Source organism: Vibrio sp. 14N.309.X.WAT.E.F5 (assembly GCF_030397615.1).
In the GTDB taxonomy this organism is placed as follows: domain Bacteria; phylum Pseudomonadota; class Gammaproteobacteria; order Enterobacterales; family Vibrionaceae; genus Vibrio; species Vibrio lentus.
On the sequence record NZ_JAPNXR010000005.1, the window covers coordinates 230,686 to 283,419 of the forward strand.

Annotated in this window: 52 protein-coding genes (1 of these 52 only partly in view); 15 read left to right on the forward strand and 37 right to left on the reverse strand. The window is 45.7% G+C overall.

The features are described from left to right. From OW495_RS08510 to OW495_RS08525, 4 genes are all read left to right on the forward strand, one after another. Nucleotides 1-117 carry the 3' portion of a DUF3833 domain-containing protein gene (locus OW495_RS08510; RefSeq protein ID WP_017100703.1) on the forward strand. 426 nt of this gene lie to the left of the window's left edge, so 117 of the gene's 543 nt are visible here — the last part of the coding sequence; its start codon lies off the left edge, out of view; it ends in the stop codon at nucleotides 115-117. A gap of 329 nt (nucleotides 118-446) precedes the next feature. After that, the gene (locus tag OW495_RS08515; protein WP_017098840.1) at nucleotides 447-710 is read left to right on the forward strand and encodes a hypothetical protein; all 264 of its coding nucleotides are present in this window, start codon (nucleotides 447-449) and stop codon (nucleotides 708-710) included. 206 nt (nucleotides 711-916) lie between these two features. Then, nucleotides 917-1,591 (forward strand): SDR family NAD(P)-dependent oxidoreductase, encoded by a 675-nt coding sequence (locus OW495_RS08520; RefSeq protein WP_017098839.1) that lies wholly within the window; start codon nucleotides 917-919, stop codon nucleotides 1,589-1,591. A gap of 113 nt (nucleotides 1,592-1,704) precedes the next feature. Beyond that, entirely contained in the window at nucleotides 1,705-1,944 is a 240-nt protein-coding gene (locus tag OW495_RS08525) for an RNA-binding protein (protein ID WP_017106751.1), read from the forward strand. Between the two features lie 164 nt (nucleotides 1,945-2,108). Here OW495_RS08525 and OW495_RS08530 read toward each other — a convergent pair whose 3' ends face one another. The 3 genes from OW495_RS08530 to OW495_RS08540 form a co-directional block, all read right to left on the reverse strand. Further along, complete coding sequence (locus OW495_RS08530; RefSeq protein ID WP_099165963.1) at nucleotides 2,109-2,453, reverse strand: ribosome recycling factor family protein; 345 nt, start codon at nucleotides 2,451-2,453, stop codon at nucleotides 2,109-2,111. Between the two features lie 208 nt (nucleotides 2,454-2,661). Next, on the reverse strand, nucleotides 2,662-3,894 hold the full coding sequence (locus tag OW495_RS08535) for a PatB family C-S lyase (RefSeq protein WP_102513749.1): 1,233 nt from the start codon (nucleotides 3,892-3,894) through the stop codon (nucleotides 2,662-2,664). 123 nt (nucleotides 3,895-4,017) lie between these two features. Further along, nucleotides 4,018-4,899, reverse strand: a complete 882-nt coding sequence (locus tag OW495_RS08540; RefSeq protein WP_102513748.1) for a LysR family transcriptional regulator — start codon at nucleotides 4,897-4,899, stop codon at nucleotides 4,018-4,020. A 180-nt stretch (nucleotides 4,900-5,079) separates the two neighbouring features. On the opposite strand from OW495_RS08540, the gene OW495_RS08545 reads away from it, so the two are divergent. Further along, a complete protein-coding gene (locus tag OW495_RS08545) occupies nucleotides 5,080-6,141 on the forward strand; it encodes an FAD-dependent oxidoreductase (RefSeq protein ID WP_157939942.1) in 1,062 nt (353 codons plus the stop codon). 72 nt (nucleotides 6,142-6,213) lie between these two features. On the opposite strand, the gene OW495_RS08550 is transcribed toward OW495_RS08545, so the two are convergent. From OW495_RS08550 to OW495_RS08575, 6 genes are all read right to left on the reverse strand, one after another. Further along, nucleotides 6,214-6,681, reverse strand: a complete 468-nt coding sequence (locus tag OW495_RS08550) for an OsmC family protein (protein WP_076667397.1) — start codon at nucleotides 6,679-6,681, stop codon at nucleotides 6,214-6,216. A gap of 56 nt (nucleotides 6,682-6,737) precedes the next feature. Beyond that, on the reverse strand, nucleotides 6,738-7,130 hold the full coding sequence (locus OW495_RS08555; RefSeq protein WP_102513746.1) for a GFA family protein: 393 nt from the start codon (nucleotides 7,128-7,130) through the stop codon (nucleotides 6,738-6,740). 181 nt (nucleotides 7,131-7,311) lie between these two features. Further along, nucleotides 7,312-8,103 carry a hypothetical protein gene (locus OW495_RS08560; RefSeq protein ID WP_102513745.1) on the reverse strand — a complete coding sequence of 264 codons (792 nt, stop codon included), beginning with the start codon at nucleotides 8,101-8,103 and terminating at the stop codon, nucleotides 7,312-7,314. Then, entirely contained in the window at nucleotides 8,100-9,662 is a 1,563-nt protein-coding gene (locus OW495_RS08565; protein WP_102513744.1) for an NAD(P)-binding protein, read from the reverse strand. The genes OW495_RS08560 and OW495_RS08565 overlap by 4 nt, the downstream gene beginning before the upstream one ends. A 14-nt stretch (nucleotides 9,663-9,676) precedes the next feature. Continuing rightward, nucleotides 9,677-10,081: a hypothetical protein gene (locus OW495_RS08570; RefSeq protein ID WP_017107995.1), complete on the reverse strand. Its 405-nt coding sequence runs from the start codon at nucleotides 10,079-10,081 to the stop codon at nucleotides 9,677-9,679. A gap of 626 nt (nucleotides 10,082-10,707) precedes the next feature. Then, a complete protein-coding gene (locus tag OW495_RS08575) occupies nucleotides 10,708-11,637 on the reverse strand; it encodes a LysR family transcriptional regulator (protein ID WP_065105070.1) in 930 nt (309 codons plus the stop codon). Nucleotides 11,638-11,753: 116 nt separating this feature from the next. Between OW495_RS08575 and OW495_RS08580 the strand changes: the two genes are divergently transcribed. From OW495_RS08580 to OW495_RS08590, 3 genes are all read left to right on the forward strand, one after another. After that, nucleotides 11,754-12,437: an SDR family oxidoreductase gene (locus OW495_RS08580; RefSeq protein ID WP_102314790.1), complete on the forward strand. Its 684-nt coding sequence runs from the start codon at nucleotides 11,754-11,756 to the stop codon at nucleotides 12,435-12,437. 83 nt (nucleotides 12,438-12,520) lie between these two features. Continuing rightward, nucleotides 12,521-13,729, forward strand: coding sequence for an MFS transporter (locus tag OW495_RS08585; RefSeq protein ID WP_289886020.1), 1,209 nt, complete (start codon nucleotides 12,521-12,523; stop codon nucleotides 13,727-13,729). A gap of 52 nt (nucleotides 13,730-13,781) precedes the next feature. After that, the gene (locus OW495_RS08590; protein ID WP_289886022.1) at nucleotides 13,782-14,870 is read left to right on the forward strand and encodes an alkene reductase; all 1,089 of its coding nucleotides are present in this window, start codon (nucleotides 13,782-13,784) and stop codon (nucleotides 14,868-14,870) included. A 297-nt stretch (nucleotides 14,871-15,167) separates the two neighbouring features. On the opposite strand, the gene rlmJ is transcribed toward OW495_RS08590, so the two are convergent. From rlmJ to OW495_RS08655, 13 genes are all read right to left on the reverse strand, one after another. Continuing rightward, nucleotides 15,168-16,034 (reverse strand): 23S rRNA (adenine(2030)-N(6))-methyltransferase RlmJ, encoded by an 867-nt coding sequence (rlmJ, locus tag OW495_RS08595; RefSeq protein WP_289886024.1) that lies wholly within the window; start codon nucleotides 16,032-16,034, stop codon nucleotides 15,168-15,170. Between the two features lie 201 nt (nucleotides 16,035-16,235). After that, nucleotides 16,236-17,174 carry a protein translocase subunit SecF gene (secF, locus tag OW495_RS08600; protein WP_017111302.1) on the reverse strand — a complete coding sequence of 313 codons (939 nt, stop codon included), beginning with the start codon at nucleotides 17,172-17,174 and terminating at the stop codon, nucleotides 16,236-16,238. Nucleotides 17,175-17,176: 2 nt separating this feature from the next. Next, entirely contained in the window at nucleotides 17,177-18,976 is a 1,800-nt protein-coding gene (gene secD, locus OW495_RS08605; RefSeq protein ID WP_289886026.1) for a protein translocase subunit SecD, read from the reverse strand. Nucleotides 18,977-19,249: 273 nt separating this feature from the next. Next, nucleotides 19,250-19,714: a hypothetical protein gene (locus OW495_RS08610; RefSeq protein WP_029235766.1), complete on the reverse strand. Its 465-nt coding sequence runs from the start codon at nucleotides 19,712-19,714 to the stop codon at nucleotides 19,250-19,252. Nucleotides 19,715-19,994: 280 nt separating this feature from the next. Next, nucleotides 19,995-22,763, reverse strand: a complete 2,769-nt coding sequence (locus tag OW495_RS08615) for a M16 family metallopeptidase (protein ID WP_289886027.1) — start codon at nucleotides 22,761-22,763, stop codon at nucleotides 19,995-19,997. Between the two features lie 192 nt (nucleotides 22,764-22,955). Beyond that, a complete protein-coding gene (locus OW495_RS08620; RefSeq protein WP_289886029.1) occupies nucleotides 22,956-23,786 on the reverse strand; it encodes a LytTR family DNA-binding domain-containing protein in 831 nt (276 codons plus the stop codon). Nucleotides 23,787-23,858: 72 nt separating this feature from the next. Then, on the reverse strand, nucleotides 23,859-24,893 hold the full coding sequence (locus OW495_RS08625; protein ID WP_289886031.1) for a sensor histidine kinase: 1,035 nt from the start codon (nucleotides 24,891-24,893) through the stop codon (nucleotides 23,859-23,861). After that, nucleotides 24,893-26,185 (reverse strand): hypothetical protein, encoded by a 1,293-nt coding sequence (locus OW495_RS08630; RefSeq protein WP_289886032.1) that lies wholly within the window; start codon nucleotides 26,183-26,185, stop codon nucleotides 24,893-24,895. The genes OW495_RS08625 and OW495_RS08630 overlap by 1 nt, the downstream gene beginning before the upstream one ends. Nucleotides 26,186-26,194: 9 nt before the next feature. Continuing rightward, nucleotides 26,195-26,983: an outer membrane lipoprotein-sorting protein gene (locus OW495_RS08635; RefSeq protein ID WP_289886034.1), complete on the reverse strand. Its 789-nt coding sequence runs from the start codon at nucleotides 26,981-26,983 to the stop codon at nucleotides 26,195-26,197. Beyond that, nucleotides 26,976-28,274, reverse strand: coding sequence for an FtsX-like permease family protein (locus tag OW495_RS08640; RefSeq protein WP_289886035.1), 1,299 nt, complete (start codon nucleotides 28,272-28,274; stop codon nucleotides 26,976-26,978). Before OW495_RS08640 ends, OW495_RS08635 begins: the two co-directional genes overlap by 8 nt. Beyond that, a complete protein-coding gene (locus OW495_RS08645) occupies nucleotides 28,262-28,960 on the reverse strand; it encodes an ABC transporter ATP-binding protein (protein WP_289886038.1) in 699 nt (232 codons plus the stop codon). Before OW495_RS08645 ends, OW495_RS08640 begins: the two co-directional genes overlap by 13 nt. Before the next feature lie 86 nt (nucleotides 28,961-29,046). Beyond that, nucleotides 29,047-29,727, reverse strand: coding sequence for a hypothetical protein (locus OW495_RS08650; protein WP_289886040.1), 681 nt, complete (start codon nucleotides 29,725-29,727; stop codon nucleotides 29,047-29,049). A 195-nt stretch (nucleotides 29,728-29,922) separates the two neighbouring features. Next, a complete protein-coding gene (locus OW495_RS08655; protein ID WP_289886041.1) occupies nucleotides 29,923-30,816 on the reverse strand; it encodes a LysR family transcriptional regulator in 894 nt (297 codons plus the stop codon). 103 nt (nucleotides 30,817-30,919) lie between these two features. Between OW495_RS08655 and OW495_RS08660 the strand changes: the two genes are divergently transcribed. Then, on the forward strand, nucleotides 30,920-31,831 hold the full coding sequence (locus tag OW495_RS08660; protein ID WP_102513436.1) for a DMT family transporter: 912 nt from the start codon (nucleotides 30,920-30,922) through the stop codon (nucleotides 31,829-31,831). 45 nt (nucleotides 31,832-31,876) lie between these two features. Next, on the forward strand, nucleotides 31,877-32,233 hold the full coding sequence (locus OW495_RS08665) for a nuclear transport factor 2 family protein (RefSeq protein ID WP_102513435.1): 357 nt from the start codon (nucleotides 31,877-31,879) through the stop codon (nucleotides 32,231-32,233). Between the two features lie 260 nt (nucleotides 32,234-32,493). Here OW495_RS08665 and sodC read toward each other — a convergent pair whose 3' ends face one another. The 5 genes from sodC to OW495_RS08690 form a co-directional block, all read right to left on the reverse strand. After that, a complete protein-coding gene (gene sodC, locus OW495_RS08670; protein WP_102513434.1) occupies nucleotides 32,494-33,006 on the reverse strand; it encodes a superoxide dismutase family protein in 513 nt (170 codons plus the stop codon). A 33-nt stretch (nucleotides 33,007-33,039) separates the two neighbouring features. Next, nucleotides 33,040-33,507 carry an ankyrin repeat domain-containing protein gene (locus OW495_RS08675; protein ID WP_102513433.1) on the reverse strand — a complete coding sequence of 156 codons (468 nt, stop codon included), beginning with the start codon at nucleotides 33,505-33,507 and terminating at the stop codon, nucleotides 33,040-33,042. Nucleotides 33,508-33,620: 113 nt separating this feature from the next. Beyond that, entirely contained in the window at nucleotides 33,621-35,141 is a 1,521-nt protein-coding gene (locus OW495_RS08680) for a catalase (RefSeq protein ID WP_289886043.1), read from the reverse strand. A 300-nt stretch (nucleotides 35,142-35,441) separates the two neighbouring features. After that, nucleotides 35,442-36,317, reverse strand: coding sequence for an NAD(P)-dependent oxidoreductase (locus OW495_RS08685; protein ID WP_004732622.1), 876 nt, complete (start codon nucleotides 36,315-36,317; stop codon nucleotides 35,442-35,444). A gap of 12 nt (nucleotides 36,318-36,329) precedes the next feature. Then, a complete protein-coding gene (locus OW495_RS08690) occupies nucleotides 36,330-37,232 on the reverse strand; it encodes a LysR family transcriptional regulator (RefSeq protein ID WP_102513431.1) in 903 nt (300 codons plus the stop codon). An 85-nt stretch (nucleotides 37,233-37,317) separates the two neighbouring features. Between OW495_RS08690 and OW495_RS08695 the strand changes: the two genes are divergently transcribed. Continuing rightward, a complete protein-coding gene (locus tag OW495_RS08695) occupies nucleotides 37,318-37,569 on the forward strand; it encodes a DUF2798 domain-containing protein (protein ID WP_102513430.1) in 252 nt (83 codons plus the stop codon). Nucleotides 37,570-37,747: 178 nt separating this feature from the next. On the opposite strand, the gene OW495_RS08700 is transcribed toward OW495_RS08695, so the two are convergent. The 4 genes from OW495_RS08700 to phhA form a co-directional block, all read right to left on the reverse strand. Then, the gene (locus OW495_RS08700) at nucleotides 37,748-38,464 is read right to left on the reverse strand and encodes a YebC/PmpR family DNA-binding transcriptional regulator (RefSeq protein ID WP_004732617.1); all 717 of its coding nucleotides are present in this window, start codon (nucleotides 38,462-38,464) and stop codon (nucleotides 37,748-37,750) included. Between the two features lie 96 nt (nucleotides 38,465-38,560). Further along, nucleotides 38,561-38,770 (reverse strand): DUF3283 family protein, encoded by a 210-nt coding sequence (locus tag OW495_RS08705; RefSeq protein WP_004732615.1) that lies wholly within the window; start codon nucleotides 38,768-38,770, stop codon nucleotides 38,561-38,563. Between the two features lie 251 nt (nucleotides 38,771-39,021). Beyond that, complete coding sequence (locus OW495_RS08710; protein WP_065105050.1) at nucleotides 39,022-39,360, reverse strand: 4a-hydroxytetrahydrobiopterin dehydratase; 339 nt, start codon at nucleotides 39,358-39,360, stop codon at nucleotides 39,022-39,024. Continuing rightward, nucleotides 39,350-40,144: a phenylalanine 4-monooxygenase gene (gene phhA / locus OW495_RS08715; RefSeq protein WP_102513429.1), complete on the reverse strand. Its 795-nt coding sequence runs from the start codon at nucleotides 40,142-40,144 to the stop codon at nucleotides 39,350-39,352. The genes OW495_RS08710 and phhA overlap by 11 nt, the downstream gene beginning before the upstream one ends. A 199-nt stretch (nucleotides 40,145-40,343) precedes the next feature. Here phhA and OW495_RS08720 point away from each other — a divergent pair, with 199 nt between their 5' ends. The 3 genes from OW495_RS08720 to OW495_RS08730 all read left to right on the forward strand — a co-directional run bounded on the left by OW495_RS08720 (nucleotide 40,344) and on the right by OW495_RS08730 (nucleotide 47,147). After that, on the forward strand, nucleotides 40,344-42,374 hold the full coding sequence (locus OW495_RS08720; RefSeq protein ID WP_102513428.1) for an acetoacetate--CoA ligase: 2,031 nt from the start codon (nucleotides 40,344-40,346) through the stop codon (nucleotides 42,372-42,374). A gap of 302 nt (nucleotides 42,375-42,676) precedes the next feature. Next, a complete protein-coding gene (locus tag OW495_RS08725; RefSeq protein WP_102513427.1) occupies nucleotides 42,677-46,183 on the forward strand; it encodes a T6SS effector BTH_I2691 family protein in 3,507 nt (1,168 codons plus the stop codon). A gap of 4 nt (nucleotides 46,184-46,187) precedes the next feature. Then, on the forward strand, nucleotides 46,188-47,147 hold the full coding sequence (locus OW495_RS08730) for a hypothetical protein (protein ID WP_102513426.1): 960 nt from the start codon (nucleotides 46,188-46,190) through the stop codon (nucleotides 47,145-47,147). 233 nt (nucleotides 47,148-47,380) lie between these two features. Here OW495_RS08730 and maiA read toward each other — a convergent pair whose 3' ends face one another. Genes maiA through hppD form a run of 4 tightly spaced genes read right to left on the reverse strand, consistent with a single transcriptional unit; the run spans nucleotide 47,381 to nucleotide 51,350 of the window. Further along, nucleotides 47,381-48,085 carry a maleylacetoacetate isomerase gene (maiA, locus tag OW495_RS08735; RefSeq protein ID WP_102513425.1) on the reverse strand — a complete coding sequence of 235 codons (705 nt, stop codon included), beginning with the start codon at nucleotides 48,083-48,085 and terminating at the stop codon, nucleotides 47,381-47,383. A gap of 21 nt (nucleotides 48,086-48,106) precedes the next feature. After that, on the reverse strand, nucleotides 48,107-49,144 hold the full coding sequence (locus tag OW495_RS08740) for a fumarylacetoacetate hydrolase family protein (RefSeq protein ID WP_102513424.1): 1,038 nt from the start codon (nucleotides 49,142-49,144) through the stop codon (nucleotides 48,107-48,109). Nucleotides 49,145-49,153: 9 nt separating this feature from the next. Beyond that, nucleotides 49,154-50,284 (reverse strand): homogentisate 1,2-dioxygenase, encoded by a 1,131-nt coding sequence (locus OW495_RS08745; protein WP_102513423.1) that lies wholly within the window; start codon nucleotides 50,282-50,284, stop codon nucleotides 49,154-49,156. Further along, nucleotides 50,277-51,350, reverse strand: a complete 1,074-nt coding sequence (gene hppD / locus OW495_RS08750; protein WP_102513422.1) for a 4-hydroxyphenylpyruvate dioxygenase — start codon at nucleotides 51,348-51,350, stop codon at nucleotides 50,277-50,279. The genes OW495_RS08745 and hppD overlap by 8 nt, the downstream gene beginning before the upstream one ends. 83 nt (nucleotides 51,351-51,433) lie before the next feature. On the opposite strand from hppD, the gene OW495_RS08755 reads away from it, so the two are divergent. Further along, the gene (locus OW495_RS08755; protein ID WP_102513421.1) at nucleotides 51,434-51,616 is read left to right on the forward strand and encodes a hypothetical protein; all 183 of its coding nucleotides are present in this window, start codon (nucleotides 51,434-51,436) and stop codon (nucleotides 51,614-51,616) included. Nucleotides 51,617-51,710: 94 nt separating this feature from the next. Here OW495_RS08755 and OW495_RS08760 read toward each other — a convergent pair whose 3' ends face one another. Then, the gene (locus OW495_RS08760; protein ID WP_102513420.1) at nucleotides 51,711-52,370 is read right to left on the reverse strand and encodes an HAD family hydrolase; all 660 of its coding nucleotides are present in this window, start codon (nucleotides 52,368-52,370) and stop codon (nucleotides 51,711-51,713) included. Between the two features lies 1 nt (nucleotide 52,371). Continuing rightward, the coding region (locus tag OW495_RS08765) for a TOBE domain-containing protein (RefSeq protein ID WP_289886048.1) at nucleotides 52,372-52,734 on the reverse strand (363 nt) is incomplete at its 5' end.

The following is a 52,734-nucleotide window of genomic DNA, read 5'->3' on the forward strand; positions in this document are numbered from 1 at the left end:
GTAGTGCTTGATGATTGGATGTTCTTGATGGACGACAAACGCCTGTTCAACAAAACCGAGATGTCTAAGTTCGGCTTTAAAGTCGGTGAAGTGATTTTGTATATCGAGAAACTTTAATTAACTGTCGTCTCTGATTCTCAGCTCCATCAGCGATAACCTTTACCCCAAAAGACAATCTCAGCCCGCCTTTTAATATCAGCCCGTAAACAATCTCTACCCACAATGCAATCTCAACCCACAACAGAAAATTGTGGGTTGTTCTGTTTAATCCCTCGAATAGCATACCTGTATGCTCAAGCCTTTGTGCTAAGATGCGCCACCAGCATACAAATGGGCTAAACTCAGTTGAGCGAACGTGACACACAGTTCCACCAATTATGAGCACTTCCCCATTGTTTCGCTAAGCGTAGATCCCCTACCATGAATAATTGAAAAGGCTTTAAAGCATGAGCAAGTTGACCTCAGCGGAGCGTAAAGCTCGCGACAATGAACGTTTCTCACAACGTGTAAACGACCGCAGAGAAAAAGGCGAAGACGTAGTTGCTTACGCACTGACTAACAAGAAAGCTGTAAAATTCCTGACTAAGTCGGAAAAGAAACGCTTCAATGAAGCAAAAGTCATTCGCCAAGAAGAACAGCGAGTGAAAGATCAAGAAGAGCTCAACAGAATCGAAGACTCATTCACGACCAAACAGTTCGACGACGAGTAATCTGATTTTCAAAAGCGCTGGCCCTATGCCGGCGTTTTTACTTTTTAGTACTCCTTCTTTTTTCCTTCCTGGCTTACATCACTTTCTCAAACCTCAATTCTATCGAGCAATCTTAGTCATGAGCCTCAGCATCTTGGTCTTAGATCTCAGAAAACAAGCTTTCAAAGCCTTACTATCTCGATTCAATTCAACAATCCCGAGTCCCCATGATTTTAATCACCGGATCAAGCAGCGGTTTAGGCGCAGCTTTAGCTAAGCAATATGCGAACGCATCAAACAGCCGTCAGCGCTTAATGATCACTGGCCGCAGCTCACAGCGTTTAGCTGAATTAGCGAAAAACCTGCCAGCAGATACCGTTAGCCAAACCTGTGATCTATGTGACCCGCACTCCGTGAGCGAACTGCTTGATGCCTTGCCAGAAACACCAAAACTGGTGGTTCACAGCGCTGGCAGTGGATACTTCGGTAAGATAGAACAGCAAGATCCAGCGGCGATCAGTGACATGCTAAAAAACAATATCGAGTCCTCGATATTTCTGATTCGCGAGCTTGTTCAGCGTTACAAAGATCAACCCGTCACCATTGCGGTCGTGATGTCGACCGCAGCTCAAGGCGCTAAAGCAGAAGAGTCCACCTACTGCGCAGCAAAATGGGCAGTAAAAGGCTTTATCGAATCGGTAAGGTTGGAGCTCAAAGGTCACCCGATGAAAATTGTTGCGGTTTATCCCGGCGGAATGGCGACAGAGTTTTGGGGAACCAGCGGCAAAGCAATGGATACTTCAAGCTTTATGACAGCTCAAGAAGCCGCTCAAATGCTGCAACAGGCGTTAACCAGCACTGAGCATGGATTTGTATCAGATATCACGATAAACCGCGGTTAACGGTCAAAGAGAGCGTCGAACAGGTAAACAGAGCTATTCGAGCTAATTATTTGTGAGGGTGAGCATGAAAGTGTGCGACAATGCTCGGCGTAAATTCATATTCAAGGTTTATTATGAAACTTCTAGTTCGTAACCTATCGCGCTCTACTGCTGAGCAAGACATCCGTGTTCTATTTTCTGAGTTCGGCTCAGTAAAAGAGTGCAGCCTAGTTTTAGACCAAGAAACTGGCGAATCTAAAGGCTTTGCATTTGTTGAAATGCCAGAGCACGAAGAAGCGAAAGCGGCACTAAACAAGCTGAACATGTCAAAGCTTGGCAGCAACACGATTCGTGTAAAAGTCGCTAACTCTTAATCGAGTAAACGCTTTATAAGCCACATGGCTTAGCTTAACAGCAGCACAAGCACAGATGATAAAGCCCGTAACGATATTGCGCTGAAAAAGCATAATATCGTTACGGGCTTTTTGCTGCTCGCGATTCTCTTTTCACAACCAACCTATTCACTTATAGTTTGCGCTTACAACCCTTCATGCTCATCAATCGCACGCCTTGCTTCTGCCATTGAACATCCTGATTCCATCACTAACTGCGCAACCGTCATCGAGGGCGTAGCGGCTAACAACGATGCCAAACACACCACAGGCTTAGGCAGTACTTTGTCTATTGCAGTTGCTATCCAATCGTCTTTTTCATGAGTTAACATGGTTTTAAATTCAATGAGTTGATGATCTTGAGCCACCAACAGCCAGTTGCGTGAACGTCGAACTCGCTTCAACTGGCATCCACACTCAGTCGCATTCGCCATCACTTGGCTTTTATCACTCACACGATGTACAAAACTATTCAGTGGGACACTAAACATAACTCTCTGCCAACCAATCTCTACCAATCATTCAAGTGCTCTCGAACTACCACTCAACACTTCAATTCCATCTCAATAAAATCATGCTTAGAATTACACAGACACAAAAAAACCGCCAGTGATGCGCGAAGCAGCCTCGCGGTTTTTCGTACTTTACAGCCTAATGATCAGCATCAGCGGCTAAGCATTTTCAATTCAACATGGATAATCAGCAGCAGCTTTTTGAATCGCCTTTATCGCAGCAGTTTGAACTATCCTGACTTCCTCGCTCAAAACCCTCAATCGCATCAGCCAACGCAGTAAATGATTGCTCAATATTGTCACGCGAGGTGGCGATGTTCATTCGCATAAAATGATAACTCTCAGCGCCAAACCAACCGCCCGGCGTTAACCCCATTTTAGCTTGTTCAAACACCACACTTTTCAATTCATCTTCCGAAAAGCCTAAGCCTGAAAAATCAAACCACACTTGGTAAGTGCCTTGCGGTTGGAAGACTTTTAACTGAGGAATTCGCTGCTCTGCAAATTCGGTAATCCACTTAACTGTGCCTTGCAGATACGCCAACATACCATCTAACCACTCTTCACCCTTTTCGAAGGCAGCAATCGTCGCAAACGTCGTCAAGGCATTACCATGGTCAAGATACATCGCCGCGACATTGGTTTTGAACGCTTCAAATAGCTCATTGTTGTTGGTGTACACATAGCCGTTTGAGATGCTGTGCATGCCGAAGGTTTTCGCCGGAGAGCCAATCAAGGTGATGACCTTGTCGTAATCAAAGCTGGTCAAGCTCGTGAAAGCGTGACCTTCAAAGATAATGTCTGAGTGGATTTCATCGCTGATGATCAGCACATCATGGCGCTTGGCAATCTCGATGACGTGTTCAATTTCTTGCTGCGTCCACACACGACCCGTTGGGTTGTGCGGGTTGCAGAAAATCATCGTTTTTACTTTGTGTTCGATTATCTGCTGTTCCATACCATCGAAATCAATGCGGTAACCTTGCTCATCATTAATCAGTGGGCTGTTCACCATCTGACGATTAGCCTTGTTCACCAAGTTAGAAAACTGGTGATACGCTGGCGTATGGATTAGCACACCATCACCTTCATTGGTGAACTGGCGCAGTAACAACGCAATACCAGAAAGCACACCCGGCACCTGAACGAACTTATCAGCAGATAGGTTCAAACCATGACGCTTTGAATACCATTGCGACAGCGCTTCAAACACCGCTTGCTCATGAAATTCATAAGAGTACACACCACGTTCAACCAAACGATTCAGCTCTTGAGTGATCGGCTCTGCCACCTGAAAATCCATATCAGCCACCCAATATGGGAAGACATCAGTGGTGTTGTAGATACCTTGTAGCATCTGCGGTTTACTTTTAATAAACGCATTTTCGCCGTAGTTAGATGCACTGTTAAAGCTGGTCATATAGATTTCCCAAAGTTTACATTCGATAATTTGTAATCAAACCGATCACACTCATATTAGTAAGACGTTTTCTTTTTTGAAAAAGACGAAAAATGCACAAAAAAACGTCATTAAAAACACGATTTATATCTTAAAGTGAGTGGGCGTTTGCTGATCGCCCCTAAGAATCTCTATAAAGGCTCTGATTTTCTTCAAGTTATACATATCGCGGTGCACCAAAGCCCAAACAGGCATCGGCCAAACCAAACTGGAAGAAACTGAGATCAAATCCTCATCTCTCTCCACAAACTCCCTAGGCATAACCGCAATACCACACCCCGACTCCAAAGCTCGTGCGGCTACCTGAACACTCGAACACAGAAATACAACCTGCGTTTCTGGAACCGTGTCGTAGATCCATTCATTCCACAGCAGATGTTGCGGCCTCTCTTTCATGGCAATAAAACGATGCTGCTGCCAGTTATTGTCTTGCGGTAATCCATACTGATCGATATAGCTTTTGTGCGCGCACAACACCATCTCCACACTGGCGATTGGGAACACGATATTGTCTGGCGTCGTAGGTTTATCGCCACTACGAATCGCAATATCCGCCTCACCATATTCAAGATTAAACTTCCTCAAATCACCAATAAAATCAACACGCATATTGGGATAACAACGCTGATATTGTTGGATAACAGGCATCAGCATACTTGCCATATCGTTTATTGCAGTAACAGTTAACGTGCCAGAAAGTGCCTGTTCTTTACTTTTGATTTGTGCGCCCAGTTGCGAAAAGTGATTCTCTGTCACCTCACCTAAGCGCATGATCTCTAGCCCGGCTTCGGTCGGTAAATAACCTTTGTCATTTCGTTGGAACAACAACACACCAAGCTCAGCTTCGAGAGTGTCGATATGCCTCATCACGGTTGAACGGTGCACGCCCATTTCTTGAGCGGTCGCACTCAGTGTTTGGTGTTGAGCTAGCTTATAGGCTGTTCTTATCTCATTCCACTTATCCATTTTCTCGCCTTTTCAATTATCTGCCTCTCGAAGTTGTACGTTGCAAAAATGCACACCTCCGTTTTATTTTCGCTCATTTATTACAAATATGAAACGCACTAAGCTATTTCCCCTAAGTGGCTTCTGTGGTCGACAAACGACCTGCTGCAAAAAAGACAAAGTATGAATAAAGGGCAAAATATGAAAAAGGTAGACGTACTCATTATTGGTGGTGGTTTCGCAGGCGTAGCAGCCGCGCAAGAGCTTGAGAAAAAAGGCGTGAGCACGTTATTGGTTGATAAAAAAGACTACTTTGAAGTGACCTACGCGACTCTTCGTAATGCTGCTGCACCAACGGTGACCAAAGACGATGCTAGAAAGCCCTACCAATCTTTCTTGAAAGGCGCTTTTCTTCAAAGTGGTGTCAGCGAATTAACACGTAACCAAGCCACATTGGATAATGGAACTACCATTGACTTTAAGATGGCGATCATTGCTTCAGGTACTCGCTACCCGAGCATGCCAATCGCGAAATCGAGCTCGGCGTTCAACCTAACCGATCGCAGCAACGAACTATTACAGCACAATCAAAACATCCAAAATGCAGAGAACATATTAATCATTGGTGGCGGGGTCGTGGGAGTGGAACTGGCAGGAGAAATCGCACACGCCTTCCCTAGAAAAAAATTGGTTCTCGCACATAGAGGTGAAGCATTGCTTGATGGCTTCAAGAGCAAAACTAGAAGAGTCGCATTTCAGCAATTAACAGCACTAGGCGTCGAAGTAGAGTTTAACACGGGTTACCAAAACATCTCGGGAAGCTATATCGACCAACGAAGCGGTAAAACGGCAACCGCAGACATCGTATTCGAGGCGGTTGGCACCTTACCCAATAGTGAGTTCCTGCAAGCTCAGTTACCACACGTGTTAAATAACAAAGGCTTCGTCAAAGTGAATAGCCAGCTAGAGGTGTCAGGAGAAGACAACCTATACGCACTCGGTGATGTCGCCGATGTGGGCGAAGCAAAGCTGGGGTATCTTGCTCAGCAACAAGGGGAGTACCTCGCTCGCCTGATCAGCAACAAGCTAAAGAGCAAATCGACAAAAGGTTACAAGCGAAATCCATTAATGGCACTGATTCCAACAGGGCCAAAAAGCGGCGTTGCCGAGATGCCTTTTGCTGTTACAACCTTTAAACCTTTGCTCAATATGAAGCAAAAGGATTTGTTCATTAATAAGGTTTACAGTGCCTTTGAAAGCTAAGCGCGTACTGCCAATTGGTTTTGATAACGTTACGCATGCTTAATGACGCTACTTATGATGGGGTAGCGTTGCTTAGGCTTTAGCCTCTACCACAATTTCTGTTTTTACCGAGTTGGCGATAAAGCAGTTTTTGTGCGCCAAATGATGCAGTTTGTCGAGTTGTTTGGCGGTTGGTATCTTAGATCCTGAGAACACAATGTCAGGTCGCAGAGTCACCTTAGTGACCGATGAGCGGCCTGATTCATCTTCCTCAAGCACACCAACTGCATCATCCACATAAGAGTCGATTACATACTTCTGCTTTGCAGCAATGCCCAAAAACGTCAGCATATGGCAGCTAGACAGTGCCGCAATAAAGGCTTCTTCTGGATCAACGTTGGCCTCAACTGAAAACGGCAGTGGCACAACATGAGGTGACGATGAGGCAGGCACAGTGACACCACCATCGAACTCCCACGTATGACCACGACTGTATTGGTTGTCACTAAAGGCTTCATCGTCACCACGAGCCCAACGAATCACCGCACTATATTCAGACATAATCCCTTCCTCTATCCATTAGTTATCAAATAATTGGTTCTCAAACGACGAGTTATTTAGCGATCAGCAGGGTGATTGACACCATCGTTAGTCACCACATCGCCGATATCAAAAGGGTTGACCCCTTCCAAACAACCGATGTTAAAACCGTATTCATTGGGGCTTGAACGGCGTTGATGATGCGTATAGATACCGCAGTTTGAGCAGAAATAATGCTTCGCGGTATTGGTATTAAATTGATAAAGCTTGAGATGCTCTGCACCTTTGAGGATCTTGATACCATCCAAAGCCACAGAGCCCACAATCGCCCCTCTACGACGGCAGATAGAACAGTCACAACGGCGCGGCTTTTCTATTCCGTTAGGTAGGCAGAGCTCCAATTCGACAGCACCACAGTGGCAGGTTGCCTTGTGAAAAAGTTGGATAACCGTGTTACCGACGACTTTCATTTCTCTCTCCAATCACGTCCTTGTACTGCGCGCATCATAACCAGTTCAATGAACTCTGTCCTTAAGCTGACGTTGAGTTCGAGAGATCCATCATGGGTTAAGAGAGGAGCCTCGGAATGGCGTGGAGAGTTTGAGGCAAGTTAAACACCCACGTCATTCCATATTGAAAAACGGAACCAAGTTACATAAAGAAAATTCCGAGATAAGTGATAACAACGACACCCAGAATCAGTCCAGAGAGCGTCTTACTAATTATTGGCAATTGAATAAAGCGGCTTAATCGATTTGATACAGCAAAGTCCTTCCCTCCCCAATCTAAACGCTTAAAATCGAAACATAAGCTGAGAAACAGAAGGTGGCAGGCTGTCACGATACGAGCATGGAAAAAATCCTCCGCACCCATCGCTATCATAAAGGATGCAATATGGCAGATAGCGAGAGTAAGTTTCGGCAAAACTGAGCGATACTCCACCAACAGCAATTGAATTAACCAAAAGCCATAAATCACTTTTAATTGCCAAGGAACCACTTCACCAAATAAGAGAATCTTGCCCTCTCCTAACAGCAAGGTTTGTTCACCCGTATATACCCAATACGCAATTGTAGCCGCGAGCACCATTGAGATAAACATCGACTGGTAGGCCTGTTTGTTGAGTTGCACCAATACAAAACCAACAGACTGGAGGACAAAAAACACGACCAAACCTTTATCGACATACTCGACACTCACCCACTGACTCACCGCCATAAAACACAGTAGGTTAAACCCCATTTCGAGACCAAGGATTCGCTTTATCTCACTGGAGTTTTCGACTGGTTTTGTCAACGGCCAGAACAACACAGGCAAAACTAAAGTCAGAGCTAGTGCAAGCCAAATCGAGCTTTGCACAAGTAGATAGAAGCCAGTGCCGTACACTAGGCAAATAAGTAAAAATAGCCCGGATGATAAAGGAGAATAGACACTTGATTTCATCGACGCTCCTCGCGCTCAGAAGAGACACGCTCAACCAAATCTGCAGCACATAGATTGGCAGTTTCAATGCATCGTTCCAGCGTAACGGGGACTCGCCAAGTTTGTCTTGGATCAGACAGATACTCACCGCTAAAAAAGACGTTAGAAAAGTTATTCATCGTTGTTGATAGCGAATTCTGAGCTGTTGGCTGAGTTAATGCGTGTTGCAGAACCCAATAACGGGATTGCCCACGCTCATTGGTCACCACATCACCACAAAAGTAATCGGAATATAAGGTTTCCAATTCTTGAGGTGTCACCATTTTCGCACCAAGGCCAACTCTGAAACCTTGATAAGCAGAATGGTCAAGTAAATCTAATTGCCCAAAAAGCTGGAACAGTAATTCATCTTTTATCTGCTTCTCTGTACAAGACAACATCGGCTTTTGGTAAAGGAGACCGAGCGCCTTATCGAGATCAGTCGCTGTTACCGATAGACATGTCATCTCTCCTTCAGACGTACTTCGAGTCGTCACGTGATAACTCAATCCCCAAGGAGAATCGAGAACTAATCCCACCGTCCTATTCTTCAATATCGAAGGGACTTGAGAGAAATAGAACTGAAACCCGTGGCTCAGTACATATTCATAATTTAATACTGAACTGATCTCTGAGAATAAAGATTTGATAACGTGAGCGGGAAGCGCGAAGACGTAATAATCAGCTAAGACACGACAATCATTATGTAGCAGCACACTATCAATCCGAGTTCGTTTTTTATTGGGATAAATGGCTTTGGCTTTGTAGCCTAAGTGAAATTGAACGCCTTGCATTTTAAGATGGTGAGTCAACGGATTAATAAGCGCATCACTAATCGGTTCTTTCATTCCCAAACTGTACGCGTCGGGAGCAGAGGCATGCAGTTCTCCATCTTTATTGTTGAGCAAATCCAAAATTGCCAACGCTGGCGTATCATCCGTTGCTCCAATCCAACCTAATAAGACCGAACGAAGGAAGCCAGCAAGTCCAGGCCTAGACTCATAAGAAAAAAACTCACTAACAGGAACCCCAAGCAGTTCCTCCATCGAATACGGTTTCTGTAACCTTTGCTTAAACCAAAGCGTGTCCTTTATGGGAACTTGAGCATAAAGCATTGAATACGCAGACTTTGCGTCGTCCCATAGCTTTTCAAAGCGGGAAAAATACCCGCGTTGAAACTGTATCGTCTTATTTTTTTGCGCCCAAGAAAACTGAACCATATTCTGGGGATACAGTGAATCTAAACAATTACCAGACTCACGAGGAACCTCTTTAAGGAAATTTATCAAGTTGTAGTTTTTGGCGAAAAACTGTCGATGAGTAAGCTCATGAACCAAGCCTCCCTCATCCACCGTTCCAACACATTTTCCTCCGGTGTAGAGCTCCTTATCGTAAACAGCCACATCGAAGCCTTGTTTTACACAATTATGAGCCACTGCTAAGCCAGAAATCCCAGCACCGAAAATGGCAACTTGGGGCCGCGTAGGGCCGGTGCTAACACCGACCTCACTTTCACTCTCATTGACATAATGACAGGTCATGTTTTCTCCTTAAACTATCGGTTCAAGATGACATGATTCGCGAGCTCTAAACGATATAGGTCGTGATTCGGAAGCTGATTTAATACCGGGTTGATGTCTAATTCAAACGGACTATTAGCCAGTGAACGACACATAATTAGGTCATCCCCAACAATCATCACTTTCGGTGTCGCACCCTCCCAGACAAGTTGTGCCGATAGGTTTAGATCACTGATATTAATTCCACAATCGTAAGTGCGAGAATGCAAAATACCATTTTCTATTTCGTACCCACCCACTAACGCGATTGGATGCTGAACGGTAGGAAAGACTATCGACTCATTCACCTCAGTAGCTTGTTGAGTTGGGAAAGTTATAGCGTCTTCGGCGTGAACAAAAGAAGCAGCAAGAAGGGTCACGAAGCCAAGAACGTTTTTCATTATATTTCTCCATTATTATATTTATTAGCGGGAATGTTCCCAAATGAGAATCTATCTCAAATTCAATGTCACAACTATTGGCTTATGTATTTTAATTCTGTGAGAGATACACCATTGATAGGAAAGGCGCCGATAAAGAAAAAACTGATAAATATTAGATGGTTAAATAGATAAAAAAGACAACAAATGACCCATTAGGTAGAAAAAGAGCTCTACGAGAGTTTCTTTGACGTCGTGATTTATTCAGGCTCTGGACGAGGAAATTAATAAACCTGAATAATTACATGAGCTTTAAATCATAAAAAACTCAAATGACAACTCAAAGGCTTCCTTACTAACACATTGATTATTAAGATTTTATAAAACAGGACAATCTCTCACCTAAACTTGCGAGAAGACAGCTTGATCTTTCCTTCCGACCTCTATTTTTAACGACAAAAGGGGATTACATAGGAGGATATATTTCAATATGGATGAAGTACGAACGTGTGACGAACAGAGAGGAATGGTGTCATCTTGGATGAAGAGGTCTTTTCACTGACAGACCTCTCATCATAAACATTTGCCGCCAGACAAAGCTGGCCAGCATTGGGGCTTCACTATCGATAAATTAACAATAATTGTTCTCAGCCTGACCTCTCGACCAAACCAGTGAAGTTCTCAAGAAGATAATCTAAGAAGAGTCGAATACGTTTCGGCTGATATTTCTTGCTGATATACACCACATTCAAGTCGGCGCTCGATACTGAAGTCGAGGTGTTGAAGTTCTTCATGTAACCATTAAGTAGCGTCACAAGGCGTTGGTTATTGATGTCATCTTGCACATCGAGTACCGACTTCAACGCAATCCCTTCTCCTTGCAATGCCCAGTATCGAATCACTTCGCCATCATCTGAAAATCGCTTCGGCACAACCGTCACAGCCTTCTTCATGTCATGATCTTGAAAGTGCCATGTCTTGAGCTCTTCATTGCTACGCAGCATAGCCAAACAGTCATGTTCAACCAAATCTTGTGGCTTGATCGGCGTACCGTGTTTGGCAAGATATTCTGGTGAAGCGCACAGCACTCGTCGGCTTGGTGATAAACGTCTAGAGATCAAACTACTATCAACCAATTCGCCGTAGCGAATCACGATGTCCATGCCTGATTCGGCGATATTCGATAGGTTGTCATTCAAATACAAGTAGGGAATAACGTCTGGATACTGCTGACAAAATTCCGACAGAATAGGAAGGATGTACTGCTTTCCGATGTCTTTAGGTGCTGCAATCTTTAGTGGGCCTTTAACCTCTTTGACGCCATTTTGAATCAGGTTTTCAGCCTCGCTAACGTTATCCAATATCTCCAGACACGCCTTGTGATACAGCTCCCCAGAGTCAGTTAAAGACACATGTCTTGTGCTTCGGTTCAGCAGCTTCACACCATAACGCTCTTCCAGTGCCTGAAGCCTTGCTGTCATGGTCGCAGGAGAAAGCCCTAACTCTCGCCCCGCCGCTGCTAACCCGTGATGCTTAACAATGCTCACGAACATCGCCATATCTGAAAACTTGTCCATCAACCTCTCCTACTATTCAGCTAATCCGAATAATGATTTTATATTTTAACCAATTATCAAATTTAGTCGAATAAATATAATGGCAACCATCAGCAGAACACGCAGGAATTCAGAACATGAACAACGAACTTACAAACCAAGAAAAGCACACATTCGTCATCATTGGTGGAACATCAGGTATCGGCAAAGCATTAGCAATGCAATTAAGAAACGAAGACAACACAGTACACATTGCCAGCCGACACACCGGCGTTGATATCAGCAATGAGAAATCGGTTTGTGAATACTTCGAATCGATCGGTGCATTTGATCACTTGGTGATAACCGCGGGTTCATACGCTCCCGCAGGAAAAGTGACAGACGTTGCTATCGCAGACGCAAAAGCAGCATTTGATACCAAGTTTTGGGGAAGCTTAAACGTAGCCAAGCACGCCGCACGTTACATGACTCCAAACGGCTCAATCACTCTAACCACGGGCATGCTGTCACGCAAAGTGGTTGCTGGTACTTACGTAAAAACCGCGATTAATGCCGCGCTAGAGAGCGTAACTAAAGTGCTTGCCAAAGAGCTATCACCGATTCGAGTCAACGCCGTCAGCCCCGGCCTTACCATGACTGAAGCCTACAAAAATATGGATGACTCAGCTCGTTCAACCATGTACGACAACGCGAAAAACAACCTACCAGCAGGCAAAGTCGGAGAGGCTAAAGATATCGCAATGGGTTATCTATTCGCGATTAATAACCCATACGTAACGGGGTCAATCATCGACATCGATGGCGGTGCTCTACTCGGCTAACACTTCGCAAAGAAGCAAAGAACAATCGTTAGGGCGTGTATCTAAACGTCCTAACAAACAAGAATTAACACAGGTACTTCACTATGAAACCAGAAGCGATCCATAAAGAAAAGATCCCATTCCAAGTTTGGATACTGACACTCGCAGCTTTTGCCATCGGCACCGCTGAGTTTGTTATTGCAGGCATCCTTCCACAAATTGCCACATCCCTTTCGATCACCGAAGGTCAAGCCGGATACCTAATCAGTGCTTACGCATTAGCTATCGTTATTGGTGGCCCGATCTTAACCATCTACCTCGCACGTTTTAACAAGAAGATGGTACTGATTGGCTTAATGGCTTTGTTCATCATCGGCAATATCTTGTCAGCCTTAGCTCCTAGCTACCCACTTCTACTTGCAAGCCGCGTTATCGCAGGCTTAGTGCAAGGTCCTTTCTATGGCATAGGTGCCGTTGTCGCGACCAATTTAGTGTCTGAGAAAATGGCAGGTCGTGCTGTTGGTCAGATGTTCGCTGGCTTAACGCTCGCTAACGTTCTTGGGGTTCCTGCAGGAACTTGGGTGAGCTTACAATTCGGTTGGCACACCACTTTCTTTACCGTGGCAGCACTTGGCACCATCGCCATGATTTCAATCTTAACGTCAATAAAATCTTCAGGCCACAGCGAAGCAAAAGACATCAAAACTCAGCTGTTGGCTTTCAAAAATCCAATGCTTCTCATCAGCTTGGCGATCACCGCTTTTGCTTGGTCTGGCTTCATGACGCTTTACGGCTACCTTGCGCCTATCGCTATGCACATCACGGGTTACGGTCAAGAATCAGTAACTTGGATCTTAGTGATTGTTGGTGTCGGCTTAATCATCGGTAACACCTTGGGCGGACGCTCTTCTGACAAAGATTTAGGCAAAGCATCGATGTTTTGGGCTATCGCGATGATCGTTTCATTGGTAGTGGTTGGCCTTGTTGTCGACAACAAAATCCTATTCGTTGCAGCTGCATTTGTCTTTGGTATTGCATCATTTGCGAACGTTCCTGCTATGCAGCTTCGAGTAATGAACCACGGTGGCGAAGGCCAAGAGCTAGCAGCAACCGCGAATATCTCAGCGTTTAACTTGGCCAATGCCTTCGGTGGCTTCCTAGGCGGCATGGTACTCGACAGCCAACTAGGCGCAGGAATGATTCCATTCACAGCCGTTGTTGTCCCAGTGATTGGTTTGTTGCTTATTGCAAAAGCCAACCGAGCTGAAAAGCCACAAAACGACTCTATCTTCAGCCCTGCGGAATCGAAATAGTGACCACCGCACGCTAAATCAATCAATACATGACCGACACAAGGTAAATACCATGAGCAAATTATTCAAAACAGCAGAACTCAAAGATCTAGAACTACAAAACCGTGTGGTTATGGCGCCCATGACACGCGCTCGTACAAGCCAACCTGGAAACGTGCCAAATGAAATGATGGCAACTTACTACCAACAACGTGCCAGTGCAGGACTAATCATCACTGAAGCGACACAAATCTCAGATGACTCTCAAGGGTACTCATTCACACCCGGCGTTTACACAAGCGAACAAGTGAAAGGCTGGCAAGGTGTTACCTCTGCTGCTAAAGAACAAGGCGCAGCGATATTCTGCCAACTATGGCATGTGGGTCGCGTATCACACCCTACCTTTCAAAAAGGTGAACTGCCAATCGCGCCTTCGGCACTGGCTCCGGTAGAAACTCAAGTTTGGATCTCTGATGAGAATGGAAACGGAAACATGGTGGATTGCATTCAACCAAGAGAAATGACCCAAACCGATATCGATCGTGTGGTTCAAGATTTTGCTGAATCAGCAAAAAAAGCGGTCGAGGCAGGGTTCAATGGCGTGGAAATCCATGGCGGCAATGGTTACCTGATTGACCAGTTCCTAAGAACCAACTCAAACAAGCGCACCGACAACTACGGCGGTAGCCGCGAGAACCGACTTCGCTTTCTAATCGAAGTGGTGGATGCAGTCATTGATGCGATTGGTGCCGATAAAGTGGGTGTACGTTTAGCCCCGTTCATCACCTTCAAAGACATGAACTGCCCAGACATTGTGCCAACGATTCTAGAGGCATCAAAGGCGCTGCAAGCACGTGATATCGCTTACTTGCATCTATCAGAAGCCGATTGGGATGATGCGCCTGTGATACCTGAAAGCTTCCGTGTAGAGCTAAGAGAACTATTCTCTAACACAATCATCGTCGCTGGCAGCTACACACCAGAACGCGCCGAAGAAGTGTTAAGCAAAGGCTACGCTGACCTTGTCGCATTTGGTCGCCCATTTGTAGCTAACCCAGATCTCGTATCACGCCTACAAAACGGCAGTGAACTATCCGATCTTGATGGCGCCACTCTGTTCGGCGGCAACGAAAAAGGCTACATCGATTATCCAGCGTTGTAGTGGATTTTGAAGTACTAACAATGCCTTAAGTTTTCCTTCAGGCAAAAGAAAGGCTCGCGTGACTAGTGCGAGCCTTATGCAGTTTAGGGGGTAAACCACAATCTGATATTAATTAGGGGTAATTATTTAACTTATGAGCCAGTATGCACCTGTGCGCATTGATATTCTATTTTTAAATGATTCACAGCCATTAATCAATCGATAAAAGTTAGCGTTTGGTCAATTTAAACCACATTAGTTACAGTGATTTAGTGAACAGCGTCTAGAAAAACACCACAAACCCCAGATAAATCAGGTTTATAGACTTCTCATTTGCCAATAACCCTCACCATTGGTTGCGAGCTGACTGTGTAAATAATCAAGCGTATCAGCAACCTGTCCGGCAATGCCTTGGGGTGGATTGAACAACAGTAAACCACTGCCGATCAGGCGATCATCACCCTTGGGATCTCTTAGTCGCAATTCAGATTTAATTGGACTTGGCAGCAAACCATCTTTCACCGCTGTCACGCAGTGGTTCAGAATCAGTGCGCTCTTGTCATCCGTGTAAAGCGGGTACCAAATCAAGGCAGATACCTTCTCAGATTGTTGATACGCCTTAACCAAGGCATCAATCACCGCAAGATATTCAGAATCGGTTTCATAGGGTGGGTCGATAACGATCAGGTGATGATTATCGTGCTTAGCTACATCATCAGGCAGCGCTTTAAGCCCATCGCCTGCGGTGATTGTTAGCTTGCTTGAAACATCAAGATCGCGTTGCAGCTTCTCAATGTTGGTTTGTAATAGGTCGGCTTCGTCTTGCTGAATGTCTGAAAAATAGAAGCTGTCTTGGCTGCGGCCTTGTTGATATGCGATGGCAGCAGAACCGGGATACAAAGAGATAAGCCGATTCGGGTTGTAGTATTCCAGTACCGACATAAAAGAAGCGAATGACTCTGGAAGGTAAGCCTTATTTTGCCAAAGATACCCGACCCCTTCAGCAAACTCGCCCGCGTGATTGCTTGGTGCTGTGGTGAGGTCGTAACATCCGGTACCTGAGTGCGTGTCGATAACATTGAGGCGTGAGTGTTGCTGCATTAATGATTTAACCAGTGCACTTAAAACTGGATGCTTGAGTGCATCCCCATGGTCGCCTACATGACATTGATGTCGATATTCCATTCCTTTGCCTCATTTTTACTGACGTCATCTAAACATACTTCATATCACACGCTGTTGCCTATTCAATCCATCGTTTTTTGAAATAGCTTCTCTTTTCGCTAACTGTCTGACTCTTATAAAAAATAAAGCCCCTCGTTTTGTTATAAACGAAAGGCTTTATTGACGTTATTTACTAAGTCGTCCTGTGAACGAATAGATAACCTAAGGGTACTCACCCTCAACTTCTACTGGCGCTTTCACTTGGTAGTGACAAGGCTGTAGGCCAAGTAACTTAGGCAGTGTGATGCCGACAGAAACTGAAGACCACGTACCGCTGACAATGCCGACAACCAGTGCAATAGCAAAACCTTGCAGCGCAGCGCCACCAAGTAGCCAAAGCGCAGAGACGGTAATTAGAGTTGTTCCTGAAGTCACCATGGTGCGTGAGAAGGTCGCTTTAACCGATTCGTTAAGCAGGTTATCCGTATCGCCGTTTGGATTACCACGCAGCATTTCACGCACACGGTCAGCAATGATGATCGAGTCATTCAATGAATAACCGAGAATCGCTAGCACGGCCGCTAATACAGTCAGGTTGAACTCAAACTGAGTAAAAGCGAACAAACCTAAGATAAGCGTCACGTCATAGATGATCGCGGCAAGAGCACCCAACGCCAAACGCCATTCAAATCGTACACTCAGGTAAAGCATGATCATTAGGAAACACACCAATACCGCCAAGCCACCTTGGTCTACCATGTCTTGACCCACTTGAGGGCCAACTACACTGCTGTTAAGCACTTTTACTTGATCACTCACCGATGACAAAGCATCCACTAGGTTTGGCTGTGGCGCGTCTGTCAGTTGGCTGTAACGAATCGTCCAGCGATCTTGCTCTGCCATACCAACCACTTGAACGTCTTGTTGGAAAGCCGTATCAAGTTTTGTTTTTAATGCATCTTTGGTGACTTGATCAGAGAGCTGAACCTCGGCAACCACACCGCCAGTAAAGTCCAAGCCCCAGTTAAAACCTTTCACCGCCACCAGCATCACAGAGCTCATGAACAGCACAATAGAAATCACAGACATCACCTTACGAAGGCGAGTCATATTGCTATTTGAAAAATAGCGGTCTGAAATAGTCATATTCGAAATACTCATGCTTAAATTCTTACATCGTGGCGTTGGTCACGCCCCCAAACCAAATTGATGATCGCTCGTGAAGCAAAAATGCCCGTGAACATACTGGTTAGAAGGCCTAAGCCCAGTGTCAGAGCGAAGCCCTGAATCGGTCCATTACCAATGGTATATAGAGCCACAGCAACGATCATGGTGGTGACGTTAGCATCGAAAATAGAAGAGAACGCACTGTCAAAACCACGGTCGATGGAGCTAGCAAAGCTGCGGCCTTCTTTCATCTTGTCTCGAATACGTTCGAAGATAAGCACGTTAGTATCCACCGCCATACCGACGGTCAGTACCAAGCCTGCAATACCTGGCAGAGTTAAGACTGCACCCGGTAGCAAGGCAATCAAACCAAACAATGTGGTCATGTTGACGATCAACGCGCCGTTCGCAACCCAACCAAGGCGGCGATACCATAGCGCCATAAACGTTAAAGTCAGACCAAGGCCAAGCGCCAGAGCAGCAAAGCCGTTAGTTACGTTTTCCGCACCCAAAGACGGACCAATGGTACGTTCTTCAATGATGGTCACTGGCGCAGTCAGTGAACCCGCACGCAGTAGTAACGCAAGCTCTTGCGCTTCAGCCAAGCTGCCAGCACCCGTAATTCTGAAGCGGCTACCCAGTTGAGACTGGATGTTTGCCACACTGATCACTTCACTGTCTTGCTTGCTGTTGCCCGCTCTATCGCGACTGTACTCGCTGTACACAGTTGCCATTGGCTTACCGATGTTATGACGTGAGAACTCAGACATTTTCTTACCACCAGAAGAATCTAGGGTAATGTTTACTTCTGCGCTGCCCATCTCACCAATGCCACTACGAGCATCGATAATATGTTCACCGCTCAGAACTGCTTTGCGAGCGACAACGACACGGTTGCCATCTGTATCTTTTAGCGTTTGAGTATTGCGCGTTGCATTGTCGTACACCGAATAGAACGCTAATGAAGCCGTAGCACCAATCACGTCTTTCGCAGCTGCAGGGTCTTGAACACCCGGCAATTCGATGCGGATACGGCTTTCACCTTGACGTTGAATCGATGCTTCAGTGATGCCTAATTCTTCAATACGGCTGCGCATGATTTGCAGGTTTTGTTGAACGGTTAGGTTGCGTAGCGTTCTTTGCTCTTCTTCAGATTGAGTTAACGTCAGTGACTTATCTGAACGATCACGTAGCCAATGTGGGAACTCTTCACGAATCAGCTTTTGTGCTTTTTCGAAATCGGCGTCGGTACGGAAATCAAACTGAACCTGGTCGTTGACCACTTTACCGCGTGCATAACGCACCTGACTGGTCACCTCGTCGACCATCGCTTGAGCTTGTGCGTGGTAAACCGGTTCCATGTCCACTTCTAATAAGAACTGCACACCACCACGTAAATCAAGACCTAACTGAATCGGTGCAAAGCCCATGTCAGTCAGCCATTTAGGTGCTGCTGGCTCCATAGCAAGCGCAACCGTCGCGTTGTCGAGGAAGCGCTCATTAAGTACTTCTTTGGCTTTCGCTTGTTGCTCTGCGTCTTCTAAGATCACCACTAAACGTTTGTCTTTTTGAAAGGCTGATTTGGCTTGAATGCCTTCGCTAGCAAGATATTGCGTGACTTGAGTGGCGTCGATCGTCTGCTCAGAGCGGTTACTGATTTGAACCGAGGCGTCCTCACCAAACCAAGAAGGTAGAGCACTTAGAATCATGATGATGATGGTGGCAATAAGCACCACGTATTTCCACTTTGAGTAGTGGTTTATTTGTTTTCTTGGAATGCGTTTTTTCACAGTCAAGATCTCTTCTTTTTACCAATCACCGTAAACACGTGCTCAAAAATAGCGCCGGGAAAAAGCAGTGTTCGAGCGTTTTAACCAGCTAGGATGGCCAGTTATTTACTGCTATTGGTATAACTAATGTTTTGCGAACACGAACGACAGCTAGTCACAACCAAAACAAGCTGATTGAGTCATAGTGAGGCTAATAATTGTGTGTCGCTATATTGGGTTAATTGGCGAGTTCAACGGGCACGAGGCGACCATCGATACGACCAATTTAGGGTCAAACGATTAGCTAAGAAGTTCTCGGAAATGCGAGTATTGAATGTTGCCCTCTTTCCACCCAGAAAGCCGGGAGGACGGAGAACTCACAATGCTGGTCCAGTGCTGCTTGGAATCCAACAACGGCGTGTTGAAGAGCAGAGAAGCCAGTATTGAAGGGGGGGAGAAGTCGATCAGTAGATGATAAGCAGGCTCAAGGTCGGCCACGCTTTCTTGCTCATTGCTGAGCATACGTCGAAAGGCTGTCGCTTGAAGGCTCGATTCAGTGTCGTGATAGTTGGAACTGTCATCTAATGACGTGGTGCCAAACTGAACCTTATCGCACTCTAAATAGGCCGACGGATTATCCGCAGTTGCCTGTTTACAAAGATTAGTCTGCGAAGATTGCTCTTGAGCCGAATGAATTTGAAATGGCTTAGAAGGAAACGAATAGCCGTTAGAATTCACTAAGCCAAAGCTCAGTAAAAACAACATTAAGACTAATCGGGTACCCAGTTTAAGCAATCTAATATCCAAACAACATTCTCGTAGATCGTCAATCTACAATACAAATGAAACGCTGTCTTGATTTAAAACATTTTTTTAGAAAATGATTCGATGCAACCGATTAAGCACCCTCGCAATTTAGATTTACATAGATCTAAAACGACTTCACAACAGGTGATGGATAGATGTTATGAATGGTGGAGAAACAAGAAAGCCAAGCGGTGCTCGCTTGGCTTTGGGTTAAGTGTTTTTTTTTTAGCTTTAGGCTTTAGGCTTTAGGACGCATGATGTTCTTAACCTTACGGCTATTTTCACCAAAGATACTTTGCACTAGCGCATTCATCTCTTCTACAGAGACCGATCTCGCCACTCGTTCTACTTGAGACAAAGCTTCGATACCGTAGCCATGGAGCAGATAACGAGACACATACCACGCTTGGTCGATAGAGCTCTTCTCTAGAGGTGTGAAATCAGCTTCGAACTGTTTCACGACCGCTCGCATTTCCTCTTCAGAGACACCTTGCAGAAGGTCAGTAATCACCTTATCGATCGCCACTTCGACTTGATCAACGTTCTCCGGCGCTACCATCGCCCCGATAACCCACTCATAGCTCGGTTCGCTATCTAATAACTTTGCATACGTGTATGGCGAGTAATCTAAGCTCAACTCTTCACGAATATAAGTATCTAAACGAGCCGCCAGCAAGCGTTGCAGTAAGTCTTCCATGAAAACATCTTTTGCCGACATTTTAACTTCAATATTAGGCACAGAGATAACTCTTAGGATGTACTCTGCGCTATTCACATTGTTGATGGCCAAATCAATGCGTGATTCAGTTGGCTGCTTGTAAGCCACCTTAAAGTCAGGAACCTCGGCTTTTTCTAATGGAATCGAAGCTAAGTATTGCTGAACCAAAGGCTTTAATTCACTTGGGTCGATATCACCCACAATCACCAATTGGTTATGTCTCAATTGACCAAACAATTGCTGATGAAGATGACTAAGATCTTCTACAGAAACCGCTTCAACACGCTCTTTGTCAACAAGATGATGACCACTTTCCTGACGATAAATATTGTGATTTACCGCTCGTTCAAACTGGCCAACAGGGCTGCTCAAGAAAGATTCTTGACCTTGTACAAACTCCTGCTTAACGGCCTCTAACTGCTCGGGAACAATTTTAGGCGCAGTGATGAAGGTATAAAGCGCAGCAAACGTATCTTTAAGCCCATCTTTATTAATACTAAATTCAATACCATGGCGGGTGTTGCCAATAAAGGAATCGGCTCGAATATCTTCACGATCAAAATACGCTAAAAGCTCAGAACCTGTAAATTCACCAACACCACTTCGAGCGAAGGTAGGTAACGCAACTTCAACGGCTGGGTATAAGCTCGGATCCAAAGCGGCTTTTCCGCCGAGGCTCATGTACATCACACCAACATCATCACCTGCAAGATAATCGCGCAAGTACCACATGTCGATACCATTGCTTAGCGTCCACTTTTGGATGTATGGGTCTACGGACATTTGTTCAGCAAGCACAACCTCGCCTTGCGAACTAGGTACAGCAAAGGCACTTGCTGTTCCAATCGTAAGCGGTGGAATTCCCGCCTCGCTATACGTGGCTTTTAAACTATCTAGAGAATTGATGATCGCTGTTCTGTCTTCGGAGTCATCCATACCAATAACAAGGAAGTAATCATCAGAAAGTAGGTTTTTGATGTTGTCGTTAATCACTTCAAGGCTCAAGTTAGCAATAAAGGCTTCCAAACTGACTTGGTAGTCTTTCTGTGATTGGACAATTCGATCAGTGACTAACGCACTTGCTTTGTAGTTCGCGTGTTCAACGCTGTCCATTTTATCCCAGTCATGCTCGATGTTATCCAGCAAGTCTTGGTAGTAGTGCTGTTCGCCAACAATATCCGTTTCCGAAACGCCAAAATCACGCAGTGATGCCAATGTAGAAAGCAGATCTTGTTGGATCACTTCACGACCGCCAGCCGGAAACCCAACACTTATTGAAGAATAGTGCAGAGCACCCATTCGATAGCCATCAGACGCTATCCATTGAGTCGGCAGCGCTGCATCATTGAATACTGCTTCTAATCGTTGTCGAATCAATTGTTGAGCGGTTTCATCCAACCAGCGTTGATGCTGCTGAGCATGATTTTCAACTCGATCTAAACCTCGGTTAAACGTCAGAGTGATGCTTGGCGCTTCTCTTCCTGCGTACTCAACATAATCATCTTCATTGAACGAGGTCACTTTCTGTTTTTCTGGTCTCGGCGTGTCGCCACGCTCCCAGTTCGAAAACTTCTCTTCAATGAGTGGAATAACGGTTTTGATATCCACATCACCAGAAACGACCAGTTCAACTATTTGAGGTTGATACCAAGTCTGATAGAAGTTGCTGATGCCTTGAGGGGTAGCATTCACAATCGACGGCTTAGTGCCTAATGCATCTTGCGATTCATACGGGCCGCCTTCAATGAAGTGGTCAAAGAATTTCTCTCCGAATGACTTATCATCGAGGCGAGCCATACGAAACTCGCCAAGAACCACGCCTTTTTCTTTCTCAACTTCTGAACTTGATAGATCCAGACCGTCACCAATGTCACGCATCCACGTCAGGGCAGACTGCAATTGGATGTTATCTGGCAAATCTAACTGGTATACCGTCTCTTCATAAGAGGTGTAAGCATTAATATCAGCGCCAAAGCTAGCGCCTGCATCTTCGAAGAGACGAATCACATCATTTTCAGAGAAATTTTTACTGCCATTGAATGCCATGTGTTCCAAGAAGTGCGCATAGCCTTCTTGTTGAGAAGTCTCTTGAATTGAACCGGCGTGCACGACTAAACGCACAGATACAGATTCTTCATGATCTGGATAAACATGGTAGGTAAGGCCATTTTCTAGCTGGCCTGATGTCCATGCCGGATCCGGCTGGATTGGAGTTTCGGTGGTTTTTGATGTTGAGCTACAGCCAACTAAGGTGAGGCATAGAACCGTCGCTAAATAATATGTTTTCATAACAACCTCTTAATGTCATTCATCGACAATATACAGATTGAGTTAATGATTATTATTTAATATTTAACTCGATGAATACCTTTGTGATCTAGATCTTCATTTTATAAATCACCATGCGCTATGTAAGATCGACGGTGTTCATTTAAAGTGGCGTTTTAATAAGAGCCTAATGCATCCATTTAAGCTAGTTCTCTACATCCCCTTAAACAACGCTTGCGAGGCACGGCTAATAGGTAGTTTCTCGCCGGAGACATAAGCCGACATCTGACCTGAGAGCCCTTTCTTCACCTTATCAATGGCCGACACTTTAACCACCACCGAGCGATGGATCTGCCAAAACTCATCAGGATTGAGTTGGGCGATCAGCTCTTTTAGTGATACGCGAAGACTAAACTCCTCTAGAGAGCCGCCTTGGCCTTTTTTGAATATAGAGACGTACTTGTCTTCTGCTCTAAAGAAAGCCACATCATCGACGGCGATTAGGTGAATGTCTTCCCCAACACTGGCTTTGAGCCACGTGAGATAAGGAGGCTGCGTTTGCTGAGAAGTCGATTGCGATAACTGTTGAAGCTGAGCCATTAACGCTGTGATATCGGGCTGTTCCGGAGTGCTACCTGTTTGCGTTTGATTGCTCAACAGACGTGCTTGAACCTTCTGACATGTGGCCAGTAAGCGCTCTTCGTTGATTGGCTTCAGCAGGTAATCCATCGCATTATGTTCAAAGGCTTTAACTGCGTATTCGTCATAAGCCGTAATGAACACAATCAATGGCGGCGAATCTAGCTTGTTGAGTTGTTTCGCCAGCGAGATTCCATCCAGCTCAGGCATACGAATATCGAGAAACGCCACATCGGGCTTAAGCTGCTGAATACTCTGCATCGCCTCCAAACCGTTTTGTGCCTTGCTGACGATCTCCAGCTCCGGCCAAACCTCAGCAAGGCTCTTGTCTAAGTGATGCCTTAGCAGTGCTTCATCGTCTGCGATAATCGCCGTTACGCTCGGCTGTATTGCTGGGTTATTCATGGTTAATCCTTTAAATTCACACTGTAAATCGTCTATTTTTCGTCACTGTTCTGTACTTTCTGGTGTGTCGTTCTAGACAACTGCGTCAGCCAGCGGTAACAAGATCGTCGAGACTACCCCGCCCTCAGTTTGTTCAGTAATCGTTAGACTCGCCTTATCACCATAAAGGGTTTCGATTCTTTGACGGATATTGCTTAGCCCAACACCGTGGTCAGTATTCGCAGAGGGCGTTTTCAACCCAGCACCACTGTCTGACACTTCAATTTTCAACTGCTCGGCTTGTTGAGTAATACGAATATTCACTTGGCCACCCGCCGCTTTGGGCTCAATACCGTGCGTGAGTGCATTCTCGACCAAGGGTTGAATCAAGAACGGCGGAATCACCTGCAAATCGCTAATCTCGTGTGTTTCAATCGAGAACGCTAAGCGCTCACCCAAACGTATCTTTTGGATATTAAGATAAGCGTCTAACAAGTCGACCTCTTGTGCGATGGTCGATTGCTCGGTGCGGCTGTTTTTCAAAGTCACACGCAACAAGTCAGTCAGTTTTTCGAGCATCAACTTGGCTTTCGCGCTGTCACTCTCAATCAACACATTGATGGTCGCAAGTGTGTTGAACAAGAAGTGCGGTTCAATTTGGCTTTGCAGTTGCTTAAGCTGACTCAGCACCACCACCTTCTCTTGATCGGCCTGACGACGCTTGGCCACTTCCAATTCGTTATCAGCGCGTAGTTGTTGCTCTCGGGTATAGAAGTAGTAATAACAAACCGAACAGAAGATCACACCGAGCAAGACTACGGATTTAAGGTCAGAGATATTGGCTCCAAAATATCCGTTCAACCAATAGTGCGCGTTCAAGGTACCAAAGGTCATCGCGAACACCATTGAGATACCCACTTCAAGCGTTCGTGATGTCCTCTTGAACAACTTCACTAAGATGAAAGAAGAACCCACTGCGCTGTAACCAAAACCAAAACTGATCGCGAGGTTAACCACAAGGTCTCCGCCCCAAATCGTTTGAGTGGTGATAGCAATGACGAAACAAAACAGAGTGGTCAGCGTGAAGCTTTTAATCCATGAAAACTGACTGTTTGAAGAAGTGTTCATTAAAATCGTCCTTTGATATTTAAAAGAATCATATGACTATCGGGTAAGTTGGCGTAAGCAGAATCACTTTTACCGCCTAGAAAGCGTGCAGCAAGTTCCAAATCCAACGATGAATTGCCATTATCTAAAGCCTGATAGTTGAGCCACTGGGTAGCAATAAAGCCGCCATCTTGTGGAGACAACATGACGTCGAATGTCGGCGTGATATCTTCAAGCCAGCCATGTGTCGAATCCAAAGACCAGTGAAACATGATGTTGTGTTGAACCAAATTAGCGTGTTGATAACCTTGCGCGTAAGAACCTGCCAACAATGCTGTTATCGGATTAACTGACAAAGACTCGGCACTTTCTATTGCGCTTTGCCACTCAGAGTCACTCCACGCTCGGCTATCAAACCAGTATTCCAACACCACATTGTGGCCCGTGTCATTGGCCCATGTTAGTCCTGCCAACGCTTGATAAGCCTCGCCCTGCTCTTCAAGATAAACCGGTTTAAGCATTGAATCCGGCTGACTGTAGCCAAGGCTTTGTCGTTGATAGACCACCGAACCATGAAACTCCCACGCGAGGTTCAACACCGACACTAAACTCGCCCCAAGCAAGCCGTGACGTACATCGTCGTAATAAGCGACCCACTGATACTCATGATCACCCACTAGGTTGTAACGACGTAACCCAAATCCTTGTTGCTGATTCTGCTTTTCGAATTCATTTACGTCTTGAGAAGTCCATGACGAATCACTGTAAAGCAGTGTCCATTCTCCTGTCATATCGAACAGTGACGCAGAGGCAACACCTGCGCCCTCTTCTGCGACAATGCCCACTGGGTTTTGTCGATACGGCTTGATGATGTCTAATGGTCGATAGCCATAACCCACGCCCCAATCCAAACGAACCTTGCCAAGCGTGACATCGAGGTAATGGTCACCGAACGCTGAATTAGACAGCTCAACACCACCTTGCCAAAACAACTCACGCACAATAAATTCAGACTCAAAGCTCGCCTCTTGCCCTTGAGGATTGTTGCTCAAAATATCGTTGGCTTTCACTGCAAACAGACCAAGCCAATTGTTGTATCCAGCTTCAAGATCTAGCAAGCCATTGAATGACTGACGATTATCAGACGCTAAAGGGCTGAATGGCGACTCCCTCGATTCAACCGCTTCTGCACTCAATTGCCAGTCCCACGCCAAGCTCAGATCGTCCGCTTGAATCGTGTTACTCACACAAGACAAGGCAAGCAAAGTAGCGATTGAAGACTTGATGTGGAATCGGCGATTGGAAGCTTTCATGACGTCCACCTACAACCCAGACACGCTGTTACGCGATAGGTAGGCAGGGTTGTAGTATTTGTCTTCCAAGCTTTGTTCAATCACTTCGCGATACTCAATCACGGTTTTCTTACTTGGCTGTATCTTATCGAACAAGGTCATCGACACCACTGTTGGTAATCCATCACGCGCGCCTTCAGTAAACCAAGCTTGTTTCGCCAGTTTTCCAGAACGCAGATACAGATCCGCTTTAACTGGGAATGCACGGTCTGCTGTTAACCACAGATCAATCGACTGGTAACTCGCCCCCTTGGTTTTCGCCGCGAGCTTTAAGTGATGGGTATCGAGTGTCTCGCCAGTCGGCATCTCAACTCGTTGCTCAGCAACCCACTCTCCTTGGTAATCTTCACTCCAAGTGAGCGTTGAAATATCGCCCACCGAAGCTTCACCCAATAGCTTTTGCATCGGGGTAATACGAATGGGCCGACGAGATTTCGGCATCAACAACCAATAGTTACCTTCTATCATCAGCATCTTTTGACCTGCCTCAACGGCTGATTTAAAGACCACTAATGACTCTCGATTTGGCCTTGTGTAGACGTTGTATTCACGGGTTTTATCGAGTTGCTCGTCTTGGTAAAGCGCCACCAGAGACACTACCTTAGAGGCTTGTGCGCTGTTCAAACGATAGCTGTCTGCCTTGGCAATCATCTCAGTGACTTGTTGTGAATCAACCGCCCAGCTTGATACCGATGTTAAAGCTGATGCTAAAACCAACACAGAACCTAACATATTGAATGAACGAGTTAATCTAGACATAAACCAGTGCCTCCGTGATTGGCTTATTCACGCCTTTACGAGCAGAGAAATAAGCAGCCAGCAAACATATCGTCAGCACACCTAAAGTGGCGTAACCAACCAATTCTAATGAGAAGTAAATGTTGAGTGGGTAACCCTCGGTTCGACCCGGAGGTGGTGGCATTTGGATATCAACCACTAGCAATAACACCGATACTAATCCACTCACTAAAGCGCCGATCGCGCTGCCAATCAGTGCCAGCAATCCCGCCTCTTTTAAGAAGCCTGCCACGATTTCAGAAGGGTAACTGCCGAGTGCCGACAAGGTGCCAATCTCACGAGTGCGTTCCGTCACTGACATGGTCATGGTGTTAAACAACGACACAAACACCACCAATGCCATCACCGCGCCCATGATGCCGAAGATCCGGTCGTAAAGATCTTTGACCTTGGTGTAGAAAAACGCACGATCTTGCCACGGGGTGATCTCGATCTCTGTGCCTTGATCGCTTTGACTCGCGCTATTTCGATCTAAAGTCGCTTGAATGCGTTGCTGTACGGTCGAGGTCTTACTTGTTTCAAATAGGAACACCGACAAGGTACTGACTTTGTCTGATGCTAAAAGCTCTTGTGCGGTAGTGATGTGTACATACAGCTGACGCTTATCCAGCTCAGGAACCCCTGTTGAATAAATACCCTGCACCTTAAAATCAAAAGCGTTCAAAGCACCGTCACTGGTGGTCGCGAGCAGTGTCACCCAATCGCCGACGGCAACTTTGAGGTTACGAGCAAGGTCCGTTCCTAGCATCACTTGTGGTTCTTGGCTGTCGTATCTTGGAGATTTCAGATCTGAAAGGGTTTGCCCGCTGCGCACATCAAGGAAAGGCCCTTTCATATCGAACTCGCGCTCATTGACGCCCGTTCCCATAAAAATGGTCGATTTGCTGCCGTTAGACACCAAACCGCTGAAGTAGACTCGCGGCTGCACACCACGCACGTCACTGTCACCAATGATGCTCTTGGTTAGCGTTTGAACATTATCCAGACCATTGCTCAGCGGCATGTCTTCGTCTTGTTCAAAGTATCCCGGCGTGCTCAAGGTGAGATGACCAGTATCGCGCGCGGTCGATTCACGTAGAGATTCGTAGGTGTAAAGCCCATAACCGCCCGCACTGGTCAGTGCAAATACGGCAATGGCGATGATCAACACAGAAAGCAAACTACGACGACCATTTCTTAATAAATTAAGCCACGCCAAACGCACCGAAGTTGGAAGTAAAAACGTGCTCATTCTTTGTGTTAACTTGCCCATGAGATCGCCTCCGTGGTTGCAACTTGTGGCGCCAGTTGTCCGTCGATAAGTTCAATCACTCGATCACAACGCTGCGCCATTCTTGGGTCGTGCGTTGCGACAATAAAAGTCGTGCCCATCTCGTGACCGAGCTCTTTCATAATGTCGATCACAAGGTTGGCAGTGTGGCTGTCTAGGCTTGCAGTCGGCTCATCGGCAATCACCAAGCTTGGGTTGTGAATCAGTGCTCTGGCTATCGCGACGCGTTGTTGCTGACCGCCTGAAAGATTGTCTGGGCGGTGATGAACGTAATCTCCTAGCCCCACACGCTCTAACATGTCTTGCGCTCTGGCCTGTTGTTCTTGTTTCGAGCATTGGTTCAACATCAATGGATAAGCGACGTTCTCAAGCGCCGTCATCACAGGAACCAGATTGAAACGCTGAAATACAAAACCCAACGACTGACGACGAAAACGTGCAGCGGCGATTTGCTCTGTCGGATACGGTTGGCCATCAATAGTTATCTCGCCTCTGTAATCCATATCCAACAATCCAAGGATATTCAAAAGTGTGCTTTTGCCTGACCCAGAAGGGCCACACAACGCCACCATTTCACCGCGTTTGATTTGGCCATCGACTCCCTTAAGTGCGTCTACGCTTTGAGCACCCGTAACATACGCTTTGCCGACATCTTTAAATTCAATCATTTCGTTGTCCTCTGATTACCCATCATTCTTAATCGTTCGCAGTTGTTAATGAGCTTTAGTAAACCGCTATTTAGCATTCGCAGCTGTTATTTGGCTTTCACTATTAGGGCTTTAGCCGTCATAGTTTCGATGTTGCCAGCATCGGTGTTTTCCATTTTTTCAAGCCACACCTGTGCTTGCTCGAAGTCTTCAGCACGAATCGATGCGGTAATGGCATAACGGTAAATCCACGAGGTCGCAGCGAAATGTTGTTGTTGGAAATCATCTTCAGCCAGTAGCGAGAGGAACAGGTCATAACCACGGTCAAAATGGTTAAACATGTCTGGCAGAGAGGTGTAAGTCACCGCAGCCATGGCGCGAGTTAGGTAAGAATCTGGCAGCCCTTGAACACGAGGTTGCTCATGAATCGGTTGGTCTTCGTCTTTCAGAAGTACCAGTGATTTATCAATCGTCGACAAACCCTTTTCGACATACTTCATCTTGTTCCAAGGCAAGAACGCATCACGCCCCATCAGGGTTTCTGTGCTTCCGAGGTAAACCAAGGTCAGTGGTGTCGCACCGTCTTGTTGCAGCGTGTCGTTCAGACGTTCGTAAGCCACCTCAACCAGATCTTCATTGCCTTGCGCGGCTTGATTGTAGATATCAAGCACGTCTGAACTTGGGTTAGCCTTCGCCAAAGTGGGTGCGAATGAAACAAGTGCAATCAGTAATGAACGTTTAAACACAGAAGTGGTAGAGCCTGAATTTAATGAGTGTGAAGTAGTCATGATTTCTAATCCCTTTCAAATGTTGACGTTGAAAGGTTAACTAGAATTTGTCATGTAGTTTTATCAATGCGACGAATGGTAATTACGAGGAGTGAATGGTTTAGAGAGGGTGTGAGTGGCGGGAACAAAAAGCACAAGTAGTGAAAACATAAAAGGCTAAGTACGCCTAAAGCCTCTTATCAACTTCGTAAACTTTCAACAGCAATTGAGCGAAGCTGCAAGGAAATCGATAAACAATCTTAGTTTGAGTGGCATTGGATCTCGCTCAGGAAACAATGCATAGACATTCTTCTCTGGCATCAGATAGTTAGGTAGCAAGGGCAGCAATTGCCCCGACTGAATGGGTGCATTGGCAATAAAGTCGGGAAGCCTAGCGATTCCAAGCCCTGCCATGGTCGCACACAGTAATGCTTCGCTGTTGTTGACTCGGTAATTGCCTTTCACTACAACGCTGGTCACCTGATCTTGGTGACCAAAAAACCACTCGGCACTCTCAGATGTATGACGATAGAGCAAAGCGTTGTGTGCACTCAGTTCGCAGATCTCGGTTGGGATCGACAAACCATTCTCATCAAAATACGTAGGCGAGGCGCAGATAACGCTACGGACGCTGGTTAACCGCTTCGCCACCAAACTCGAGTCATTTAAATCCCTAGCTCGAATCGCGACGTCATATCCTCCTTCGACAATATCGACGTAACCATCGTCCATCGTCATGTCGATGTGAATATGAGGATAACGTTTGAGAAATTGTGGGATGAGAGGGGCCAATATCAGACGACCAAAAGACATTGGTGCACTAACCCGCAATGTGCCAATTGCCTGATTTTGCTGACTGGTTGCTGCATCTTCAGCTTTTTGCAGCCAATAATTGGCTTTGGTGAGGTGATCATAAAACTGCTCACCAGATTCAGTAAGCGATACTTGGCGCGTAGTACGATGCAGCAAACGCACTCCAAGGCTCGACTCCAGTTGGATCACCCGTTTGTTGACTGCCGAACGTGACACGCCCAGTTCACGCGCTGCACCCGCAAAGCTCGATTGTTTTACGACCGCAAGGAAATAAGGAATAGCGTCTAAGTGCTGCATGATTGTCGCCAATTTGGATACAGTGTGGAGAGTGTAGAGCCTATTCTCTAATCAATCTAGGTCTTTTATGCTGATTTCATCGACTTCAATAATAGAGTAAGACATGAAATCACTGATAAAACCGATAACGGCAAGAAGGCACATAAATGGTATCGGTCGGCAATTCCAGTCTCCGCTATACGTGGTCAGCATTGGCAGTCTTGTCGCCGTAAACTTTGCGTTAGCCAAATGTGCTGTGACCATTGGCATTCCACCGGTTGATGTCGCGATAATACCGATGGCAGGTGCCGCTTTATTGTTGATGACGTTATTGGTTATGCGAGGTCAGCTCAACCGAACGGCATTGGTGCATTACCGTTATTATCTTTGGGCTGGTTTACTGGGCGTCGCAATCCCTAATCTGGCGTCAACCTATGCCCTACAATCTCTTAATACCAGTACATTCAGTGTACTCGTCACTTTGTCGCCCATTTTTACCTTGTTATTCACCTTACCTTTTCAAGGGTCCTCGTTAACCTGGCGAAAAGTACTTGGAATCATGGTTGGGGTCGTTGCCGCACTCTCTGTGACTTTGTCACCACAAATGAACACTTCATCCCCTTGGTCAGTACTAGCCATTGCGCTACTCGTACCCATATTTTTGGCCGCTGGCAATGTCTATCGCAGTCGCGCGTTCCCCTCTCTTGCCAATCCAATTGTTCTGGCCGCTGGCATGCTGACACTGCAGAGCATGGTATGGCTTCCGTTTACTCATGCGATCGATGGTGAGGTCATTGCAAACGGAACTGGCGTACTTGCGCTGATGGCATGCTTATCGGCACTCAGCTATTTACTGACGTTTCGTTTTCAACGGATCACTGACGGGTTGGGCTTTAGCCAAGTGGGAAATGTGGTGACCGTCGTCGGCGTTTCCATTGGGATCACGTGGTATGGCGAGCCATTAACGCTGCAATTGATCGCATCCGTAATACTGTTGTTGATAAGCCTGTACTTATTTAATCACGCTAAATCTTAACCTCGTTCAAATCCAAATTAGTTCAAATTCAAAGGAGCAACTGCTATGTCACCATTAATCGAACAGACAAAACATCTATATCAAATCGTCGACCAAAAGGATGCCCACGCCCTAATGGCACTACTGCATGATGACGTGTCGTTTCATTTTTCGAACGCCGCACCAATAGTAGGAAAGCCAGCTGTCGAAGCGGTCAACGCAGCATTCTTTGGATCAATTGAATCAATGACGCATACGTTTTCTGGGATCTACGTAAACGATGATACGGTTGCGTGTGAGGGGCAAGTTGACTATGTGCGCCTAAATGGCAGCTCGTACGCCGCTAAGTTCGCGACTTTCTTATCTTTCAAGCAGGGGTTGATACATAAATATAAAATCTTTGCGGATGTCTCTGAATTGTAATGCCGACAAACCTTAAGTAAGCATGTTTGCCCAATTGAGAACCTCAGAGCTAGCAATCTGCTTCTATTTCTATGCAGCAGTGCCTAGTCAACGTTGCTGGCCTTTTCAGTCAGTGGAAGTAAATGCCTTAACGCTCTGCTTTAGCCAAACAAAAGCCTAAGTGATTAATGAGAGTTCTGCGTTAGAGATAAGTGTCATCCCTAAATACAAAAAGCGCCCCAAATAGGTTGGAGCGCTTTTTGTAACTCTTAAAGAAGAGATTACTTAATCACGCCACATACAATGCGCGCACCACCGCCGCCAAGTTTAGCCGGATGGTCAGAATGGTTGTCACCGCCAGCGTGAATCATCAACGCTCTGCCTTTCACGTCATCTAATGTCACTCTTGGCGCCATTACTGGCAGATCAGCTACACCATGAGCATTGACGTAAAGCGGTGGTAAATCACCAAGGTGATTATCATCCGTCCAAGGGAAGCCATGCTTACCCGTTTTCTCTGGGTCATAATGTCCGCCTGCAGCCCCACCGAGTATGATTTTGCCATCTTTGGTGAGGCTTTCGCATGAACCATTGGCGTGTACATGGAAGCCATGTGTACCAGCAGGTAAACCCTTCAATACCGGCGTAAAAACAGCTCCGTATTCACTTGAGCTTATCATTACAGTTCCGGTTGACTGACCCGAGCCAAGATCAATCATTTCAACATTCACTACTTCAGCAAAAACAGGAGAAGAGATAAGGGCGAGTGCAGCAAGCCATGTTGTTTTATTCATATTATTACGTCCTTTTATTGTTATTAGCACACTTCATTTAGTGGGAAGGGATTTCAGCACATTGGATTGACCATAGATTTCGGCAAATTCTTTCAAATTAAGTCCGGCTTTATTACGTAATTCTGGGGAACACTCCGCTTGGTATAAGTCTTTCGCAATACTGATTTCGCGTTTAATCAATGCTCCCATCAAAGCGGTGTTTCCACGTTTGTCTTGCAGGCAAGCATTGGCACCCGAATCGAGTAAAAGCCCCACGGTTTCTCTGTTTCCTTGATAAGCGGCTACCATGAGTGCGGTATAACTTTGGTTATTGCGTTGATCAACGGGGAAACCTTGAGAAACAAATGCATCGATCACTTCATTGTTACCAATACGAGCGGCATCAAAGAACAACCCAACCAGAGATTGGTATTCCTCTTCCAGTTTGTCGTCAGCAGCCAATAAGCTGAGCGAGAAGATCAAAGAGAAAAAAATGGAGCTGAGTAAAAATACGATTTTCATTTATTCCCCCTAACTAACATGATTAGAGAATGGCCTACAGGAGCCCTGATTTTCGGGCAGAAAAGAGCAGATAAATCTCCCGCAGGCCAAAACTTTACGTCTTACATTGTCGCTTAATTGTTCGTTTGCGAGAGTTTTTCCACTCGTGACATACTGGTGCCAGTTGCTTTAGCCAAACGCGTTCCATACTGTTTGTCTGCACGATAGAAGTAGCTCACCATCGTCGTTTTGACGCCTTTGTCCGTCACCTTATTCAAGTCACCAGCGAGGTTAGCAATCAAATCACTTTTGTCTTGTTCATCCATGCTGCGGTACTGCACACCCGCTTGATAGAAATTTCGTGGATTGCTGATCGCTTTTTGTTGCACCGTACCAACAAGCTTGGTTTCTACAGCTTTGAATTGAACATCTTCTGCCAAATCTAGTTTCCGGCTTGGTTCATAGTTCACAGCGCCATTAGTTAGCGTTACATTGTTGCTCAACCCATTTTGGTTATGGTTACTCACTGGCGCTACTGGTCGGTTAACGGGTAGCTGGAATAAGTTTGCTCCCAAGCGATAAAGCTGTGTATCGGCGTAAGCAAACAAACGACCTTGCAGCAAACGGTCTTCCGATGGCTCGATACCAGGAATTAGATTCGAAGGCGAAAATGCCGACAGTTCCGTGTCTAGAAAGAAGTTTTCAGGTAGACGGTTCAACGTCATAGTGCCGACTTTTTGATCCGGTACATTCAGCCACACTTTGGTTGTATCCAATCCGTTGTAATCAAGCTTGCTCAACGCCGCCGGAGACAATACCTTCACATAAAGGTCCCACTTAGGGTAATTACGTCGACCAATTTCAGCATAAAGGTCATTAGTAAGATGGTTAAAATCTTTACCTTGCATCTCAGTGACTTGATCAGGGCGAAGGCTTTTAATACCTTGCTGGCTCTTCCATTGGAACTTCACATAGTTCACGTCACCTTGCTTATTGATCCACTTATAAGCATGAACCCCAAAGCCATCCATAGTGCGATAGCTCGCAGGCGTACCTAAATTGCTGTACACCCAAGTCAGCATGTTGGTTGCTCCCGGCTCACTGCTAAAGAAGTCGAAGAATCGGTTTGGATCCTGAACATTGGTGACTGGAGACGGTTTTAGAGAGTGCACCATATCCGGAAACTTAATCGAATCACGAATAAAGAACACAGGCAGATTATTCCCTACCAGATCCCAGTTACCCTGTTCAGTATAAAATTTGGTGGCAAAACCACGTGGGTCGCGAAGTGTTTCTGGCGATCCTTTAGAGTGAATAACGGTCGAAAAACGAACGAAAACAGGAGTCACCTTACCTTTATTGGTAAAAGGGTCGGAAACCGTTAAATCACTAAAATTACCAGAAGCGACAAATTCACCATGTGCGCCCGTACCACGAGCATGAACAACACGCTCAGGAATACGTTCTCTGGCAAAACGCTGCAATTTTTGGATCAGATGGACGTCTTGCAGCAATACACTGCCATTCTCACCTGCTGTTATGGAGTTTTGGTTATCACCTACTGGTGCACCGTTGTCTCTGGTCAGGGTTTGAGCCTGTAGAGATGTGCTGGCTAAGCCAACTGTAATTAATAAAAAGCTTTTTGACATCTGCATGGTTGCTCTCCAATGCGTGCTAACCATTAAACCAATCGAGTGGTAAATGGGTATTCAAAAGCTCTTTTCTGCCCACCAACAATATAACTTCAACGTTTACATTTGTTTAATGGGAAATAACGATAGATTCAATAGGTGAAAACGATGGAACAATTAAGTGTGATTGGGATGAGGAAAATAGCAGCCCAATTGTGATTTTCAAAAGCAGAACTTTGCTTACCTTTCCGTGCAGACAAAAAATAGCCGCTAATCAGCGGCTATTTTTAGTTATCTAAACGAAGCTTCTGTTACTTCTAACTTCTACTTTTTAGTTTCTTCAACCACAGCTTTCATCAATACCGAGGTATCCATGCGGCCTTGTCCTTCAGCAGACAATGCCTTGTAAGCGTTGTTGGTTTTTTCAGTCAGTGGAAGCTGGATGCCTTGGCGCTCTGCTTCATCTAGACAGAAACCTAAGTCTTTGATCATCCAATCAATTGCAAAACCGAAGTCGAACTTGTCTTGCGCCATTGTGGTCGCGCGGTTTTCCATCTGCCATGAACCCGCAGCGCCGTTTTTAAGGCAATCAACCAGAGTTGGGATATCCAAACCTGATTTTTCAGCAAGTACCAAGCCTTCAGATAAACCGTTCAATACACCCGCGATGCAGATCTGATTAACCATTTTTGCGCGTTGGCCTTGGCCGACTTTACCCATCAGAACTGACGATTTTCCGTAAGCTTCGAATACAGGTTGAAGGTCGTTGAAAAGCGCTTGTTCACCACCACACATGATGGTTAACACGCCGTTTTCTGCGCCCGCTTGACCACCAGACACTGGTGCATCCATAAAGCGAATACCTGCTTGCTTCGCAACCACTTCAAGCTCTTCAGACAGAACTGCCGACGTTGTGGTGTGATCGACAAGAATTGCGTTTGGCTTCATTGCTGCCAATGCGCCTGTTTCGCTGGTTGTCATGCTGCGCACGTCGTCATCGTTGCCCACACAAACCAATACTACGTCAGCTTCCGCTACACATTCAGCCACAGATTCTGCCGCTTTACCTTGGTGTTTATCAGCCCAGTCTAGCGCTTTGCTGTGAGTGCGGTTAAATACCGTTACTTCAAAACCGGCTTTGACTAGGTGGCCTGCCATTGGGAAGCCCATAACGCCTAGCCCGATAAAACTTACTTTCATTTCTTTCTCCTTTTATTTGACCAAGTCATCGCTATGAAAAGATCGAACACTCTCAATCAATGCATCAATAAGCAGGGTCAAAGCCTTTGGCTGATATTTTCTTTCTTTGTACACTAAATACGCTTGGCGATCACCCCGATGATACTCAGGGAGCACTTGAACCAGATTCATCTCAGGGGATACATGACGAAAAGGCAATGAAGCAAGCCCCAAGCCTTTTTGCGCGGCGGCCGCCACCGCATGAATATCGTTGACGATGAACTTAGGTTTAATCGTGATCATCTGTTCTAGACGGTCGGATTTGTAGAGCGGCATATCAAACACATCATCGACGTTAATCCAATCTTGCAGCTCCAGATCGTCCGGCTTTTCTATTGTTTCACGGGAATCCAAATATTCTTGGCTCGCGAAAAATCCGTGTTTGGCCTTGAAAAGCGGACGAGCAATCATGCCTTCCATGTCCGAGATCTTAAACGTGATCAATAAGTCACGGTCGGTCTGTGGAATGAGCTGCTGCTGGCTCAGGGTAAGGTCAAGCTGAACGTTCGGATATTGAGTGAGGAATTGCTCTACTGTCGCCCCTAGAAAGCCACTATAGAAGTTATGAGGCACTGCGAGCTTAATCTTGCCTTGGATAGCATCACGCTCTTCCAACAAGCTATTAAAGCCTTGATGGATAGACTCCATGCCACTGCTCAGTGCAGCAAAGGCCGCCTCGCCGTCTTTGGTGGCCACCAGCTCACGACCTTTCTTTTCTAAAAGTCGGATATTGAGGCGATCTTCCAATGCGGTTAACCGACGCGACATAGTCGACACAGGCAGTTGCAGCCGTTTCGAGGCCGATAGCAAAGAGCCCTCTTCAACCACTGCACAGAATAAGAACAGATCATCAATGTTTCCAAATATGGAATTCATACTTCTATATGTGCCTATTTTTCTCATTAATGGATAGGAGTAACCTTATCTCATCAACAACAGAAAATCACGGGAGAAACATAATATGAACAACAAACAATTTTGGGTAACCGCGATTTTATCCTCCTTAACCATGGCGACTATCATGTCTGGGTTAATTTCTGGCTACAAAATGGGATTCAGCCACGAATGGCCGCCAATCTGGATGCAAAGCTTTTTCATCGCTTGGCCTTGTGCCATCGTGCTCAACCTCACCGTGCTCCCTTTGATCAGAAAACTATCAGCATGGATTTGTCGCCCGAGAACGCTTTGCGTACCTGAGATCACGGAACAATGATCAAGGACTTATATCAAGGAGCTATGATCTAGAAGCTGCCATCAAAGAACTAAGTTCAAAAAGCTATTTCTATGGATAAACGCCTGAATTACGCCCATAAAAAAACCGAGCACTAGGCTCGGTTTTTTGTATTCTACATTCTACTCACAAGAGCAAAGCTATCAATTATAGATTGATATTACAGCTCAGCGTTGTGGTAAACCTGCTGAACGTCATCACAGTCGTCAAGCATGTCTAAGAACTTCTGGAACTTCTCAGAATCTTCTTCAGCTACTGGCGTAGTTGTTTGAGGAACGAAAGTGATCTCCTCAACGTCTAGCGTTAGCTCTGGGAACGCAGTGTGTAGTGCTGTCTTCGTTTTGAAGAACTCAGTCGTTGGAGCGAATACAGTGATAACACCGTCTTCTAGCTCAACGTCAGTCACGTCTACGTCTTCCATCATTAGCGTTTCTAGGATGATCTCGTCATCTTCGCCTGCAAACTGGAATACAGCTTGGTGAGCGAACATGTGAGAAACAGTACCTTCAACACCGATTTTCGCGCCAGTTTTAACGAAACATTGGCGAACGTCTTGGAAAGTACGGTTACCGTTGTCAGTTAGACAGTCAACGATTACGCTTGTGCCACCAGGGCCAAAACCTTCGTAACGAGCTGGTTGGAAGTCTTCACCGCCGCCGCCGTTCGCTTTATCGATCGCTTTGTCGATAACGTGAGCGGGTACTTGGTCTTTCTTCGCTTTAGCAATCAGGTGCTTAAGAGGTAAGTTCATGTCTGGGTCAGAGCTGCCGTTCTTAGCCAGTACGTAAATCTCTTTACCGTATTTAGAATAAACTTTAATTTTTGCGCCTGCAGTTTTCGCCATTGAGGCCTTGCGCACTTCAAAACTTCTTCCCATCGGGATCTTCTCTCTGATTCAATTAACGGTGCAAATTCTAGCAAATTACTGTGTCATTTCAATTCAACAGCTTTGCTGGGTAAGGTTTATCTGCGTTTATGCGACACCCATTACCCGTTTGTATTTTTCAACAGACTGATCAAACCAAGCCTTTTCTTCTGGATCACCTAGCTTCATTGCTTCTTCAACAATGGCTTCAGGGCCACATTTCGCTTGCTTCAGTTTCCATACAAGAAACGATGCTTGCTTATCCAGTTCGATTTTATTTTTCTCGCTGGGTGGAAGGAGTGAAAGGTTGATAGACATTATTAGCCTTCGTCTGTAATACGCTTGGCCGAGAAATATATCATAGAGCAGCCTCATAAAACCAATACTATGAGCAATAGTGAGGGCTGTCGGACGAGAAAGCAGCAAGTCGCTGATGCAGGTCAAGCTAGTTTGAGAGAAGTTATGCCCTTGATGAGAAAGTATCGAGTATTCGACTCACCTTATGAGCCGAATAATTAGATAATCACATCACAGAGATAAGAAAGACACCTCCTCTAAACCCAAAAAGGCTACTCACTCACCGCGAACACATCGCAGCGTGAGGCGCAGATGAAGTCGTTTTTGTGTAGGCCTTTGATTGAGTGGCTCCACCAAGTGACGGTGACTTTGCCCCACTCCAATAAAATCGAAGGGTGATGGAATTCGTCTTCTGCCAACTCTGACACTTTATTGCTGAATGCCCATGCTTGTTTGTAGTTCTTAAACTTAAACACCTTCTCAAGCTGTGGGATACCGTCTCTTTCCATGATTTGCCAGTCAGACAACTCCAACAATAAAGACTGTTGCTCGTCTTTACTTAGGGCAATCGCGTCGATACTGCAGGCTTCGCATTTTTGTTCATTCAACATGTGTTGGTTCCTTGGGTTCAAAAAGTGGTGGTAGTAATCCCTCGTCTATCGCGAGATCAGCTTGCTGTACTAGGTTTTCCTGACTGATTTTGAAGAGCTCAGACAGCTCATCAATCACATAATATTTCGGTTGTATGATGTCGATGCGATAAGGGGTTCTCAAAACCGTTTGCAGATCAAACCGCTCACGAACGGCCAAATCCCCTCCCAACGCATACATGGTTTCCGCCGGAGACGAAAGAATGCCACCGCCATAGATTTTCAGCCTATCGCCTTCTTTTACTAAACCGAACTCAACCGTAAACCAATACAAACGGGCAAGATACGCGCGTTGTTTAGGTGTGGCTGCTTGGCCTAGTTTTCCGTAATGCTCAGTGAATGTCGCAAAATCGGCATTGGTGAGCATGGCACAATGGCCGAAAATTTCATGAAAGAAATCAGGTTCTTGTAAGTAATCGAACTCATCTCGCGTTCTCAGAAATGTCGCCACTGGGAATTTCTTATTGGCGAGCAAATCAAAGAAACGATCGAAATCGATCAATGCAGGCACAGGGTGTACCTGCCAACCTGTTGTTTCCATTAGCACTTTGTTTATCTCTGGAAGCTGGGGAACTCTGTCTAATGGCAGATCCAGCAGGGTTAAACCGTGCAAATAGGCATCGCATGCGCGGTCGTTAATGACGTCTAGTTGCCTTTTCACTAAGTCGTGCCAAATGGCGTCTTCTTCGAGGCTCCACTCAACCCATCCCTCTTGGCTCACGGGCTTAGAATGATATTGAGTCATCACACACCTCCTTTCGAATGTCTCCCTTTAAGCCTATCTCCACTCCTTATATCCGCCAATTTGCGCGATTTTTCGAAACAGGCGGTCGTGTAACATTTTATTTACACGATTCCGATAACCCCTTATTTTGCTGATCTTTTGACTTTGTAAAACCTAAATACCAGACTGAAAACGTTAACTTTTTGTTAAAGGTAAAGGAATGCACGAAAGCAATAAGCCAATTTGGCAGCCCAGCGACCAGCGTATCGCACACGCCAACGTAACCCAATTCATTGATAGCCTTGATCAACAGGGCGTACTCGGGCAGGAATTACAAAACTATGCGGATCTCCATCAATGGTCTGTGGAACATCCAGAGTCGTTTTGGCAGAACGTATGGCAGTTTAGTGGAATGGTTGGTTCACAAGAAGATGACATAAAAATTCAAGGTGAGAGCCGCTGGCAGCAGCCGAAATCAAATCGCGATGCGGTTTGGTTCCCGAATGCTCAAGTTAACTACGCAGAAAACTTGCTGCATTCAGCAAAAACGTTGCCAAACGAGCTTGCGATTTGGTTTGAAAATGAGCGTGGCGAGCATCAAAGCTACACTTGGAAAACCTTGTGTGAGGAAGTATCTAGCGTTCAACAATGGCTTATTGATAGTGGTGTTCAACAAGGTGATGTGATTGCTGCTTATACGCCTTATCTTCCTCAAACCGTGATTGCGATGTTGGCTACCACTAGCTTGGGTGCGATTTGGACATCGACCTCGCCTGATTTTGGCGTCGAGAGCGTGATTGAGCGTTTTGGCCAAGTGAAACCTAAGGTGCTTTTCACCTGTGACGGTTACACCTTCAATGGAAAAACGTTCGATATGACGGACAAGAACCGTCAAATCATCGAGCACTTAACCGAGCTAAAGCAGGTGTGTCAGATCGGTTATTTGAAACCAAGTCGTGATTTAGAGAAGAGCGGTTTAGAGAAGAACGATTTAAAGAAAAACAAAGTTGAACACGATGTGTCGATTCTAAGCTGGCACAGCATCATCAATCAGTATCAGCCAAAGCCTCTTCGATTTACTCGTGTCGGCTTCAATGAACCACTATTTGTGCTCTACTCTTCCGGCACAACGGGCAAGCCAAAGTGCATTGTGCATTCTGTTGGCGGCACCATCATCAATCACCTAAAAGAGCATCAACTTCATTGCGATATAAAGCCCAACGATCGCGTGTTCTATTACACCACTTGTGGTTGGATGATGTGGAACTGGCACGTATCTACGCTCGCGAGCGGGGCTTGTTTGGTCATCTTTGATGGCAGCCCAATTTATCCGCAACCTAACGTTCTGTGGGATTTAGCGCAGCGAGCTGATGTATCGACATTTGGCACCTCAGCCAAGTACCTAGAGGCGATTGAGAAAGCGGAGCTCTCACCGGTCGACAGTCACTCTCTTCCCCACTTAAGAACACTGTGCTCGACGGGTTCAGTGCTCTACCCTGAGCAGTTCGATTTCGTTTACAAGCACATCAAGCAAGACATGCATTTAGCGTCCATTTCTGGTGGAACGGATATTTGTGGCTGCTTTGTTTTAGGTAATCCAATCTCGCCAGTGTATCGCGGAGAGTGCCAACAGGCCGGGCTCGGCGTCGACATCAAGGTGTTCAATTCGTCTGGTAACAAGGTCAACCAAGAACGTGGCGAGCTAGTATGCACCAACTCCCTACCCAACTTCCCTGTTGGCTTCTGGAATGACACCGGAGAGCGCTACCACAGCACTTACTGGGACAAGTTCGATAATGTGTGGCATCACGGTGACGAAGTCGCACAGAGCGTGCATGGCGGCTATCTGTTCTACGGGCGAGGCGACACCACACTCAACCCTGGTGGGGTAAGAATTGGGACTGCCGAGATCTATCAGCAAGTGAACACTATTGAGGGCGTTGTTGATTCGATAGCAGTCGGTAAAGACATCGACCGCAACGAACAGATATGGCTGTTTGTCCAACTGCAGCAAGATGTGAGTCTAGACGAAACGTTACTCACAGCCATCAGAAGTAAACTCAAATCCTCTTGTTCACCAAGACACGTGCCAAGCCAGATATTTTCGATCAGCGACGTGCCAAAAACACGCTCTGGCAAACTGGTGGAGTTGGCGGTAAAACAGGTGATTAATGGCAAGAGTGTAGAAAACCTCGGTGCCATTGCTAATGCCGAGGTTTTAGAAGAGATAAAGCGCGTTGTTTCGCTTTAATAGTTAGAACAGAACTATGAGATAAAGGGCCAGTCAAAGGTGCAAGTTCAAAAGCATTCAGCCCTTTGCTGTTCTTTCTAATATTTGCGTTTACTGCAAGTTACCCATCACCATGACAGAAAGTCAGTAGCAATTTTCTATTCCCCACTAAACCCAAAAGTTAGAAAATCAGTACAAGTTATTGGATAATCGTACAATTTTTCGTTTATGAAACAACCGTAACAGCGCTTTATAAGGGCTAGACGTTGGTCTAAAACTTGCTTTAAAGCAGGTAATATTAACCTTATCGATTTCGTGAGCTTATGAGCAACCCTCTTCCTCCCAAAACATCCATGCTGTGGAATGACCATCCTTACACGCTCGAAGAAGCCGTTGCTGCGTATGAAAGCGATGGTTCCTTATCTTCATTGACTGAAACTTCAACTGCGCCTTCAAATGATATTGCAGGCTCACCACCTGAGCGCAGCATGTTTTGGGAAGGAGAAACCAAGAAAATAGACCCGCCCTCAAAACCTGAGCCAAGAACGATTGATATGACGCAGAGGAATGAGCCCGAAGAAGGTGGACCGGCACATTTCATTCCAGTACGTTATGCTATTGACCAGCTCGATAGTGAAGACGCTTCACCATTTGGTTTACCAACTAAATGGCAAGGCAAAGGACCAGCAAAGCTCAACACTATTGGCTATACACTCCGTCAGGTGCGCGATGGTTGGCTTTATGTTTATGATTCGGTTAGGAAGGTCCTTGATGAATATGAAGTGAAAGGGACACAATTCACGCTTTATAAACTCGGGGCAGCAGAAAGCCCAGAATCCGAGACGAGGGGAGTGCCAGAGTCACCAAGTACATTCCTTACTTATACTGAAGGAAGCCTTCTATCCCTCTGCTTTTCAGAGCATCGATGGACATGGAAAATGTTTCTTGCTGTAGCGAACAATCCCAGCAGTCATATTGACCGCATGCAAACCGTGGTACTCACAACGAACTCGCAACAGCACCATATTGCGCCTATCGCTCAACTCTCTGAAGTGGCAGACATCGAAGCTTCTGCCGTCGATGATGGCCGCTTTGCGGATTCAGGCATCGCCACCAAAGCAGATGAAGATGGTTCTATCTTTAAACCTGTCGCAACCGAGAGTGATTTAACCTCTGCGATTCCAGAAAAAGAGTCGGGCTACTTCGTCGCGATAAAAGATTACGCCGCAGACATTCAAGATATGTCGCTGCATTTTGTTGGTGCCGCCAGCCCTTACCGCCTTTTCACTGATCAATTTTCAAACCAGTGGAGCTTGATGCAGACCGCCATGCAACTGTGTATGTTCGGGGCAAGTGACGAGATAGACATGCCAGCTAACGTTAAGCGTAACGGCGAAGAGCTGTCGTTTTATACCGACATGGCTGAGTATTATGATTCCTCTAACCAACTTGATTTGGCAGAGCAGAACAAAAGCTCGGTTCAGTCCGGCTATCCTGCCAAGTTTTCTGCTGGAGCGATTGAATCGCACCAACATACCCAAAGTGACATAACTAAAGCGATACAGGACAAATATCGAATTTCTGCGAGCCGATTTGGTAAATACGAGCAATGGATAGCGACTGAGCGTTGGCGTAAGCAGCTCAACTGGAAGCAAATGCTGAGCGAAATGCAGGAGCTGTCAGAACAAAAAGAAACCATGCTTGCCGAAGTTGTTTCAGTAAAAACCGACTTTATCGCTGTAATGGAGTCTTTGACACCGCATCATCTCGAAAGAACCTTCGACCTATATAGTGAAGACACACAATACAGCTTGTATCAACTGCACAAGCAAGCGGTTGAGTCATTTACTTTGGTAATACAAGAAGAAGACCGCCAATGGGCAGAAAGCCAATGGGAGAAACCAACCAGTTTACTTGCTCTCTATGCCTCTGGATTTAGCCGAAGCTTATTTAAAGTAATAGAGAAAAATATTACTGAGGCGCAGAATGAACAGTCGATCGCTTCAGAAAATCCTGCCCCTGATAATCAGTTGATGGACCAGATCTCTGCTACGAGCAACCGTGTGAGCATGTACTCTAAGATCATGGATTTTATTTCCAACCCAAACACTGCGGAAACGGACTTTCTCAAAGATATCGCCAAAGGCTTCCAAGAGCTGGATATTATCTTTAAATCAGCAATAGGTGCGCTTGCAAAAGGAGTTTTAGAGTTTGGCGTTAGCATGACTTCACAAGCATCGATTATGCTGATGCCTGTTTTTGCTAAACCTCTGAACCGCCATAGCTATTATTTGTTTGCTGTTATAGCAGAGCATATGGCACACAATATGCCCGTAACAATAAAAGAAGGTTACGCTCTCGATTTTAAAAAATGGAAAACACGCGTAAATGATTATCTGATTAAGCTCGAAAAAAATGATGCAATCATTGCTAACTTCCAGAAAAATAACCGCAAAGCCGACTCTAAATACAAAACAGCTTTAGAGAATAAAAAGACTATTAAGAAAGCACTCGCTGTGGCTACATTGGAGTACCCGCAGTATATTGAGTTACCTGATGATCTACCTCAAAGATCCGTCGAGCTTAGAACTCGGATCGTGATGAATAAGCTCGATGATTTGAATAAACTGTTCGAGAATGCAGGTGGCCTAGGCTTTATGGCATTAGTATTTAACTGCATCGCGCTTGGTGATGCCATGAGTAGTATCCAAGATACAGGGTTAATGTCCTCAGACGAATTCTTAGATATTCAACAAAAGCTGTTTTATACCGCCAGTGCGTGGACGGGGATTCGGACGGGTAAGTTGTGGGAGAGCGTGAAGGGGAGTGACGAACTCAGAAAGCACTCACTGAAAACTCTTAAGAAGTTAGTAGCTCGAAATACAAAAGGCTTTGAAAATCTGATTATTGATGACTTAAAGGTCTTCAATAAATGGCTTGCTATCACTGGAACTCTCGGAGCCCTAGCCTCTGGTATAGAAGCGTACCGTTCTTGGTTCAAAATTGATAACCTCACAGGTCAAGAGCAAATTTTCGAGCGCATCAATTTTTACTCATTATTAACGCTAACAGGTACTAGCGTAGTTCAGGTGCTTGGAGCAACGGGGGCTCTAACAACGACTTTTACCTTTGGTTGGCCGATGATGTTTGTCATAGCAGCTGCTACAGCAATTTATCTACTGAATAATTATATTAGGAACAAGAATAAACTAGATGAATACCAGAAGTGGTTAGATAATTTACCCTGGGGCTATAACGCAAATCGATTAAGATGGAGTCGTTCTGAAGTATTATTAGAAAGAAACATGCACAATTCAGAAGTCGTTCAAAAGGCACTATTTGATTTGCACACTATTATGGAGCAGCCAACAATATATCAACAGCCGATACTGCGAGTAGCGCCTAATTCACAAAGCCAATATCCTGCAGTGAAACAGGAGTTATCTGGTATTGAACTACATATTCAGCTCCCAATTAGCGCAGCAAGAAACGGAATCAAATTCAGAACAAATACTGCGGCAACTGAAGAGGAATTGATATCAGGAGTTTGGCACGCAGGAGTCGAATTGGAAACCCTGACTAGTTCGACTAACTCTTCAGATTCTCAAAGTGTTTATAAGTTGAATTTACCTATCAAAGACTCGCCTGACTATTTAGCATTGGAGATAGAGTACATCCTAGACGATGAAAGCGAATTAAGCCGTAAGTACTGGTTCCAAAACAGTGCAAAACAACATGCAACCTATACAGCAATTTCAGACAATACTAAACAAGTAGCGATCATAAGCTCATTGAACTCAAGTGTTAGTGAACTTAGCTTACAGGAGTAACCCTTTGACCTATTTACCATTTTACATCACCCCAGAAGAGCTTGCTGCTTACCAAGAAGCACAAGAGCATGAGATTTCTTCTGGTCAAGGCTTTAAAAACTGGCAAACAAAAAATGTCGAAGAAGCTTCTAGATACATTTATTTGAAGATGACTTCGATTCCTGCGGCTATCTTCATTATTCTCTTTTTCGTACTTGCTGATTTAAACAATTTATCATCCGCACTAACCTTAGCTAGCGGGTTTTGTTTATCCACGTCAGTTATATATTTTCTTTTGAGGCTCAACTTTGTCAAAAGGTATGCTTATACCTTATCTGATAAAGGCTTTGTCATTAAGTCACAGAGCACTGTACCGCGCTGGATGAACAATGCTACACAAGCTGTCGGTTGGATTGGTGCTATCGTATGTATATTAATGGTAGCACTTGTTGGCCCAATGGCGTTAGCAGGCGCTGGTGCCTTTATATTGGTTTCCTTTAAAATGCTTAAACGCCAACCAGATGAAGTAGCCGAAATTAAAGTTGGTGAACGTGAGGGTTGGCTGTTCGCCTACTACAACAAAAAGCGTAAAGTGATCCAGTTTTATTTTAAGCATGACATATGCAGATATCGAGATACTGCTCATAAGACTATCTTTCGCTCACAAGACCGATTTGATTGTTATGTTTTCTTTAAAACTGAAGCGGATTTAGAATCCATGGTCGCGCAAATGTCAAAGGTCTACAAACTGAATTGTACAGAGGTCGATGACCATAAAAAGCTGTTTGAAGCAAAGCCAGAATCAAGGCTCTTTGGTATCCCGGTTTGTAGTAGAGAATATCAAACCGATAAGGTATTTGATTTAAGGGCAGCCAAAGAGCCACTCCCTGAATGTGAGTACCTTTACAACGGCAAATGGCAAACCGAGTCTGAGATTAAAAAATCTAAGGCAGAAGGTACAAATAACCTGAGTGGCAATATTTGATATTACCTTTGTCACTCGCGCTAGTTGTTAAAGTGTAGAAACCAAGAAGCCTCCAACATTGGAGGTTTCTTTTTATCCGGATAGTATTAAGATACTAAGCTTCTGAGTAAAGACAAAAGCATGCGTTCAAACTCTTATTAGAACAGGTTAAATATCTGAATACTCAGTCCAGGTTTCTCCCCCTCTTTTCAAAAAAACATCCTCAATCTAGCAAAATAAATCTTTGTTTCCGTTCACATCGGTGCGTTCGCATCCGCTTGGTTTTCTGGCATCGCATCGATAAAAGCGGGTAACTGATTACATGCTTGGACTATCGAGTTGATCAGCGGATAAGGCGACATATCAACGCCAAAGCGCAGCGCGTTATACACCTGCGGCACCAAGCAGATATCGACGATACAAGGGGAATCAGTGAGGCCATACACTGAATCGCCATGTGCTTTCCTGTGCTTCGCTAACTTCTCTTCTAGTGCACTGAAGCCTTGACTCATCCAATAGTGAAGCCAATCCATTTTTTCCTCTTGCTCACACGACAATTCTCGCTCCAAATACTGCAACACGCGCAGGTTATTAAGAGGATGAATTTCCATCGCAATGTCCTGAGCCATCGCCAGTGCTTGATAGCGCAGTGGTGTTTGCTCTGGAATCAACAAGGTGTCTGGGCTGCTCTCACACAAATAGTGTTCATCGAGATATTGAAGAATAGCCAGCGACTGATTGAGTTGAACGTCACCATCCACCAGCACCGGCACTAATTCACTGGCATTGAGCTCGCGATATTGTGGTTCATGCTGCTCACCACCATTACGCACCAAATGCACCGACTTCGACTCATAGTTGAGTTGCTTTAGGTTCAATCCAATACGCACTCGATAGGCTGCGGACGAGCGCCAGTAACCGTAAAGTATAATGTTCTTGTTCACGATGCTCTCGCTCATACAGAAATCCTATTACGTGGATTATAGCGCTCGATACTGGCTCACTTTTTGGTCAATCGCACCAAAAATGGAGTCACCAGCTGCATCAAACATCTCAAGCTTGATCGAATCGCCAAACGACATAAATTGAGTCGACGGCTTACCATCGCGAATCGTCTCTATCATGCGAACTTCGGCAATGCATGAATAACCCACACCGCCCTCGGCAATTGAGGTGCCATGGTCAGTGCCTTGCTTATTCGATACCGTACCTGAACCTATGATGGCACCGGCCGATAGTGGGCGAGTTTTCGCAGCATGGACTACTAGTTCAGCAAAGTTGAAAGTCATATCGACGCCCGCATTCGGACAACCAAAAGGCTTATCGTTGTAGGTCGATATCAACGGTAGATGCACCTTACTGCCCCTCCACTGTTCACCAAGCTCGTCAGGTGTTACCGCAACCGGAGAGAACGCCGAAGACGGTTTAGACTGGAAGAAGCCAAAGCCTTTCGCGAGCTCAGCCGGAATCAAACCGCGCAGCGACACATCGTTCACCAACATCAGTAATCGAATCGACTCGTGCGCCTGTTTAGCACTTGCACCCATTGGCACGTCACCGGTCACAATCGCGACCTCACCTTCGAAATCAATGCCCCATTCGTCGCTGGCAAATTCGATGTTGTCACGAGGGCCGATAAACGCGTCTGAGCCACCTTGATACATTAATGGATCGACCCAGAAGCTTTCTGGCATTTCAGCACCACGCGCTTTACGCACCAGTTCAACGTGGTTTACATACGCGCTGCCATCAGCCCATTGATATGCGCGTGGTAGAGGTGATTCACAATACTGAGGTGCAAACACTTCACTGCCAGTCACATGCCCGTTGTTTAATGAGGTGTATAACTCTTCTAACTGAGAAGCCACGCTGTCCCAGTTATCCAATGCTACCTGCATGGTTGGCGCCAGATGCATCGCATGGAAGATTTCGGTGGCAGCTACACATTGTTTGAGGTCTTTACTTACGACCATCAACAGGCCATCGCGAGTACCATTTTTCTTGGTTGCTAATTTCATCCTTGTCCCTTACTTCTCTTGCCAACTGTAGACATATTCTTTGTTCTCAACGCTATCGAGTTCATCAGAGAACTGCAGCGCGTGGCGAGTATCGATCATCACCGCCACTTCATCGGTAAACTTCTTCTTATGCGCCTGACCCGCTTTAAAAGCCTTTGGATGAGGCCCATGCGTGAAACCCGCGGGGTGGAAAGTCACCATGCCCGCTTCAATATTGTCGCGACTGAAGAAGTCACCAGCGTGATAGAACAGCACTTCGTCGTAGTCATCATTGTTGTGGTAGAACGGCACTTTCAATGCACCTGGGTCGCTCTCAATCGGGCGTGGTACAAAGGTGCACACTACAAAGCCTGCGCCAACAAACGTCGTATGCGCAGAAGGTGGCAAGTGGTAACGATGCGACATCAGCGGTCTGATATCGCGCCAATTCACTTTCACCACCGCTAAGTCGCCATGCCAACCAATCGCATCCAATGGATTGAACGGATAGGTGATCACGCTGACTTTGTCGTGACGCTTCACCTGAACCTGAGTCTGGTTTTCAGAATACTGAGCGCGGAATTGATCATTGATAGAAGGAATGTCGAGCACCGCCGGATCAAACACCGCGTGATTACCGACCATGCCTTTCTCTGGCAAGGAATAAGCCGCGTCTGTGTTCTCAATCATCAAGATAAACATCGGCTCGCTTGGCTCTAAACGCCAGTTGGTCGAGCGCGGGAGCATCACGTAATCCCCTTCACTCACCGCTAGATGACCATAGTCACAATAGAGATCGGCGCTGCCTTGGTGAATGAATAACAGCTCATCGCCGTCGGAATTACGTACCAAGAAATCCATCTTATCATCCATGCGCCATACACGAATTTTGCAGTCCGCGTTGTGCAAAAGATGAGGCACAGCCCAAGGGGTTATCTGGCTAGCTTTCTCCACCAGCGTAAAATCAAAAGCGCGAGGACGTAAATCGCCCTCCCACTCCGACCAACCTGTTGGGGCATGTTGGTGGTGAAAATGAGCGGCAGGGCCGAAGAATCCACTTCGACCGGCTTCTCGCTCATAGATTGCCTCTTCGGGGAAGTCGGCGTGCGCTTGTTTAGAACACACCCCCTCCCGATGAGGAAACGAGATCCATTTATGCATCGTCTAATACTCCTCGACGAATCTGGTCCTCTTCAATCGATTCAAACAGCGCCTTGAAGTTACCTTCACCAAAGCCTTCGTTGCCTTTGCGCTGAATGATTTCAAAGAACACAGGCCCAATTACCGTCTGTGTGAAAATTTGCAGCAAGATGCCATCTTTGGTCGGTGCGCCATCAATCAGAACACGCAGGTCGCGCAGCAAATCAGTGTCTTCCCCGTGGCCTTTCACACGATCGTCAACTTTCTCATAGTAGGTATCTGGGGTTGGCATAAAGTCCATGCCGCGATCACGCAGAGTCTTCACGGTTTTGTAGATGTCATCGGTGGCGAGTGCGATGTGTTGGATACCTTCGCCGTTGTATTCGCGAATAAACTCTTCGATTTGTGATTTGTCGTCGGAAGACTCATTGATAGGGATACGGATTTTGCCACACGGTGAGGTCATGGCGCGGCTCACAAGGCCTGTCAGCTTGCCTTCAATGTCGAAGTAACGAATCTCACGGAAGTTACCAAGACGCTCATAGAACCCAGACCACACATCCATATTGCCTTGCTTAACGTTGTGCGTGAGGTGGTCGATTTCATACAAGCCAACATTGGCTTCGGCCATGCGCTGTTCCGCATCGTCATAGAATCGGAAATCGACGTCATAGATGCTCCGCTTGCCATAACGATCCACAAAATAGAGCAGGCTTTCACCGATGCCGTAAATGGCAGGAATGCTTAGCTCCATCGGCCCTATTTCTGTTTTGTATTCTTCACCACCGCCCTTAAACGCTTGTTCCATTGCCGCGGTTGCTTCGTTGACACGAAAAGCCATGCCACAGACCGATGGCCCATGCACTTTAGCGAACGCTTCCGCTTGGCTGTGAGGCTGTTCATTAACGATAAAGTTGATGTCACCTTGTCGATACAGCCAAGCCTCTTTTGAGCGGTGCTTGGCGATCTCAGCAAAACCAAGTGACACAAACAGCGCTTTAAGTTGCTCAATTCCCTTGTGGTCAACGGCCGTGTATTCAACAAACTCGAATCCATCCGTGCCAAGCGGGTTGTATGTATCCACCATGAACTTTCTCCTTGTACCTATTGGTTTTGTGTTGTGTATTTTTTGTCCTTAATTAAATTTGGCCCACAAGCCGAGATAATGGAATGGGTGGAGGAAAATGGGCAATTTCGATGAAACCCTGTCAATTTGTAAAATATTTGTTACACACAAACTATCAAGACAAGAAAGTGAGTGCTATCAAGGGATTGAAAGATGGTGGTTTGATTTACAGCAGAGTGAGGGATGTTATTGAATTGTTACATGCATCCTTTTGCCAGCTAAGGTAATAAATCGAACATTAGACTGATGATGCAAAAAAGCCGCTGTAGTCAGCGGCTTGATGAGTTCTAGAGCGAACCTAATTCGAAGATAAGATTCTGTTTAATCCCAGTCGAGGATCGACCAATTCGGTTGATCAGCCAGTGCTTTCAAACGCGGGCATGGATTTACCAGATAGGTAAAATCAGCGTGTTCACACAAAGGTAAGTCGTTGATTGAATCCGTATAAAAGTGAATGTCTGAGTAGTTAGTTTCTTGATTGTCTAACCACTCTTTTAAACGGGTGACTTTACCTTCACGGTAGCTTGGCACACCTGATATTTGAGAAGTAAAACGGCCTTGGTTTTCAATCAAATCAATACCGAGTGCATTCTCAATACCAATCTTACGACCCACAGCTTCCACCAAGAAAGTCACGCTGGCAGAGATGATCAGCATATCGATATCGTCATTTTCTAGCTGTTCAATCAAAGGTTTCGACTGCTTGAACTGCTTAGGCAGAATATGGTGTTCGACACACTCTTCAACCAAGGCAGTGACTTGCTCTGTTGGCATTTCCGCGAGTGGCTGCATGGCGAACGTGAGATAATCTTCCATGTTCAACTTACCTTCCGAATACAGGCCCATTAAGCGCTTATCTTCTTCAATAAAGTTGGGCGTAGTGACAATGCCCTTTTCAACCAAGAACGCATTCCAGAGCATCGCTGCATCGGCGTTGATCAGCGTTTCATCCATATCAAATACATACAAAGGTTTGAACATCTTAAGCTCTCACAGGTTGAATTTCGTTAAGGTTAAACAGGAGTTCAAGTTGGCTGCCGTTTGCCAACAATCGTTCAGAAGAACGGTTAAGCAAGTCGACCGTTAATTCACACTCATCAACGTCCACTTGGTAACGAATCACGTTGCCTAACAACTGATGGTTGCGAATGGTGCCTGTCTTCGGCGCAGAGATATGTTCGCCATACTGTCGGCCATGCTCTTTAACGTAGATAGATTCAGGGCGAATCGCCACCTTCCACTCGGTTTCAATATTGAACAACTGTTTAGCCTTGTTCGCTTGCACCAAGTTGTAGTGTCCCATGAAGCCCGCGACGAACTCATTGGCCGGTTGAGTGTAGAGCTC

Bases quoted from the DNA above. Each gene is read 5' to 3' on its own strand.
- OW495_RS08650 (WP_289886040.1), bottom strand. From the start codon at position 29,727: ATGACTACTTCACACTCATTAAATTCAGGCTCTACCACTTCTGTGTTT.
- OW495_RS08660 (WP_102513436.1), top strand. From the start codon at position 30,920: ATGAAATCACTGATAAAACCGATAACGGCAAGAAGGCACATAAATGGT.
- OW495_RS08555 (WP_102513746.1), bottom strand. From the start codon at position 7,130: ATGAAAGTCGTCGGTAACACGGTTATCCAACTTTTTCACAAGGCAACC.
- rlmJ (WP_289886024.1), bottom strand. From the start codon at position 16,034: ATGGAATATCGACATCAATGTCATGTAGGCGACCATGGGGATGCACTC.
- OW495_RS08755 (WP_102513421.1), top strand. From the start codon at position 51,434: ATGGGTGGAGGAAAATGGGCAATTTCGATGAAACCCTGTCAATTTGTA.
- OW495_RS08740 (WP_102513424.1), bottom strand. From the start codon at position 49,144: ATGAAATTAGCAACCAAGAAAAATGGTACTCGCGATGGCCTGTTGATG.
- OW495_RS08515 (WP_017098840.1), top strand. From the start codon at position 447: ATGAGCAAGTTGACCTCAGCGGAGCGTAAAGCTCGCGACAATGAACGT.
- sodC (WP_102513434.1), bottom strand. From the start codon at position 33,006: ATGAATAAAACAACATGGCTTGCTGCACTCGCCCTTATCTCTTCTCCT.
- OW495_RS08590 (WP_289886022.1), top strand. From the start codon at position 13,782: ATGAGCAAATTATTCAAAACAGCAGAACTCAAAGATCTAGAACTACAA.
- OW495_RS08710 (WP_065105050.1), bottom strand. From the start codon at position 39,360: ATGTTGAATGAACAAAAATGCGAAGCCTGCAGTATCGACGCGATTGCC.
- OW495_RS08615 (WP_289886027.1), bottom strand. From the start codon at position 22,763: ATGAAAACATATTATTTAGCGACGGTTCTATGCCTCACCTTAGTTGGC.
- OW495_RS08655 (WP_289886041.1), bottom strand. From the start codon at position 30,816: ATGCAGCACTTAGACGCTATTCCTTATTTCCTTGCGGTCGTAAAACAA.
- OW495_RS08705 (WP_004732615.1), bottom strand. From the start codon at position 38,770: ATGTCTATCAACCTTTCACTCCTTCCACCCAGCGAGAAAAATAAAATC.
- OW495_RS08625 (WP_289886031.1), bottom strand. From the start codon at position 24,893: ATGAACACTTCTTCAAACAGTCAGTTTTCATGGATTAAAAGCTTCACG.
- OW495_RS08685 (WP_004732622.1), bottom strand. From the start codon at position 36,317: ATGAAAGTAAGTTTTATCGGGCTAGGCGTTATGGGCTTCCCAATGGCA.
- OW495_RS08665 (WP_102513435.1), top strand. From the start codon at position 31,877: ATGTCACCATTAATCGAACAGACAAAACATCTATATCAAATCGTCGAC.
- OW495_RS08635 (WP_289886034.1), bottom strand. From the start codon at position 26,983: ATGTCTAGATTAACTCGTTCATTCAATATGTTAGGTTCTGTGTTGGTT.
- OW495_RS08630 (WP_289886032.1), bottom strand. From the start codon at position 26,185: ATGAAAGCTTCCAATCGCCGATTCCACATCAAGTCTTCAATCGCTACT.
- OW495_RS08695 (WP_102513430.1), top strand. From the start codon at position 37,318: ATGAACAACAAACAATTTTGGGTAACCGCGATTTTATCCTCCTTAACC.
- OW495_RS08645 (WP_289886038.1), bottom strand. From the start codon at position 28,960: ATGATTGAATTTAAAGATGTCGGCAAAGCGTATGTTACGGGTGCTCAA.
- OW495_RS08525 (WP_017106751.1), top strand. From the start codon at position 1,705: ATGAAACTTCTAGTTCGTAACCTATCGCGCTCTACTGCTGAGCAAGAC.
- OW495_RS08535 (WP_102513749.1), bottom strand. From the start codon at position 3,894: ATGACCAGCTTTAACAGTGCATCTAACTACGGCGAAAATGCGTTTATT.
- OW495_RS08540 (WP_102513748.1), bottom strand. From the start codon at position 4,899: ATGGATAAGTGGAATGAGATAAGAACAGCCTATAAGCTAGCTCAACAC.
- maiA (WP_102513425.1), bottom strand. From the start codon at position 48,085: ATGAGCGAGAGCATCGTGAACAAGAACATTATACTTTACGGTTACTGG.
- OW495_RS08520 (WP_017098839.1), top strand. From the start codon at position 917: ATGATTTTAATCACCGGATCAAGCAGCGGTTTAGGCGCAGCTTTAGCT.
- OW495_RS08745 (WP_102513423.1), bottom strand. From the start codon at position 50,284: ATGCATAAATGGATCTCGTTTCCTCATCGGGAGGGGGTGTGTTCTAAA.
- OW495_RS08530 (WP_099165963.1), bottom strand. From the start codon at position 2,453: ATGTTTAGTGTCCCACTGAATAGTTTTGTACATCGTGTGAGTGATAAA.
- OW495_RS08565 (WP_102513744.1), bottom strand. From the start codon at position 9,662: ATGACCTGTCATTATGTCAATGAGAGTGAAAGTGAGGTCGGTGTTAGC.
- OW495_RS08550 (WP_076667397.1), bottom strand. From the start codon at position 6,681: ATGTCTGAATATAGTGCGGTGATTCGTTGGGCTCGTGGTGACGATGAA.
- OW495_RS08620 (WP_289886029.1), bottom strand. From the start codon at position 23,786: ATGAATAACCCAGCAATACAGCCGAGCGTAACGGCGATTATCGCAGAC.
- OW495_RS08575 (WP_065105070.1), bottom strand. From the start codon at position 11,637: ATGGACAAGTTTTCAGATATGGCGATGTTCGTGAGCATTGTTAAGCAT.
- OW495_RS08580 (WP_102314790.1), top strand. From the start codon at position 11,754: ATGAACAACGAACTTACAAACCAAGAAAAGCACACATTCGTCATCATT.
- OW495_RS08545 (WP_157939942.1), top strand. From the start codon at position 5,080: ATGAAAAAGGTAGACGTACTCATTATTGGTGGTGGTTTCGCAGGCGTA.
- OW495_RS08690 (WP_102513431.1), bottom strand. From the start codon at position 37,232: ATGAATTCCATATTTGGAAACATTGATGATCTGTTCTTATTCTGTGCA.
- OW495_RS08570 (WP_017107995.1), bottom strand. From the start codon at position 10,081: ATGAAAAACGTTCTTGGCTTCGTGACCCTTCTTGCTGCTTCTTTTGTT.
- OW495_RS08640 (WP_289886035.1), bottom strand. From the start codon at position 28,274: ATGGGCAAGTTAACACAAAGAATGAGCACGTTTTTACTTCCAACTTCG.
- secF (WP_017111302.1), bottom strand. From the start codon at position 17,174: ATGAGTATTTCGAATATGACTATTTCAGACCGCTATTTTTCAAATAGC.
- hppD (WP_102513422.1), bottom strand. From the start codon at position 51,350: ATGGTGGATACATACAACCCGCTTGGCACGGATGGATTCGAGTTTGTT.
- OW495_RS08725 (WP_102513427.1), top strand. From the start codon at position 42,677: ATGAGCAACCCTCTTCCTCCCAAAACATCCATGCTGTGGAATGACCAT.
- OW495_RS08680 (WP_289886043.1), bottom strand. From the start codon at position 35,141: ATGCAGATGTCAAAAAGCTTTTTATTAATTACAGTTGGCTTAGCCAGC.
- OW495_RS08560 (WP_102513745.1), bottom strand. From the start codon at position 8,103: ATGAAATCAAGTGTCTATTCTCCTTTATCATCCGGGCTATTTTTACTT.
- OW495_RS08610 (WP_029235766.1), bottom strand. From the start codon at position 19,714: ATGTTGTTTTTACTGAGCTTTGGCTTAGTGAATTCTAACGGCTATTCG.
- OW495_RS08700 (WP_004732617.1), bottom strand. From the start codon at position 38,464: ATGGGAAGAAGTTTTGAAGTGCGCAAGGCCTCAATGGCGAAAACTGCA.
- OW495_RS08760 (WP_102513420.1), bottom strand. From the start codon at position 52,370: ATGTTCAAACCTTTGTATGTATTTGATATGGATGAAACGCTGATCAAC.
- OW495_RS08720 (WP_102513428.1), top strand. From the start codon at position 40,344: ATGCACGAAAGCAATAAGCCAATTTGGCAGCCCAGCGACCAGCGTATC.
- OW495_RS08675 (WP_102513433.1), bottom strand. From the start codon at position 33,507: ATGAAAATCGTATTTTTACTCAGCTCCATTTTTTTCTCTTTGATCTTC.
- phhA (WP_102513429.1), bottom strand. From the start codon at position 40,144: ATGACTCAATATCATTCTAAGCCCGTGAGCCAAGAGGGATGGGTTGAG.
- OW495_RS08585 (WP_289886020.1), top strand. From the start codon at position 12,521: ATGAAACCAGAAGCGATCCATAAAGAAAAGATCCCATTCCAAGTTTGG.